Source organism: Clostridium sp. AF27-2AA (genome assembly GCF_003478505.1).
Taxonomy (GTDB): Bacteria; Bacillota; Clostridia; order Lachnospirales; family Lachnospiraceae; genus Brotaphodocola.
The window spans coordinates 1-57,671 of the sequence record NZ_QUFI01000009.1 but is presented as its reverse complement, the minus strand read 5'-3'; the positions used below and the strand labels follow the sequence as shown (position 1 = coordinate 57,671).

The following is a 57,671-nucleotide window of genomic DNA, read 5'->3' as shown; positions in this document are numbered from 1 at the left end:
TGGCGGAATGACATATCTGTCACTCCTGCCATTGGGGCCAGAACCAGGTTGTTGTCCAGTTCTACATTTCCGATTTTCAGCTTCATTCTTCCGGTTCCTCGCCAAGGTAAAATACCTTAAAGTATAACTCCAGTGCCTTTAAGAACTCCTGTCCCTCCTGGCGGTACTGCTTGATCTTTAAGTCTGCGCCGATCTCATCACAGTAGCCATCATATTCGGATACCGTGTGCTTAAATTCCAGCGTGCCATCTGGCTCAAATTCCATGGTCAGAATACCGCCGCACTCCTCTGTAAACCAGACGCACATCACATGAAGCTGTTTCTTCACTGCCTCTGGGAGGCTTGCAAACTCTTCATTAAAATAATACTTTTTTTCGTAGCTGTTAGAACCACAAAGAACGATATTTCCGTCCTGTCCTGTCATCCGCGTTTTCCTCCTGAATTTATGCTTCAGCAGCCCATGATCCAGACCAGAAACTACTGCAGCATCTTGTCAAAAAAATTTCATATCCGCAAACATGAAACACGCCCGGCGGATATGCTGCCGGGCGGATATAATATGTTTGATTGTCTCATGCAGCCCCGCCTGAGGGCAGGACGCATGTCGATTCTGCTGACCTGAAATGCTTTATCTTGCCAGCATCTTTGCGATTTCGAACTGTTCCTCAGAGATGTCCTTCTTCATCTGAAGGGCTTCCTGAATGTCGAAATCAACAAACTCACCATGCTTGTAAGCTACCAGACGGTTGCTCTTGCCTTCACACAGGAGTTCTGCTGCCCTTGCGCCCATGATGGACGCGTACACACGGTCCTTACAGGTCGGAGTGCCGCCTCGCTGCATGTGGCCCAGAATGGTGGCTCTGGTCTCAATGCCGGTAGCTGCCTCAATGCGGCGGGCCATGGAAGTGGAATGTCCGATGCCCTCTGCGTTGATGATGATGTTATGCTTTTTGCCGCGTTTGCGGTTTTCGATGATCCGGTCAATGAGGGCCTGCTCGTTGCCGTCATAGCGCTCCGGAAGCAGAATGTCCTCCGCTCCGTTCGCGATACCGCACCACAGTGCGATGTAGCCCGCGTTACGTCCCATAACCTCGATGATACTACAGCGCTCATGGGAGGTAGAGGTATCACGTACCTTATCGATGGCCTCCATAGCGGTATTGACTGCAGTATCAAATCCGATGGTGTAATCGGTGCAGGCAATATCCAGGTCAATGGTTCCCGGAACGCCGATGGTGTTGACGCCAAGGGCCGCCAGCTTTCCGGCGCCGCGGAAGGAACCGTCACCGCCGATGACTACGATACCGTCAATGCCATGCTTGCGGCAGATCTCCGCGCCCTGTTCCTGGCCTTCCGGAGTTACAAACTCCATACATCTTGCTGTATACAGGATGGTACCTCCACGGAAAATGATATTGGACACATCGGTACTGCTCATGTCTACGATCTCTTCCTGTAAAAGTCCTGCGTAGCCACGCATGATTCCTTTTACCTTCATACCCTTACTGATGGCAGTACGAACCACCGCACGGATGGCTGCGTTCATGCCCGGAGCATCTCCTCCGCTTGTCAGGACACCGATTGTCTTTACTTGCTTTGCCATAGTTGTCTCCTCCTGTTACCCTTCGTTTTCGCGATGAGCTCTCTGTCTCGTGCAGAAAGCGCTACGCGATTTCCATTCCGTTTATTTTATATAGATGCACTTTTTTTCATACAAACTGTATTCTAAAACATTTTTTCTATCTTTTCAATCCCTTTTCCACAACTTTGACATTCTTTTCACCAATTATTTTCATCAGCTTTTCCGTCACTTCTGTTGACGCTGCCACATGCCAGTTTGCGGGAAGAACCTTCTTTGCCCGTTCCTTTTCCAGATAAATGATCACGGTATCATGGCCATCAGAGCCCCTCAGAATTTCCGTCACTTCCGGCCACCGGGCATCATACTCGGTCTTATCGGCAAACTTCAGCCACAGATCCTTCGGAACCTCGTCAAAGGGGATCACCTGCTCACAGATCAGCCGTCCTGCCGGGTCATCCCCAATGGAGGTACGTCCGCTGATAAACACCTTTGCATCCTCATTCAGGAGCTGCTTCTTATTCTCGTAATCCCGCGGGAAGACGATGACTTCCACGGAACCAACCATATCCTCCAGAGTCACAAAGGCCATCTGCTGGCCATTCTTCGTAAGCTTTACGGTCCTGGCTGTTATCATGCCGCCAATGGTCGCCCGGGCGCCGTCTTCCACAACAGCTCTTCCTGTCTCCTCATCCACCATAAAATCGGTTGTTTTGGCGGTAATGCTGTTTTTCCAGGTTTCAAGATACTCATCCATCGGATGACCACTGACATAGATGCCAAGTGTCTCCTTCTCGAAGGCCAAAAGTTCTCCCTTCGGAAACTCCGGCACCTTCGGCATGGTGATCTGGTATTGCTGCTTTTCTTCCTCTGCCGCAAAATCAAAAAGGCTCAGCTGACCCTCCAGCACATTTTTGCGGTCCTTATTTTTCTGATCCAGAAGTTCCGGCGCAATCATGGTCTTCTGTCTCCGGTTGCCCGGAAGAGAATCCATGGCACCGGCCTTGATGAAATTCTCCAGGGTACGCTTATTCACCTCACGGCCGCCCATGCGCTCCACAAAATCATCAATGGAGGTAAAAAGGCCGTTATTCTGACGCTCCCGGATGATCTCGTCCACCACATTGCGTCCAATGCTCTTGATTGCCGACAGACCATATCGGATCGCATCACCGGAAACAGAGAAACCGCTCTGCCCTTCGTTGATGTCAGGCGGCAGGATACGAATGCCCATCTGGCGGCAGGTCAGAATGTACTCCGACACCTTACCCACATTGTCCATAACAGAAGTCATAAGTGCCGCGAAGAACTCCTTCGGATAATAGTATTTCAGATACGCCGTCTGATATGCAACCACCGCATAGCAGGCTGCATGGGATTTGTTAAAAGCGTATCTTGCGAAATCGATCATCTCATCATAAATATGATTTGCAGTCTTCTCATCAATGCCATTCTCAATACAGCCCTTTACGTTTTCTTCCTGATTGCCGTACACAAAATTCTGGCGTTCCTTCTCCATGACCGCCGCCTTCTTCTTGGACATGGCACGGCGCACCAGATCGCTTCGGCCCATGGTATAGCCCGCCAGATCGCGAACGATCTGCATAACCTGTTCCTGGTAGACGATACAGCCATAGGTCGGTCCCAGAATATGCTCCAGCTGCGGACATTCATATGTGATGGAGGCCTTATCATTCTTTCCTTTCAAATAACGCGGAATGAAATCCATCGGTCCCGGACGATAGAGAGAAATTCCCGCAATGATATCCTCCAGGTTTTCGGGCCGCAGCTCCTTCATGAAGCTTTTCATTCCCGAACTCTCCAGCTGGAAGATGCCATCGCACTTTCCGGTGCCAATGGATGCCAGGACATCTTTATCATTATAATCAATTTCTTCCATAACCAGATGAACGCCGTAGTTTTCCTCTGCCTGACGCACCGCATTCTGAATGACAGTCAGGGTTCGGAGGCCTAAAAAGTCCATCTTTAACAGTCCAAGCTCCTCCAGCGTCGTCATGGTAAACTGTGTGGTAATGGTACCGTCTGATGCGCGGGAAAGCGGAACAAACTCATCCATGGCCCGCTGGCCGATCACCACGCCGGCCGCGTGCATGGAGGTATGACGCGGAAGGCCCTCCAGGCGTCTGGCCATGTCGATGAGGTAGCGCACCTCATCATCATTCTGATAGGCCTCACGCAGATCCGGACTCTGCTTTAAGGCCTTTTCCAGGGTCATGCCGAGATCTCCCGGGATCATCTTTGCGATCGCGTCACAGCGGGCGTACGGAAGGTCCAGAACACGTCCCACATCCCGCACAACACCCTTGGCCGCCAGGGTACCGAAGGTAACGATCTGTACCACCTGATCCTTTCCGTATTTCTCGACCACGTAATCGATGACTTCCTGCCTGCGTTCGAAGCAGAAGTCAATATCGATATCCGGCATGGATACCCGTTCCGGGTTCAGGAAACGCTCAAAGAGCAGATCATAGCGCACCGGATCGATATTAGTGATCTCCAGACAGTAGGAAACGATACTTCCCGCTGCGGACCCTCGTCCCGGACCGACCATGATGTCGTGGGATCTTGCGAAATGAATGAAATCCCATACGATCAGGAAGTAATCCACATACCCCATGTTGTGGATTACACCCAGCTCGTAGGAAAGGCGTTCCTGCAGGGTTCCATCATCATTTGGGTAACGCTTCGCCATGCCATCCTGGCACAGCTTATTCAGATAGCTCCAGGAATCGTATCCCTCCGGCACCTCGTACTTCGGCAGCTTTGTCACGCCAAACTCGATCTCAACGTTGCAGCGCTCCGCGATCTTATGGGTGTTATCGATGGCTTCCTGGGCGTATGGAAACAGCGCCCGCATCTCTTCCTCAGACTTCACATAGTACTGGCCGCCCTCGTAACGCATACGGTTCTCATCAGACACCTTCTTGCCGGTCTGGATACACAGCAGAATGTCGTGAGCTGCCGCATCCTCTGCCAGAATGTAATGAATATCGTTGGTTGCCACCAGATCCATGGAAAGCTCCCGGCTCATGCGCATCAGGCCCTGGTTTACCATTTTCTGGGTGGAAATTCCGTGGTCCTGCAGCTCCAAAAAGAAGTTGCCTTTTCCAAAGATCTCTTCATAATGCCTTGCAGACCTGCAGGCCTCCTCGTACATGCCCCGGGCCAGATAGCGCTGCACCTCGCCCGCCAGGCAGGCACTGAGGGCAATGACGCCCTCATGGTAGGTTTCCAGCACCTCATAATCCACACGGGGCTTATAATAAAAGCCGTCCACAAATCCCTTGGACACGATTTTCATAAGGTTGTGGTATCCGGTATCATTTTCCGCCAGCAAAACCAGATGATAGTAGCGGTCCTCGCTATTGGTGTTTTCCCGTTCAAAGCGGGAACCGGGCGCCACATAAACCTCGCAGCCGATGATGGGCTTGATGCCCACTTCCCTTGCCGCACGGTAAAAGTCAATGACGCCATACATAACGCCATGGTCGGTGATGGCCATGCTGTCCATGCCAAGCTCTTTGGCCCGCGCCGCCAGCTCTTTGATCTTACAGGAACCGTCCAGCAGACTGTACTCTGTATGGACGTGCAAATGTGTAAATGCCACTGTCTTCTCCTTTATATCCTCATAAAAACAGGGCGGAAATATCATTTCCACCCTGCCGCTTCAGCATCTCTTGTATAGACTAACTTTTGGGGAAAGGATCGGTAGGATCTTATTTCTCGCCCTTTAAGTATTTTTCAATGTTGTCAAGTGCTTCGTTCTCATCGTCTCCGTCAGCAGAAACGGTAATCTCCTCACCAGCGCCCATGCCAAGTGTCATCATACCCATAATGCTCTTCGCATTCACGCGGGCATTGTTGTTCTCTACATAGATCTGACTGTCAAACTGGCTCGCAATCTGAACCAGCATAGCGACTGGTCTTGCCTCAAGTCCGGATGAAAGTCCAATGGTGATCGTTTTCTTTAACATAATTATCCTCCTCGTTTTCGGACATGATCAAAGGCTCTTCTCTCTCTGTCATGCCCCTGTGTCAGGCCTTTCCTGTCTCAACCGTTCTGCCATATTTCCCAGTTTTCTGAGACGATGGTTGACACCTGATTTCCCAACCGGCGGGTCCAGAGCTTCTCCCAGCTCTTTCAGCGTAGCCTCCGGTCTGGCCAGCCTTAACTCTGCGATTTCCCTCAGATTGTCCGGCAGACTGTCAAACCCTGCCGTATCTCTGATGTATATGATATCTTCCATCTGCTTGACTGCCGCCGATACCGTCTTGTTGATATTGGCTGTCTCACAGTTTACCTGCCGGTTCACACTCCCGCGCATCTCCTTGAGAATGCGGATGTTCTCCAGCTCCATAAGCGCAACTGGTGCTTCCATGACGTTTAAGATATCAACGATCTGGCTTCCCTCTTTGATGTAAACCACGAAATATTTCTTCCGCAGCACGATCTTGGCTTCGATTCCCATGGAAAGGATGAGGCCCTGAATCTGCTTTGCCTTTGCTTCGGTCGCGCAGGCAATCTCAAAATGGTAAAACTTTTCCGGATCGCTGATGGAACCTGCTGCCAGAAATGCCCCCCGTATGAAGGCACGTTTGCAGCAGTTCTGCATGAGGACCACGTTCTGGGCCAGGGACAGATTCTCCTCGATTTCCCCGTATGGATCAATGAGTTTCACTGCCTGAAGCACCCGCATGGCGTCCTCGTGATGGGTAACTGCCACGGTGCAGGTCCTGTTTTTGTGGTTCCCGATGCCCTGCCGTATGGAGACATCAATTCTTATATTAAATGTTTTTTTCAATAATGTAAAGTACTTTCTTGCAACTGCCTCATTTTCCGTGTGGATCTTCACCCGGTAGCGGTTATTCTCCGAAATCTGGATACGCCCGCAAAGGCTTAAGATTGCCGCGATCTCCGCGATCTGGCAGTGCCTGGCCGGAGAAAGCTGCCTGGAAAGTTCTTCCTTTACCTTAGAAGAAAATGACATATCCTGCTACCTCTCAATATCACGGTGCTCAATCTTCAGTCCGTATTCCTCAAGCCCGCTTAAATGCTGGTACAGCGCATTCGCCACGGTGACAGAGCGGTGTTTCCCGCCGGTACAGCCAATGGCAATGACGAGCTGGTTTTTCCCCTCCTGCACATAGTTTGGAATGAGAAAATCCAGCATCTCGTAAAGCATGGAGAGGAATTTGTCTGCCGTGCCGCCCTGGCGCACATAGGCCTGGACCTCCGCCTCCTGTCCCGTGTGACTGCGCAGGGCCTCCACATAGTAAGGATTCGGCAGAAAACGCACGTCAAACACCAGATCCGCGTCATTGGGAATCCCATATTTAAAACCAAAAGACAGCACCGTGATGAACAGATTCTGATACCGCCGGTCCTGGACAAAGATTTTCTCCAACTCCTTGCGCAGCTCCCTGGTAAGAAGGCTGCTGGTATCCAGGATCACATTTGCCTGCTGCTTAATAAACGCAAGCTTTTCCCGCTCCAGCTGGATGCCGCTGTCCACCCGGCCTTTTCCCGCAAGGGGATGAGAACGTCTGGTTTCCTTATAACGCTTGACCAGCGTGGTGTCACTGCTGTCGAGAAACAGGATTTCATAAGGAACCTGCTGTGCTTTCCAGTTTTCCAGAACCTGCTCCAGCTGAGGAAGCTCCTCTCCGCTCCGGATATCAATTCCAAGCGCCACCTCCTCATGGGCCGCCGGTTTCTGCATGACAAGCTCCACAAACGCCTCCATCAGAGGGATCGGCAAATTGTCTACACAGTAAAACCCAAGGTCCTCCAGCATTTTCAGGGCCGACGTCTTTCCGGCTCCTGACATTCCCGTCACGATTACCAGTCTCATCTGTTTTCTCCGTTTCTAAAATTCACCAAGCAGCTTCACTTCCAGCTCCAGATCTACGCCATACTGCGCCTTTACCTGATCCTGTACCTGTCTGCACAGGGAAAGAATATCGGCCGAAGTAGCATGATCCCGGTTGATCACAAAGCCGCAGTGTTTTTCTGACACCTGGGCGCCTCCTACGGTAAAACCGCGAAGGCCTGCGTCCTGGATCAGCTTGCCTGCGAAATGGCCTGCCGGACGCTTAAAGGTACTGCCCGCGCTCGGGTATTCCAGCGGCTGCTTTTCTTTGCGTTTTGATGCCAGCTCATCCATAACCGCACGGATTTTTTCTGCGTTTCCCGGCTGTAATTCCAGCACTGCCTCCAGTACCATATAACCGTTTTTCTGAACACAGCTGGTGCGGTAACCAAGCTCCAGTTCCGCAGCCGGAAGGATTCTGACCTCGCTCTCCGGTGTGAGGACCGTTGCCTCTTTTAAGACCTGGCACAGCTCTCCACCGTATGCCCCTGCATTCATGACCACGGCACCGCCGATGGTGCCTGGAATACCGGCCGCGAACTCAAAGCCGGTCAGGGACGCATTCAGGGCCTGCTTTGCCACAACGGAAAGCAGGGCTCCGGCACCCGCCCGCACCTGAGTGCCTTCCACTGCGACCTGTCCAAATGGCTTCCCAAAAGAGATCAGCACGCCCCGGTAACCTTTGTCGCCTACCAGAAGGTTGCTGCCATTTCCAATGATGGTATACGCCAGGTTTTCTTCCCGGCAGATATCCAGCACCTGCTTTAATTCTTCCGCGCAGGACGGCTCGATGTAAATGTCCGCCGGACCTCCCGTGCGGAAGGTGGTATGGCGGCTCATGGGCTCATCTGTCAGGAATACACCTGCGCTCACCGCCTGTTTCAGTCTTTCTGCTGCCTGTTTCATAATCTCTGTTCTGCCTTTATTTCTTTATTCTTTCCGGCATGCCTATTTGTTGCCGAGATTTGCCTGTACACGGTTGTACAGCTCCTGAGCCGCGTTGTAGCCCATCTTCTTCTGACGATAGTTAACCGCCGCGGACTCTACGATGATAGCCAGGTTTCTGCCCGGACGGATCGGGATGTTGTGGCAGACCACCTGGTTGCCGAGAAACTCCGTGTAACGGTCCTCCAGGCCCAGCCGATCGTATTCTTTATCCTTATCCCAGTCCTCCAGCTTGATGACCATGTCGATATTCTGGGTATCTTTTACACTCTCAACACCGTACAAGGACTTAACATCAATGATGCCGATACCGCGCAGTTCGATGAAATGCTTGGTGATATCCGGCGCGCTTCCTACCAGAGTTGCGTCGCTGACCTTGCGGATTTCAACCACATCATCGGATACCAGACGGTGTCCGCGCTTAATGAGCTCCAGTGCCGCCTCGCTCTTGCCGATGCCGCTCTCACCCATGATCAGGACACCCTCGCCGAATACATCAACCAGAACGCCGTGAATGCTGATGCACGGCGCCAGCTTTACCTTCAGCCAGCGGATAACCTCTGCCATCAGGTCAGAAGTGCTCTTGTCGGATACCATTAATGGCACCTGATAGTGCAGGCACAGATCCTGCATGTCTTCATCCGGCTCCTGGCCGCGGCTGTAAACCACGCACGGAATCTCACTGGAAAGAAGCTTGTCATAACGCTCTACCCGCACCTCCCGCGGAAGAGTATTGATATAAGCCTGCTCCACATAGCCGATGATCTGGACACGTTCCCGGTCAAAATGGTCAAAAAAACCGGTCAACTGCAATGCCGGACGGTTTACATCCGGGTGGCTTAATACCACCTTGTCCGTGTCAATCTCGGGAAGCACATTTTTCATTTTCATTTTTTTGATCAGTTCTGTAATCGTTACACCGTACATATTGCCCCGCTCCTTTATCTTGTTTATTCAGCCCGATTGGAACCTGCGGCTGTATCTGTTCTCAGAATACGTTTATCATACCATAAATCCAGTTGGTTGTCATCCGCGTTGGCAGGTTATGCCGCGTGTGGATTTCGTGCAATCCGAAATCTGCATTGTCCTGCCTTACATATTTCCCGTTTCTTCCACGACCTCGATTGGAATATCGTCCTTTTTCTTCCGGAAGAACCGGTACACGTTCTCCGCCGCGGCCCGGTTCATGCCCGGAACCTGGGCGAGTTCTTCCTCACTGGCGGCCTGCACAGCCTCGATGGATTTGAAGTGCTTCATCAGCGCCCTTCTCCTGGTGTCTCCAATGCCCGGAATGTCATCCAGCACCGAGCGCACCTGGCTCTTGCCGCGCAGGCTTCGATGGTACTCAATGGCAAACCGGTGTGCTTCATCCTGGATTCTGGTAATGAGACGGAAGCCTTCAGAATGCCGGTCAATCGGAATCTCCACGTTCTGATAGTACAGCCCCCGGGTCCGGTGATTGTCATCCTTGACCATGCCGCAGACCGGAATAGAAAGTCCCAGCTCCGCCAGAACCTCTTCTGCAATGTTTACCTGCCCCCGGCCGCCATCCATCATCAGGATGTCCGGGAACCGGGTAAAGCTTCCGAAGTTCTTTTCCACTCCCTGCTCCTTTAGCTGGGACAGTTCCTCCAGGCCGTGGGTAAAGCGGCGCGTCAGCACCTCCCGCATGGACGCGTAATCGTTCGGCCCGATAACGGTCTTGATGCGGAACTTGCGGTAATCGCTGCGCTTCGGCTTGCCGTCCTCATACACCACCATGGATCCCACCGACTCGTAACCGGAAATGTTGGAAATATCAAAGGCTTCCATCCGGCGCACGCCGGTAAGTCCCAGCCAGGATGCCACCTCGTTCATGGCACCGATGGTGCGCATCTCATCTCTCTGGTTGCGCTCGAAATCCTGCCGCAGCACCATGGACGCGTTCTTCTGGGCCAGTTCCACCAGCCGCTCCTTCTCTCCCTTTTTCGGCACGACAATGCGGACCTTCTGGCCTCTTCTTGCGCTAAGCCACTGCTCAATGACCTCCATATCGTCCAGCTCCTGCTGCACCCACAGCTCTTTTGGCAGAAACGGAGTTCCTGCGTAAAACTGCTTCACAAAGCTGGTAAGGATCTGGCGGATTTCCTTCTCCGCGCCGATGCGGATGCCGAAATGATCCCGGCCGATGAGCTTGCCTTCCCGCACAAAGAAGACCTGCACCACCGCGTCGGTATCGTTCATGGCCATGGCGATGATGTCCCGGTCCTCCATACTGCTGCTGGTGATTTTCTGCTTCTGAGCCACCTTTTTCACGCTGGAGAGCAGATCCCGGTACTCCGCGGCTTTTTCATATTCCATCCTTTCTGCAGCTTCCATCATCTGGTTTTCCAGACGCTTTAACAGATTGTCATAGTGGCCATTCAGAAACTCCAGCACCTGTCTGATGTGCTCCGCGTATTCTTCCTTGCTGATATAACCCTGACACGGCGCGTCGCACTGCCTGATATGGTAGTTTAAACAGGGTCGGTCTTTGCCGATATCCCTCGGCAAAAAACGGTTACAGATCCGCACTTTGTACAACTTATGAATCAGGTCAATGGTATCCTTGACTGCTCCGGCACTGGTGTAGGGACCGAAATACCGGCTCTTGTCCTTTTTCATAGTGCGGGCGAACTGCACCCGCGGAAAATCCTCTCCCACCGTGACCCGGATGTACGGATAGGCCTTGTCATCCTTTAGCATGGTGTTGTAGCGAGGCTGATGCTCCTTGATAAGGTTACACTCCAGCACCAGTGCCTCCAGCTCCGAATCCGTCACAATGTACTCGAACCGCGCAATGCGGGACACCATCTGCTGGATCTTAGCGGTCTTACCACGGCTGCTCTGAAAATACTGGCGCACCCGGTTCTTTAGGCTGATGGCTTTACCAACATAGATAATCTCGTCCTTTGCGTCGTGCATGATGTACACGCCCGGCTGGGATGGGAGTTTTTTCAGTTCTTCTTCAATATCAAATAGCATGATTCCTCCTGATGGCAGTTCTGATCTGGCCTGCTGCCAGTGCCGATGTTTTAGCGCAGGCGGCTGCCGTCATAGCGTTTCTGCATGGTAAGGAAGCGGCGCACTGCGTAAAGCTGTTCCTGCAAAGAGCCGCGCTCCGGCTTCATATCCAGCACCAGGTACATGCTGTCCAGCTCCTGCTGGGTGATGCGCTCCTCCAGGGCTTTTAAGCATTCCATGCGAAGTTCAAAATCTTCTGTATCCAGAAACTCCAGAAAGGCCGGATCCGGCGTGCGGTCCGCATAGTGCCGGCTGGAATCACTTTCCGTGTCCCGGGATGAAACTTGTGGTTCTGCTGCCATATCCGCTGCTTTTCGGCTGTCCGTATTTCGGCAGCCTGCCGCCATCTGCCCGTTTTCTGTGAGGCTCTGCCCAGGCTCCACCCGCTCAAACCGCCACTTCTGTCTTACCTCCGGGTATTTCTCATGATCCACCTCACTGGTGAACATCTCATAGGGACGCGCATACACACCATAGTCCCCGTAAAGCGCCTGATAAACCACCATGCGCTCACCGGTTTCCGAGTGCCTGGCTACCGCTACGATCTGGTACAGTTTATTTTTAAAATGCCGGTAAAATTCGCCCGGTCTTACGATTCGCTCTGTCATGTCACTCTTCCTGTCTCTTTTTTGTTCCTGTCTTTGTTCATTCCTGTCTCCGGGTTTTCTGCATTCCGCCACAGCATCATCCTCGTTAACTGTGCTGTCGCACCTGGTACTGCAAACTTCCCTCCTGCCAGACTTTCCGCTTCTGCCCTACGCCGTCGGCGGCAGCGTGGTTCCGGTCTCCGGCGGAGTGCCTGGTTCTTCTGCCGTTTCCAACGCCTCGGAAAGCGCCTGGCCCGCCGGAAAATCCCCCACCGTCAGACCTGTTCCGGCTCTGCCGGAAACTGCCGCGCTGTCTCCATTCTGTGCCCCCTCCGTCACGGTCAGGGCATCATGCCCCGCTTCTTCTGGCGCGTAGGTGGTCTCTGGAAGCATGGCTCTGGATGCCGCGATCTCTTCAGTCTCAGCGTCTGCTGCCTCCGGGGTCAGCAGGCCATCCCAGTCGTAGGTGCAGGCCGCGTCCCACAAAAGCCACTCGTCATACCCGCAGTCATACACCGCGCGGATCTGGTCGCGCACCTGTTCTCCGCCATAAGGGATGTGGTTCTTCAGCCAGCTGGCCGTAAAGTCCTGAAGCCACGGGCGCACGGCTGCCACATGGCCGCCGTCCAGCCCTGCAAAATAAAGTTCCTTCCTGGATTCTGTCAGCGCCGCGCAGATGGTGTCATAAGGGCGCGTATCCGGGTGGTCAATTCCATAGTTTCCATCGGAGTAATGGGACGGATAAATCATGGGACTGATGTAATCCAGATGCTTTGCCATCTCCCCGTAAATCTGGCCCACGGAATCCGCGTTCACATCACTGTTGATGATGGCACCGAACACATCGGCGGATACAAAGAGACCGGCCGCCCTCAGCTTCTTATACTCATATTCCATAAAGTTCAGGATCACATCGGTCCGGCTGCGTCCTTTCGTATCCTCCTCCGCAAACACCGCGTCCCGCATGCCCTTTTCCGTGCAGAAGCGTACGTAATCAAACTGGATCTCATCAAAGCCCAGCTTCTGCGCCTCCAGAGCAATCTCTGCCAGGTAATCCCAGGCCTCTTCCTTGTAAGGATTCACCCAGGCATGGTCATCCCGGTCCTTAAACACCGTGCCATCCGATTTCTTCACGCACCAGTCCGGCTGTACCTCAGAAAGCCAGGCATCACGAAAAGCCGGGATTCGGGCAATGGCATAGATGTGATGCTCCTTTAATTTCTTCATCAGCCCGGCCATATCCTCAATATAAACCTTTGTGGAACCAAGCTGTTTTATCAGCGGAGACTCCGTCTCACATACCACGCGCCCAAAATCATCCTTAAAGTCAATGACCAGGGCATTCGCCTCGGTCTGGTCAAACTCTTTGATCAGATTATCCACCAGGGCCGGCGTTCCTGCCACATAGGCGGAAATGTAGATTCCCTTTGCCCGGGTCGCGTCCCGCTCGTCCTGCTCCGGTTCTTCCGGAATCTGGAGTTCTGAGATCAGCTGCTGCTCTTCTTCTTTGACTTTCTGCTCTGCCGCATCGGACTCTGTCTCAGTTTTTGCATCCTGTCCTACCACAACCGGGTCCGGTGCCGTGGCAATTTTTTCCGCATTACGTAAGAAACCACATCCGGTGATTACAAGAACAGGCAGTAACAGGCAGGTAAAAAGCCATCTTCGTTTTCCGTTCATAAGTCACGTTCCTCGTTTGTTTTTTATAGAATAACTAGAGTATACCACATAATATATTTTTTTGACAAATCCGGGTGCAAAACTGGTTTTTATATGCTACAATGTAACGCATGGAAAGGGGTATTAACTACTATGAAAATTGGATTTGACAATCAAAAGTACTTAACGATGCAGTCCGAACACATCCGCGAGCGGATCAGCCAGTTCGGAGACAAGCTGTACCTGGAGTTCGGCGGTAAGCTGTTTGACGACTACCATGCTTCCCGCGTTCTGCCGGGCTTCGCACCAGACAGTAAGCTGAAAATGCTTCTGCAGCTGGCCGATCAGGCCGAAATCGTCATCGCCATCAACGCGGCTGACATTGAAAAAAACAAGATTCGCCACGACCTTGGCATCACTTACGATGCCGACGTTCTGCGTCTCATCCAGGAATACCGTGACAAGGGCCTGTACGTAGGCAGCGTGGTCATCACTCGCTACACCGGGCAGCCATCCGCAGATGTCTTTAAGACGAAGCTTGAACATCTTGGCATCAAAGTATACCGCCATTATCCGATTGACGGATACCCGAACAACATCGCCCACATCGTAAGCGATGAGGGTTATGGAAAGAACGACTACATTGAGACTACCAAACCGCTGGTTATCATCACCGCACCGGGACCGGGAAGCGGAAAGATGGCTACCTGCCTCTCTCAGCTGTATCATGAGAACAAACGCGGCATCAAGGCCGGTTACGCGAAGTTCGAGACCTTCCCGATCTGGAACATCCCGTTAAAGCATCCGGTCAATCTGGCATACGAGGCTGCTACCGCAGACTTAAACGATGTCAACATGATCGATCCATTCCACTTAGAGGCATACGGTGTTACTACCGTCAACTACAACCGTGATGTCGAGATCTATCCGGTACTGGCCGCCATGTTTGAAGGCATCTATGGCTACTGCCCGTACAAGTCTCCGACCGACATGGGTGTTAATATGGCCGGAAACTGCATCATCGACGACGAAGCGTGCCAGGAAGCATCCCGCCAGGAGATCATCCGCCGCTACTATCAGGCATTGAACCGTGTAGCCAAAGACAAAGGCAGCAAGGATGAGGTCTACAAGATTGAACTGCTTATGAAGCAGGCCAAGATTACCACCGACATGAGAAGCGTCGTTCCGGCTGCTGTCAATCTCGCCACAGAGACCGGTACACCGACCGCTGCTCTGGAGCTTCCGGACGGCAAGATTGTAACCGGAAAGACCACCGCTCTGCTTGGCGCTTCCGCAGCAGTCCTGTTAAACGCAGTCAAGGAGCTCGGCGGCATCTCCGATGACATCCACTTAATCTCCCCGACCTTCATTGAGCCGATTCAGGGATTAAAGACCGGATATCTGGGAAGTAAGAACCCGCGCCTGCACACCGACGAGGTACTCATTGCCCTGTCCATGTGCGCAGCCACCGACCCGAACGCAAAGCTGGCATTAGAACAGCTTCCGAAGTTAAGAGGATGCGAGCTTCATACCTCTGTCATGCTCTCTTCTGTTGACACCAACACCTTCAAGAAGCTGGGTCTGCATCTGACTTCTGAGCCGATTTACGAGAATAACCGGTTATATCACTAATCTGGCTTTATAACGAAAAACAGCGAGGGCTGCCGTTCTGATGACGGTAAACCCTCGCTGTTTTATTCACTATTCTGTTTCTACATCCTTTCGCAGTTCTTTCTCGATTTCGTCTATAGACGGCAGAGAACCTTTAAAGTTCTCAGGAATTAGTTTCGACAGCTCATAAGCCGATACTCCTAGTGGCTGACTGCTGGATTCCAGAGCGTACTGTGCCTTTATATCATCCTTAGACTTACATACCAACAGTCCTAACGTCGGTGCATCCTGTTCTGTCTTAAGTTGATGATTTACTGCCACAACATAGGTTCCAAGCTGCCCTGTATAAGACGCCTCAAACTCGGTTACCTTGACTTCCACAACTACATAACAATGCAAACGGATGTGGTAAAACAACATATCAATGAAATTCTCTGTTTCTCCAATCTCGATACGATACTCACGCCCTACGAAAGCAAATCCATTTCCCAGTTCCAGCAAAAATTTCTGGATATTATCCATCAATGCATCTTTTAGTTCCTTTTCATTATAACTTTGAGTCAGTGTAATAAAATCGAATTTATAAGGATCTTTTGTGATTTCCTGAGCCAAATCACTCTGAACTGTTGGTAAAGTCATTTTAAAATTTGTAATAGCTTTCCCTTGGCGTTCATACAAATCCGTATCGAGGAAATTTAGCAGCACTGCACGTGACCAATTGTTTTGAATCACTTGATTCACAAAAAATAATGCTTTCTGCGGATTGTTTTTACATTTATCTATGATTAGTTTATGATGTCCCCATGGAATTGCGAATACACTTGTTGTTATATTACTTTCGAAATCGTCCCCAACTTGGGGACGATTTGCTGCCTCTGGATACAATTCATAAAAATATTGCATATACTTTAAATTTGTCTCCGAAAATGATTTCACTTCCGGCAGCAGTCTGTGCAAATCACTGCTAATTGTTTTATAAAATCCTTTTCCATAAGAGAACTCTCTTTTCTTATCATGAAGATCTTTTCCAAGCTGCCAGTAAAAATGAAGCATTTCATCATTTACTTTGACAGCCGCTTTAATCTGACTTTGTTTAAAACGATTACTGACCTCTGTGATCCAGTTTATATAGTTTTTATCTACTCCTGTTAAATAATCCATAGTCATCTCGCTTTCTATTCTTAATGTCGCAAAACACTTTTCCTATCTATCCTCATACTCGCATTTTTGAATATGCAAATCAAGTGCAATAAGTCCATCTGTATTCATTTTAATAATGTCTTCTTTAGAATATCCCTTGGGTAACATTCTCAAAAACTTTTTTCTAAGAATAGTCTCAGCATAAATTTGTTCATCCATGGAATCTTTATAATTTTCAAGTTCGACTAAAATGCCATAACAAGAGATCATGCTTGTATCGCCATTACTATCCATATCGTAATACCTATATATTACTGGCAAAATTGCTTCAAACAAATCATGTTGAAAATTGTATTGCTTTTCAGAATCCATATTTTGAAATTGAACATATGAAATATTATATAAAAGCAATATTCTTTTCAAAGTCTCATCAATCTTTTCTCTACGCATCCTGCTTTCATCTTCACTAATGTATGGATAATCTTCCACATGAGTCAACGGCGATAAACACACTTTCTTAATAACTGGATCTTTTGTCTGAAACGCCATTGCCACCATATCTCCAGTCAATAAATCATAATCCACATCAAGAAATTTGGCAATTTGATGAAGATACTGTTTTCTCATCTCTCCTTTACCTAATGATCTCCGAATTGTTTTTTCTGAACACTCAATACTCAATTCCTCCCCAAGTTTAGGAATAGTGCTCTTCTTTATCTTTAAAATTTTTTTAAAAACATCCTTATTGATCTTTTCTCTTTTTACAGGTCCTTTTGGCATAATTTTCCTCCAACCCGGTCATTATATATAAACTGTCACTTGTTATTGGTCATTTTAAATGTTATTATACCCATAAACCTAATGCCGGTCAACAGACAACCTATATACTATGTATTCCAATTGCTATTACAAAGGAGAAAAATTATGGACAAAAAAGAACTTATGCAGCTCTGCAGCACATTATTATCCAGCAAACACGGTCCATTATACGCAGGTATTATATCTATAACTACTATGGTATGTTACTGGAGATTTACAGAAAACAACGATCAAAACGTGAAAAGTAATCTTATTTCTACGGACCCTGATTCATAATTAGCTAATATATCTTTTTCATTGTATCTAATTCTATTTTTAATCAACAAAACGCACCCCATAGGGATGCGTTTTGCTAAAAATCTTATTCTTTCTCCGTAAACAGCTCCGGATGTGCTTCCACATAATCTGCCGCATACTGCCTGTCTTTCCCAATCCGCTCTTTTAATGCCTCCAGGGAATCGAATTTCTGCTCCGGGCGCTCAAAGTTTAAGAGCTGTACCTGAATGTCTTTTCCGTACAGGTCTTCTTCCAGTCCCATGATATAGGTTTCCACCCCGATGGGGTTTTCCCCCTGAATGGTGGGCTTGCGGCCGATGTTGCTAACGCCGCCATAAAACTTCCCGTCAATCAGGACCCGGGAGACATAGACGCCGAAAGGCGGCAGGTGTTTCTCCGGCGGCGGAAGGATGTTGGCAGTGGGAAAACCCAGTACAACACCGCCGATATGGTTTCCGTGCACGACCCTGCCGTGGATGGCATAGGGTTCCCCCAGAAGTTCGTTGGCCTTTTCGATGTTGCCCCGGTCCAGTTCCTCCCGGACATAGGTGCTGCTGATATCGCGATGATCATCCTGCTTTTTCTCGATGATAATGGTCTCAAAACCGTATTCCGGTCCGAGCTTGCGCAGAAGCTCCGCGTTTCCAGCACCTTTATGTCCGAAGCTGCAGTCCGGTCCGGCCACCACGGCCTTGGCGTGCATCTGCTTGACCAGTACCTCGGTGACAAAGTCCTCCGGTGACATGGCTGCTACTTCCCGGCTGAAGGGATACTCCACCAGGTAATCCATACCCATAGCCCGCATGTTATTGCGGCGTTCCTCGTTGGTGGTAATGACCGTTGCCCGCTTTCCAGACACAACACCCATGGGTGCCATATCAAAGGTAAAGACTGCTGTCTTCCAGCCATGGCATTCCTTCTGACGCAGCATCTCTTTTAACAGCTTCTGATGCCCCTTATGCCGCCCGTCAAATTTTCCTATAGTTACCACGGTTGGTTCTTCTATACAAAACTCCCTGGTCCCGGTAATTACCTTCATAACTAGTTTCCCCCAAGAAATATTTTCTGCGGCTGATAGCGCCGCTTTTCTTCGCTGTAGCGGTAGATTCCGATGAAGTGATGTTCGCTGTCGTAGACGCGGACGCCATCGAAACGGTCTGCCACTGACGCAGCCAGGCCGCACTCGGTCTCTGACCGGCCAGCCGGTTCCGCTGCACAGTCGCTGCCTGCTCCAAACTCGACCGACAAATCACAATCTTCCGCCTCTGCCAGCTCCGCCGGAAACGGATTCCCGTTATGTAGCAGCTTGTCTCCGTCTCCCGGCTTTGTAACCAGGGCCGGAAGTCTTAAGAATACACCCTCCACCGGAACTACAGCCTCTTCCAACCGGCCCTCATCCCGGAGCTTCTCAATCTGGGATAAGGTCAGGCTGTCCTTCAGCTCAAACCGGTCCACCCGGGTGCGCAGCAGGGATTCCATGCAGCCTCCGCAGCCCAGCTTCCGCCCGATGTCATAACACAGGGTACGGATGTAGGTTCCCTTGGAACAGGTCACAAAAAAGGTTGCCCGCGGCAAATCAATACTCTCAATCTGAATATCCAGGATCTGCACCGGACGTGCCTGGCGCTCCACCTCCTTGCCCTGGCGGGCCAGCTCATAAAGCTTTTTGCCGTTCACCTTCAGTGCGGAGTACATGGGCGGAATCTGCATGTAGTCACCCAGGAAGCTTACGATGGCCTTCCGTACTTCCTCTTCGGTCACATGAACCGGATATTCCGCCTGCACCACACCCGTAGTGTCCTGGGTATCCGTCTCCTGTCCCAAGAGCAGCACCGCACGGTAGGTCTTGGTTTTACCCGTCAGCATATCACACAGTCTGGTTCCCTTGCCCAGGCAGACAGGAAGCACGCCCTCCGCTGCCGGGTCCAGGGTCCCGGTGTGACCGATCTTTTTCATGCGCAGGATGCCCCGCAGCTTCGCTACCACATCGTGGGAGGTAAAGCCTTTTTCCTTGTATACATTGATGATTCCGTCCACTAGGCTTCGTGCTCCTTTATCTGCTTGTCAATCTGCGCGGAAAGGTTGTTGATGACATCATGCACACTTCCGCTCATGGTACAGCCGGCCGCACGGACATGTCCACCGCCGCCAAAATACGATGCGACCTTGCTCACATTTACCAAATTGTTGGAGCGCATACTTACCTTGTATACATGATTTTCCGTCTCATGCAGGAAGATGGCCACTTCCACGCCATCGGTTACCCGGAGCTGGTCTACAATGCCATCCAGATCCGATGCTTCCACACCGTAAAAATCCATATCCTGCTTGCGGACTACGCTGAAAATACATTTGCCATCCAGAAACAGCACGCTTTCCAGCACCGCACGGCCCATGATCTGGTTCTGCACATAAGTCTTCTTATAGAAGCTCTCATCAATAATGCGGGAGAAATTGATGCCCTTCGCCATCATAGCTCCGGCTACCTGCATGGTGCGCTCCGTGGTGTTGCTGTTTTTGAATACGTTGGTGTCATGAAGGATTCCGGTGTAGATGCACTCAGCCACTTCTTTGCTGATTTTCTCCTCATCCAGAAAATCATAGAGCAGCTCGCAGGTTGCGCTGGCATCTGCTTTCACAAAGTTTGCCGCGCCGTAGCCCTGGTTTGTAATGTGATGATCGATGCAGATACTGGTCTTTGCGGTATCCAGGTACACCACGTTCTTTCCCAGGCGTTCCCGGTCTCCGCTGTCCAGGCAGATGCACAGATCATACTGCTTTCCGGTCTCCGGATCTGAGCAGATCCGCTCAAACTGCTTTAAATAGGAAAATTTTACCGGAGGAGTCTCCAGATAAACATCTACCGTCTTTTCCGGGTACTGCTCCGTGATATAGTTGCATACAGCCAGACAGGAGCCCACACAGTCTCCATCCGGTCTTACATGGCCCACAATGGCAATGGTGCCTGCGGCCTCTGCCAGTTCCATCAGTTTGCGTTCCTGCATCCTCCGTCACTCCCTTCTCAGTCTTTTAAGTCTTTGGTTACCTCATCAATCAGTCTGGACATGTTCACACCATACTCGATGGACTGGTCCAGAACAAAGGTGATCTCCGGGGTGTTGCGCAGATTCACGCGGTGAGCAAGCTCTCTGCGGATGTAGCCAACGGCGCTTTTCAGGCCGGTCAGCGCATCCTTCGCGCGCTCCTCATCGCCCAGCACACTGATGTATGCCTTGCAGTATTTGAGATCCGGCGTAACCTCAACCGCCACAACAGAGGTCATGGCGCCGTTTACACGCGGGTCTTTGATCTCGGTGCGGATGATCTCGCTGAGTTCTCTCTGCACCTCCATGTTGATTCTGGTATTTTTGATGCTGTTTTTTCGCATTATTTTTTATTCCTCTCTGTCTGGGACTGTTTAAAAATCACAGTCCCCTAATACTCCTAAAGGAAGCACCGGGCAAAACAGCCAGTGCTTCCTTTCCAAAGTTCAGGGATTCGATTCCAAATCCTAGCGCGGTACCTCTACCATCATATATGCCTCAACCATATCGTCTTCCTTGATATCGTTGAACTTCTCAAATACAAGACCGCACTCGTAACCGGTTGCAACTTCCTTGACATCGTCCTTAAAACGCTTTAAGGAAGCCAGTGCGCCATCAAAGATCTGCTCGCCGTCACGGGTGATACGGCAGGAGCAGCCTCTCTGGAACTTACCATCCATGACATAAGCACCTGCAATGGTACCAACGCCGGATGCCTTGAAGGTCTGGCGGACAACTGCGTGACCGATCACCTGCTCCTCGAATACCGGATCCAGCATGCCCTTCATGGCTGCCTCGACATCCTCGATAGCCTGGTAGATGACACGGTACAGACGCAGGTCTACCTTCTCGCGGTCTGCGATGGATTTTGCGGTAGCGTCCGGACGTACATTAAAGCCGATGATGATCGCGTTGGAAGCGGATGCCAGCGTTACATCAGACTCATTGATGGCACCTACGCCGCCGTGGATCACCTTAACCACAACCTCCTCATTCGAGAGCTTGGTCAGGCTCTGCTTTACTGCCTCTACGGAGCCCTGTACATCTGCTTTTACAATGATCGGAAGCTCCTTGACATTACCTGCCTTGATCTGGCTGAACAGATCATCCAGAGACAGTTTTGCCTTGGTGTCTTCCAGTAATTTATTCTTGCCCTCAGAGATAAAGGTCTCTGCGTAGCTTCTTGCTTCTTTCTCGTTCTCGGTTGCCATCAGCACATCGCCTGCGCCCGGAACATCATTTAAGCCCAGGATCTCAACCGGCATGGACGGACCAGCCTCTTTGACTCTGCGTCCCTTATCGTCCATCATGGCACGGACTTTACCGTAGCACGGACCTGCGGTTACGTTATCACCGACACGAAGGGTACCCTTCTGTACCAGGATGGTAGCAACCGGGCCTTTGCCCTTATCCAGCTCAGCCTCGATGACAAGGCCTCTTGCGCGGCGGTTCGGGTTTGCCTTTAATTCTTTTACCTCTGCAGTCAGAAGGATCATCTCCAATAACTCCGGAATGCCTTCCTTGGTGTGTGCAGATACCGGTACAAATACGGTGTTGCCGCCCCAGTCCTCCGGAATCAGCTCGTACTCAGCCAGCTCCTGTTTTACGCGGTCTACGTTTGCGGACGGCTTATCAATCTTGTTGATGGCAACAATGATCTCAACTCCGGCTGCCTTTGCGTGGTTGATAGCCTCAACAGTCTGCGGCATAACGCCATCATCTGCTGCTACAACCAGAATTGCGATATCGGTAGACTGGGCGCCACGCATACGCATTGCAGTGAATGCCTCATGTCCCGGGGTATCTAAGAAGGTGATCTGCTGACCGCGCACATCTACGGTGTAAGCACCGATGTGCTGGGTGATGCCGCCTGCCTCACGGGAGGTTACATTCGTCTGACGAATCGCGTCAAGCAAGGAGGTTTTACCATGGTCAACGTGTCCCATTACGCAGACAACCGGCGGTCTGGAAACCATGTCCTTCTCATCCTCTTCGTCCTCTTTTAAGAGCTCGGCGATAACATCAACCTTCTCTTCCTTCTCGCAGAGTACCTCGTACTCCATTGCGATCTCCTCTGCCTGATCAAAGTCGATCTCAGAGTTTAAGGTTACGATCTTGCCCTGTAAGAACAGCTTCTTAACAATTGCGGACGGCTGCAGCTTCATCTTGTCAGCCAGTTCCTTGATGGTAAGAACCTCCGGAATGGTGATTACCTTTACGGTATCCTCCACCTTCTCCTCAGCCGGCTTCTGCGGCATGATGAACGGGTGCTTGGAAACCTTTCCGTTCTTGCTTCTTGGTCCGTCTTCCATCATTCTGGTCTTATCGTATTTGTCTTTCTTATGCGCGTTGTTGGTCTGCTGACGGTTGTTGGTCGGCTTGGTCTGGATCGGGGTATCGTAGCTCTTGGAACCGCCGTCTCTCTGACCAGGTCTTCCGGAACCACCCTGACGGTTTCCGCCAAATCCGCCGCCCTGGCGGTTATTATCACGGTTTCCGTTAAAGCCGCCACCCTGGCGATTGTCTCTGTTTCCGCCGAAACCGCCGCCCTGACGGTTGTTGTCACGGTTGAAGCCGCCTTCACGGTTTCCTCCGAAACCTCCCTGACGGTTATTATCGCGGTTAAAGCCACCCTGGCGGTTGTCTCTGTTTCCGCCAAAGCCGCCCTGACGGTTGTTGTCACGGTTAAAGCCGCCTTCACGGTTTCCTCCGAAACCTCCCTGACGGTTATTGTCGCGGTTAAAGCCACCCTGGCGGTTGTTGTCACGGTTTCCGTTAAAGCCGCCCTGACGGTTGTTGTCACGGTTTCCGTTAAAGCCGCCCTGGCGGTTGTTGTCGCGGTTTCCGCTAAAGCCGCCCTGACGGTTGTTGTCGCGGTTTCCGTTAAAACCGCCCTGGCGGTTGTTGTCACGGTTTCCGTTAAAGCCACCCTGACGGTTGTTGTCTCTGCCTGCGCCGCCCTGACGGTTCTCACCGGACTGTGCCGGTCTTGCCTGCTGTGCGTTCTCAGCTGGTTTGTTCTGCGGTGCTGCCTGCTGTGCCGGAGCGGAAGCGCTCTGTGCCTGCGGACGTGCTGCCGGCTTCGGCTGAGCCGGTCTCTGCTGTGAGTTCTGCGGACGATATACCGCTGCCAGCTTCTTCTTCGGTGCCGCGCCATCTGCCTTCGGCTCAGAAGCGCCTGCTCCCAGGGCCTTCTTTACTATGCCGATCTGCGCGTCACTTACGTTGGATGAATGGGTTGCCACATCCTGATTGTTCTTCTGTAACACATCTAATACATCTTTACTGGATTTTCCCAGTTCTTTTGCCAGTTCACTTACTCTCATACTCACTACCTCCGATTATGTTCATTTGTTTCACGATTGCCTTTGCCAGTCCTGCATCCACAACAGCCAGAGATGCGCGCATCTGCTTGCCCATGGAATGCCCAAGTTCCTCTTTGCCGCCTAAAAACAGAATAGGGACCTTATAGTAAGTACACATATTGGTAAACATCTTCTTCGTGTTGTCGGAAGCCTCCTCTGATACAATGACCAGATGGGCTTTTCCGCTCTTCACGGCCTTCTCCGTAGAGAATTCTCCGCTGGCGGTCTTTCCGGCCTTGGTAGCCAGTCCGATCAGGTTCAGGATTTTCTGTCTGTTATCCAAGCTGTTCCATCTCCTTTTCCAGTGTCTCGTACACCTCTTTCGGAATTGCCATCTTAAAGGAACGCTCCAGTCCCTTGCCCTTCACTGCCTTTTTGAAGCAGTCCATAGACGGACAGATGTATGCGCCGCGCCCGTTTTTGCGTCCGGTCGCGTCCACAACAAATTCCCCCTCCGGTGTTTTCAGTATACGGATCATTTCTTTTTTGTTTTTCATTTCACCGCAGCCGATACACTGTCTCTGCGGAAATTTCTTCGCATTCACCAATTACACGCTCACTTCCTATTCTGTATTTCTTAATTAGAACTCGGTATTGTTGTCTGAATAATCGTCAGTAGCGGACACTTCGAAATCAGCGTCGAGGTTATCATAGACGCCCTCTTCCTGATAATCAATGCCCATTTCCTCGAACAGGCCCAGCTCTCTTGCCTGAGTCTCGCTCTTGATATCGATCTTGTAACCGGTCAGGCGTGCTGCCAGTCTTGCGTTCTGGCCCTCTTTGCCGATAGCCAGGGAAAGCTGGTAATCCGGAACAATGACCTGTGCCTCTTTACTGTCCTCATCCGCAACTACGCAGATAACCTTAGCCGGGCTTAACGCGTTCTCGATCATGAATGCCGGGTTTTCATCCCAGGTAATGATATCGATCTTCTCGCCGCGCAGCTCATTTACAATGGAGTTAACCCGGGCACCGTTCATGCCGACACATGCGCCTACCGGATCTACGTTCGGGTCATTGGAGCATACCGCGATCTTGGTTCTGGAGCCTGCCTCACGGGCAATGGCCTTGATCTCAACGGTGCCGTCTTTCACCTCGGTAACCTCTTCCTCAAACAGGCGTTTTACCAGGTCTGGATGCGTACGGGATACGGAAATACGCGGTCCCTTCGGGGTGTCCTTAACTTCCAGAACGTAAACCTTGATACGCTCGGTCGGCTTGAAGACCTCGCCCTTTACCTGCTCTGCCTCGTTCAAGATGGCGTCCACCTTGCCCAGGTTGATGCTGACGTTCTTGCCCAGGTAACGCTGTACGATACCGGTTACCACATCCTTCTCCTTCTGGTACCACTCGTTAAACTGCATGCTGCGCTCTTCCTCACGGATTTTCTGCAGGATGACATTCTTTGCGTTCTGGGTAGCGATACGGCCAAAGGACTTGGACTCGATCGGAACGTTGATGATGTCGCCCAGGAAGAACTTCGGGTTTTTCAGTCTTGCTTCCGCGTAGCTGATCTGGGTTAACGGATCCTCAACTTCCTCAACAACCTCTTTCTCTGCGTATACGGAGAAATCGCCGGTCTCCGGATTGATGTTTACTTTGATGTTATCTGCCTTGCCGAAATGGTTCTTGCAGGCGGTCAGCAGAGAGTTTTCGATTGCTTCTAACAGAGTCGCCTTGCTGATATTCTTTTCCTTTTCCAGCAGGTTTAATGCCTCGATTAATTCCTTATTCATGGTTTTATCCTCCTAAGATCTTTCTGTTTAAAAATCAAACGCCAGCCGGATCAGCGCAATGTCTGAACGGTTAAATACCAGTTCGCCCTCTGCCGTTTCGATGGTCACAGTTTCCTTATCGTATGCTTTTAAGATTCCGGTAAATTCTTTCTGCTTGTTCAGGGCCTTGTAAAGACGGATCTCTACTTCTTCGCCCAGACTGCGCTCAAAGTCGCGCTCTTTCTTAAGCGGACGGCCCAGTCCCGGGGAGCTTACCTCCAGAATATAGCTTTCCTCGATGAAATCGGTCTGGTCAAGCCAGTCACTTAAGATACGGCTGATCACCTCACAGTCATCTACCGCAATGCCGCCTTCTTTGTCAATGTAGGCACGCAGATACCAGGTACCTGCTTCCTTTACATATTCCACATCCCACAGCTCGAAATTGTGCTCTGCGAGAACCGGAAGCAGAAACGCTTCGGTTCTGGATTCGTATTCTTCTCTTCTTGTCATGGTTGTCACCTCTCTTCACGTCATGCACTGACGTTTCTGCCGAAACCTTTCACAGCGCCCCCCGGCAAAAAATTGAGAGTGGACATATGCCCACTCTCTAACTGTCAGATTATCATGTTATCGTTTGTATTATAGCACCTGCTTTTCGGAATTGCAAGGGGTTTTCCGGAACTCTTCGTTTTTTTCTTCATAAAATAAACTATAAAAAGCAAGAAGGACCGGCCATGGAACCACTTTTAAAAGCCTGCTGCGTCAGCTATTCCTACCATTCCCCTGAAGGCGCGACCCCTGCGCTCTTTCAGGTTTCCTTTACCGTAGATCCCGGTGAGTTTCTTGCCATTGTCGGTCCGTCCGGCTGCGGCAAGTCCACCCTGCTTTCCCTGCTCTCCGGACTTTTGGAGCCGGAAGAAGGCGCTATTTATATAGAAGATACACCTCTGAAGGAAGCCAGTACAGGTATTGGCTATATGCTCCAGCGGGATCATCTCTTCGAGTGGCGCACCATCCGGGAAAACGCTGCGCTGGGACTGGAGATCCAGCACCAGAAAACCAGAGAGGCAATGCAGGAACTCGATGAAATGCTGCGAAACTACGGCCTGGCCGCCTTTGCATCCGCCCGTCCCTCTGAGCTTTCCGGCGGCATGCGCCAGCGGGCGGCCCTCATCCGCACGCTCATCTTAAAACCAGATCTGCTGCTTTTGGATGAGCCCTTCTCCGCCCTTGATTACCAGACGCGGCTCTCCGTATGCGATGACATTGCTTCGATTATCCGAAAAACAAAAAAGACCGCCATTCTGATCACCCATGACCTGGCAGAAGCCATCAGCACCGCTGACCGGGTGCTGGTCCTCTCCGCAAGGCCGGGACAGGTAAAGGCCAATATTCCGCTGGCCTTTGCCCCTCAGTATGATAGTCCTTTAAAACGCCGGAATGCTCCGGAATTTGCCGGTTATTTTAAGCAGGTCTGGAACGAACTGCGTGAGCCGGATCACAAGGCTTTCCAGTAGATGATGCCGTCCCGTTCGGAGCGCTCGATAAAGCCTTCTCCCATCATGTACTCCATGCAGGAAAAGGTCTTGGCCCAGATCTGGGTGCAGGAAGCGAAATGCGCGTAATCTGGCGGTCCCTGACTTCTTCCGTAAGTCCGCACACCGATGTCGCGGGTGGTCAGGGCCGTTCCCGCCTCCTCCAGCACATGCTTCATGATCTCGCACTTTTCCATGTAACCGAAAATGATGCGGTTTACTTCTTTTTCAACATTCTTGATCTCTCCATAATGACAGGGCAGAAAATAACAGTCTTTGTATTTGTGTTTCAGCTCGCCCAGAGAATTCATATAACACTTGAGCATACCAAGGTCTGTCTCCTGGGTGCCCACGATGGGGACAATCGTTGTCATGAGCTGGTCTCCTACGAACATGAGCTTTTTCTGTGGTTCATACAGACCGCACTGACCGAACGTATGCCCCTTTAACAGCACTATCTCAAAACGGTAGCCTCCGTAAGAAAGTATCTCGCCCGGATGGATCGGAATAAAGGAAAGCTCCAGTGGAATCTCCATGGACTGATAAGCCTTCGTAGTATATTCCATAAAAGTATCAAAAACCTCTGGTGTCTCCTCTTTTGTGACACCTACAATCCGCAGATTTTCAATCCGTGCGTGCTCATCTGCCAGATAACTGTGCAGCAAATCCACCCGCTTTCTGGTTTCATCAGGATTCATGAACGCCCTGGCTCCAAGGGTCTGAAGTTTTGGAACCAGACCGGTGTGATCCGGATGCTCATGGGTAATAAAAATATCCAGCTTCCGGCAGTCGATGCCAAGCGCATCGACCATACCCTTTAATATGTTCCAGTCCCGCTCCGTGTTATTCGAAGTGTCGACCATCAGGCTCCGGTCCTCTCCCCGGATGATGTAAAGGTTGCGGGGACTGATATGGCGGTTCTCATATGGAATTGTTTCCAGAAATATGTTCTTTTTGATTTCCCTCATGCCGAGACCTCCTGCTTCTCTCCATCTGCCTTTTATTTTAGGCAGTTTTAACAAAATTGTCAAACCAATTTACCGGATGCATTTGATAATTTTATAACATTTTTTAACATTTCTCTGGAACTTTTATTGATAATCATGTATAATAACCGTAATGTCTGCAGTGTCTCCGACCTGCAGATTTTGCTTCGAAAAAAGCACAAAGGAGAAGCATTATGAATCTGCAGCAGCTGTATTATTTTCGCAAGCTGGCCGAGGTGCAGCATTATACAGAGGCAGCCAAAGCGCTCTACATCACACAGCCAAGCCTGAGCGATTCCATTTCCTCTCTGGAAAGCGAACTTTCTGTTGCATTATTCCAGAAAAAAGGAAGAGGCATCGAGCTCACCAAATACGGGCAGGAATTTTATCAGTATGTGAATCAGGCACTGGGGATCCTGGAGCATGGTATTGCCATTATGAAAGAAAAATCCGATTTGGTGACCGGAACCATTGATGTAGGCTGTATCCCCACCCTACTGGGAGATTTTCTTCCGGATGCGCTGGATCTGTACCACGAAAAGCATCCGCAGGTCAGCTTTAATATTTTTCATGAAAAGTCCATTCCGGTAGCAGAGGGAGTCTCCACCGGTAACTATGATATCGGCTTCTGTTCCATGGTAGAAAACAAGCCGGATCTTGTCTTTGTTCCTATCACCTTCCAGGAACTGATCGTTATTGTGCGAAATGACCATCCGCTGGCATCGCACGATTCCATCCAGCTCTCCGATCTGCAAGACTATACCCTGTCCACCTACCGGGACACGATTCCCATTGGCAAAACCATCCGGAAAATTCTGAAAGACAAAGGTCTGAAAGCCGCTTATTCCTATGACGATGAAATCTCTATTGCCGGGCGCATCAACCGTTCCTCCAAGGCGGCCATTGTTGCGAACACTCCGTTTTTGAAACAGTTTGACAATCTAAAGAAAATCCATTTGACAGACGTTCCTCTGGGCACCCGCATGATCTATATGGTCTACAGCAAAAAAAATTTTATTACGGCAACCGTGGAATCGTTCGCGAACTTTATCGTAGCGCACTGCCTTGACTTGCCTCCGGAATCTTAAAATATCGGGATTTTTATACAGAATTGTATGGAATATTCACAAGGGGATTTACGGCTTCTTTTTATGGGAACGACATAAAAGAAGCCGTATCTTCTATAAGAAAAAACCGGAAAAATGTCTTATGACACCTTCCGATTTTAGTATAAAACAGTTTTATCCTGTATTCAAATCAATTATTTTTATGTTATAATAGATTTTGTCTATCATACATCATTACATAGTTTAAGAAAGGCAGTCCACCCATGAACCTGACTCATCTGCGTTATTTTGCAGAACTGGCACACACGCACCACTATACACGCGCCGCACAGAATCTGTGTATTACCCAGCCCAGCCTCAGTCATGCTATCTTTAAAATGGAAGAAGAACTCGGTGTTCCATTATTTGAGAAAAACGGAAAAAATACCGTGCTGACTGTGTTCGGAGAACAATTTCTGCGCAGTGTTGAAAATTCCTTAAAAACACTGGATGATGGCATTGATTTTCTTCAGCGCACTGCCCGCGGCGAAGGGGTGATCCGTCTCGGTCTTGTGCGTCCTCTGGGTGTGGATTTGATTCCTTCTCTGGCGCGCCATTTTCTCACGCTGCATCCTGACCGCGATATTCATTTTTCCTTTCAGACTGACGTGACCCAGAATCTGGTAAATGACTTAAATGCCCATCATTATGACCTGATTTTCTGTTCACACCCACAAAAAGAGAACGGATTGACATCCCAAACCGTACATCGGGAAAAGCTGGTGCTGATCGTACCCCAAAATCACGAATTGGCAAGATTTGACTCCGTAAACCTGGAGCAAACCCTGCCATATCCGTATGTTTATTTTTCCGAAGCATCCGGCATTCGCTATGAAGTTGATAAAATGTTCCAGGCATTGGGAAAACGCCCTCATATCGCTTATGAGATTGTGGAGGACCAGGTCACGGCCGGTCTTGTAGCCCACGGTTTCGGCATTGCCATTGTCCCGGAAATGGAACTGCTCTCCAGCCTGAATATTAAAGTGATCGAAATCCTTCATCCAATCGTAAAACGCAACATTTATATGATAAGCAGCAATCAGTTTTATATGCCGCCGGTTGTCCGGAATTTCCATGATTTTGTATTGGAAGCCGTATCGCAGAACCTTTAACTTTTAAAAAATAATTCCAACGGTCGCCATCATTGTAATAATGAAGCCTGCAATCACACATGGAATCGTAGACCCCAGCACAATATGCTTATAGCTTTCCGCCAGTGTACATTCACAGACAGAAGTTTCCATAACTACCGGTGAAGCATTCGGAAGTTTGTTCAGAGTAATACCAGCCTCTACCACAATTCTGTGGAGGGCATTGATATTCGCGCCCGCTGCAAGGAACTGTTTTCCGAAGCTCTCCAAAAACAGGGTTTCCGCTGTAATCGCAGAACCAGTCATAGCTCCACAGATCATGGTTCCAAGCCAGGTCTTTAAGTAAATCGGAAGTGTAATATTTAATACAAACTCCTGTACAGCATGGAAAGCCGGTGCCTGTGTCAGGACCTTGGAAAGACCAATGACTGCGGCTACCGTCAGCATTGTGCTTAATCCTGACATTGCCCCACCTTTCAGAGATCCCTTCAGGTTTTTGATTTTTTTAAACTGTGTCACAATAATCACAAGAACGCCGGTCAAAAGCGCGCAGCTCAAGCTGGTTGATGTTCCCATACCGGAAGTTACCACTACCACTGCCAGTACCAGGATAAACGGCAAAAGAGACATAAACAGACCAGGAAGCTCGTTATCTCCCATGACGCTCTTTTCTGTTTTGTACAGTGCCATCCGTTCTGCTTCCGACATTTTTTCCATGCTCTTCTTTTGCGCATAGTTGAAATATATTACATACCAGGTGCAGGTGATTACTGAGAAAATCACCGCCAGGACCGGAGCTACACCAAGTGAAGTGCCAAGGAAATTACTCGGGATTACGTTACAGATATCCATGGAAAACGCAAATCCATTCGCATTCGCACCTCCCGCGATCATCAAAAACGGAAGCAGCCGACGATCCATCTTATTTTCACGAAGCAGGCTGTCTGCGATCGGATAAAGAACAAATACCATAATATAGCCGTTAATACCCAGCAGTGTAATAAAGAATGTACAGATCATAATGATCAGCCCCACTCTTTTGGCTCCAAGTGCAGCAGATAAAGATTTTGCGACCTTGGTAGCCAGCCCTGTCTGATTGACCAGTTCACCAAAAATGCCACCCAGCGCAAGAATCAAAAACCAGGAGGTGCAGAACGAGCCAGCTCCTTCCGAAAACGTTTTCAGTAAACCTTCCCAAAAATCAAGTCCGCTTGTTACAAGAATAATTGCAGCTGTTACTACCGATGCCGTAATCATATCAACACCTTTGACGATCATAACAATCAGCAGCGCGATCGCTATGATTAATCCAATAGCAGATAACATATCGATTCCCCCTCGTATTTCATCATTTTTCGTAACGTTTCTGTACCTTCACAGACACAGTAAAAAATCATTGAAAATGTCTCCGTTCCGCTTCGGCCGGTGCTGTGTGCCGCTGGCACACAGCACCCTTCGGCAATGGGATTTTTGCCTGTAATCCATGTTTTCGTACGGTCAGCATAGTGAATACGCAGACCGGCTGAACCATTACTATTTTTCTTTTGTCATGTGTGCATAATCTGCATCCGGCCACTTTCGGATGACATTGATAATGGTCGGTATGATCAGAGTAAACAACGTGATGATCGATGCAAATGTAAGTCCCTTCGATACCAGCGCAGTCAGTCCCATCTGGGACACTGCCCATGTAAGCACAATATAAACCAGCGTTAATACTGCTCCCCGCTTGTTTCTCTTTGCCGCGGAAACTTCCGGGGCTTCCTGTTTTCTTTTCTGATACCAGTTTAAAATACGGTCATTGAAGCCTTGCGCGTAATTGATTGCCGTTGAAATGGTTGCAAAGAATATGGCCACAGTGATCAGCGTAAGAAGGATGGTCTTTATCGCTCCACTTCCAACGCCATTTTGTACAACAAGAATGGTATATACCGCACGTCCATTCGACCATCCTTCATAAACAGCCGAATAATTTGCAGCCAGATTGATCACATTCATTTCCAGAAATGCCCAGTTTGCAATCACAGACAGCACAACAGCCCATCTGAGTGTTTTTTTATTGGTAAAAAGCTGCGCATGATTAACATAGGCTCCAAAACCTGCCAGATTCTGTCCTGAAAAAATATACGCCCAGCAAAAAGCGACCAGAAGATACTTTAAAAAGCTTCCTGCACCTGCGGCAATATCGTTGTGAAGCTGTTGGGACATGATGCCAAGTTCCGAAGACAACCTGCCGGATGTGATATTATATAGAATATTAGGTACATGAACTGACATCAGCGCAATGAAAATAACAGCACTCATGAACACTGCATTCTTCCGGACCAGATCTGTGCCTTTCATACACAGAACAAACATAAGAACACCGATAATAAGTGTAGAATACAGATATGGAATTCCCGTCAGTTCTTTTAATGCTGAACCAGAGGTGGAATAGGCAAGCGCCATACATACGATCAGAAGCCAGTTGAAATTAAATTCATAAATGTACTGCATCGGTCTGGCAAAAATCCCATTGCAAAAACGCGAACCATACCGCCTCAAAAAACTGCTGTAATCAAATGTACGGAAATCCATAGCGAATTTCATAAAGAAATAGATAATAAAACAGTTGATTACCGCTACAATAAACGGCATAAACAGACAAAAATACGGCTGCGCAACAACCGGCAGCATCCCATAAAACCCCGTATTTCTAAAAAAATAAGTCCATGGCGTAGATCCAGACGCGAATCCGCCGCCACACTGCGAACTAAATGCTATCGACACAAAAACAAGAACGGTTTTCCAGTCTACTTTGCATTCCACATTTGTTGTTTTTCCCATAGAATTTCCCCCATTATCTGTACATCCCCATATACAGATTTTGTTATTATTTTAACATATTATTGTAAAAAATTACAGTATCTCACATCTTATTTGCTCCACTCTGCCACTGGGCATTCATCTTATCCAGGGGTACCGCAACGAGTCCGGTCTGTCTATCATAAACATAAATGATAAATCCTCTCTTACACCGAAATACACATTCCAGGCATGGATCTTCATCACAGTAACAAAAGGCATCGGTATCCGCCAGGGCAAATACCATTGGCGAATGTTTTCCTTCCATTACGTATTTTAAATATCCCCCCGTAAATGTTTTCAGATAAATCCACTCTGGATGACGTCCATACGGCTTCATCTTCCACGATACGCGGACAGCATTATCATTATAGCCGCCTGTGATCTGATAGGTAATATCCATCACATCTCGCGTGGAGTCGGCTTCTTCAGGAATCAGCCTTTCCGCCTTTTTTCCACAGCACAGAATTTCTTTTTCCTCCAGGTTCGTTCCTCCTGTCACCGGATAAAGAGCTCCGCATTCCGGGCAGCGGTAAAATATAACATCCGGGCACTGTTTTTCCAGTGGCTTTCTGGTATCCTTGCATCTGCGCGGTCCAAATTTCTGTTCAATCATAGTGAATCATCCCTTCAAACGCTTTTCCAGTTCCTGCTTCAGAAGATATTTTTTCACCTTTCCGCTTCCCGTATGTGGAATGCGGTCAATTAGTTCTAGCCGCTCTGGCCAAAAACGCTTTGGAATTTTCTTCGAATGCAAATAGTCCAGTACATCCTCCAACTTCAGATTTTCATATCCCCGAAGCGGGACCGCAAATGCGCAGATCCGTTCTCCGAGACGATCATCCGGCATTCCGATAATGGTATGATCACCCATTCCAGGGCATCCCTCTAAAGTATCATTGATCTCATTGGTATTTAAATTTTCACCGCCCCGGACAATCATGTCTTTTTTTCGTCCGATAATGTGAATATTTCCATGCTCATCCATGATACAAAGGTCACCACTGTGGAACCAGCCATCGTCATCCAAAGCTCCATCCGTGATCTCCCGTGCTTTTAAATACCCGACAAACACACTGGGGCCTCTTGACAACTCTTCTCCCGGGATTCCCACACCTACGTCGTTCCCATCTTCGTCTACCACCCGGATCTCCACACCTTCGATTGCCCTTCCGGATGTCGTTCCATTCAGCGCAAGCGCCTCATCCGGACGAACAAATGCGTGTGGCACACTTTCCGTGGATCCATAGACTTCGCAGAGAAGTATTCCATACTGTTTTGCTCTCTGTATCAGATACCCCGGAACCGGCGCACCGCCACAAAGATAAAACTTCAGAGACGGAATTTCACCGCCATTTGTCTCCAGCTCCCTTAAAATATCGTAGATGAAAGGGGTTGCTCCCATAGAATAAGTAACATTTTCCTGGTTCATAAATTCAATGGCCGATCTGCATTGATATTTCTGTTGCAGTACCACTTTCGCACCATGAAGCATCGGCGCAATGATCGCGTGGTGAAATCCAGTCGCGTGATGAAGCGGTGCCGGCATGAACATGATATCTTCCTCGGTAAGACCAAGCTCCCGGTTGAAGGTTTCTTCTGCATAACGCACATTATCATGCGTCAGCAGAACTCCCTTCGTACCTCCAGTTGTGCCGGAGGTGCAAAGAATAACCGCGATATCCTGTCCGTTTTTAGTGTGTACACACCGCTCCTTCGGAAGTGGCCCATAAGAAGTAAGAATTTCCCGAAGCAAAGCTGCATCGCTCTTACGCTCTTTCACACTGTCGATCAGCACGATGTCCTTTAACAGCGGCACCTGATCCCGCACTGCAAGAATCCGCTCTTCATAATCAGTCTTGTAGAAGAATGTCGGTCCAAAATAACACCGGGATTCTGTTATGTTTAAGCTTCTTGCCAGTTCCTTCTCCTCATAGGACATGGCAATGGGATGGGCCACCGCTCCCACCTTGTAGCAGGCAATGGTCAACATGGCAAACTCACTCCAGATTGGAAGCTGAAAAGAGACCACCTCTCCTGGCTGGATTCCCAGTCCTATCAGATACGATGCCACCCGGCCTGCTGCCTCATCCAGTTCCCGGTAGGTATAACGGTTACCACGGTCGTCGACCACATATTCCCGGTCCGGATACGTTTCTACCGTCCGGTCCCAGCAGTCCAGCAGCGTTTCATCTTTCCAGTACCCCTGCTCCCGGTACTGTTTTTGCAGATTCGGGTTGATCTTCCTTTCCTCAAACATAACGTGCCTCCTTACATCCGCCAGCATGCCGTCGTCCCGCCAGACTCCCGCTTCTATACGCGGAAGGCTGCTGCAAAAAGTGGGACCATTCCATCCTTTTTGCGGCAGCCCTTCTTTCTGGTCCTGTGGTATTATGCCTGCTGCTTTGCTTTCAGTTCTTTTACCAGAGCCGGAACAATCTCAAAGACATCGCCCACGATTCCGTAATCCGCAACCTCAAAGATCGGCGCGGTCTCATCCTTGTTGATGGCAACAATGGTGCCGGACCCGCTCATGCCTGCCACGTGCTGTACCGCACCGGAAATGGCACAGGCAAAGTAGATCTTCGGAGTTACGGTGGAACCGGTCTGGCCTACCTGCTTACTCTGGGGCATCCAGCCTGCGTCTACGGCTGCTCTGGAGCAGCCCACGGTTCCGCCCAGCACATCTGCCAGTTCCTTTAAGATTCCAAAGTTCTCGGCATTCTTCATGCCGCGGCCGCCGGATACGATCACATCTGCCTCATCAAGACGCATATCGTTATCCTCACATGCCTTGATGAAATTCAGCACCTTTGTGCGGATCTCACTCTCCGGGGTATGGATTTCTTCTTTGATGATCTCCGGCTTGTTGTTCTCATTGCGCTCTGGTTTCTTGAAAGCACCAGGACGGCAGGTACCCATCTGCGGTCTGGTCTCGCTGCAGAGAATCTGCGCATACAGATTACCGCCGAAAGCCGGTCTCTCCCAGACTACATTGCCTGTCTCTTCCTCTACACTGAGGGCGGTACAGTCCGCGGTAAGGCCGGTGCGGAGGCTGACCGCGATCTTGGAGCCTAAGTCTCTTCCGTTTACGGTAGCACCTACTAAAATGGTGTTTGGATCATATTTCTCACAGAGCTTTAAGAATACATTTCCATAAGCGTCCGCGGAATAGTTCTCATACTCGTCGCCCTGGATCACATAGATCTTGTCGGCTCCGTAGGCTGCGGATTCCTTCACGGCTGCGTCTACATCCTTACCAATGACAATGGCGCAAAGCTTCTGTTTCAGCCCGTCCGCCAGCTTTCTTCCCTGTCCTAACAGCTCCAGACCAACGCTTTTCGGCTGTCCCTGGAAGCTCTCGATAAATACCCATACGTCCTTGCATGTATCAAAACTCATCTTCACGACCTCCTTATTCTTACAGTACCTTCGCCTCAACCAGCTTTCCGATTAAATTGTCCGCGATCTCCACCGGGCTTACGCCTTCGATGTTCACACAGTTTGCGGTTCTCTTCGGAGTGAAGGTTGCTTTTACCTTGGTCGGTGAACCCTTCAGACCCATCTTGGTGGTATCTGCATCCGGCAGGTCTGCCAGAGTAATCTGTCCGATCTCAGTGTTAAAGGATCTCATCACGCCCTTTACCGTTGCGTAACGCGGCTTGTTACTCTCCTTGGTTGCGGTACACAGAACCGGGAATTTGGTCTCGATGACCTCCACGCCCTCTTCTACCTGACGCTCTGCGATCACCTTGCCACCCTCAACCTTTAAGCTCAAAACGTAGGTTAAGCGGGTGGCCCCCAGATGCTCCGCGATACTCGGCGCGGTCTGGCCGGTATCTCCATCGATGGCCTGCTTTCCGCCCAGGATCACATCGTAAGCACCCAGTTTCTTGATGGCCTGAGATAAGATGTAGCTGGTTGCGTAGGTATCGGAACCGCCAAACGCGCGGTCTGTTACCAGATAAGCCTCATCCGCTCCCATGGCCAGTGCCTCTCTTAACACTGCCTTTGCCTGAGGCGGTCCCATGGAAATGACGGTCACCTTGCCGCCGTACTGGTCTTTTAAAGAAAGTCCGGTCTCCAGCGCGTTCTTGTCGAACGGATTCATGATGCTCGGCACGCCGGTACGGATCAGTGTATTTTTCACCGGATCGATCTTGATCTCTGTGGTATCCGGAACCTGTTTGATACAAACAACGATATTCATCTTCATTCCTCCTATTTGTATTCTTTATTTAATACGTTGGCGATGGTCAGTCTCTGTACCTGGTTTGCGCCCTCAAAGATCTGGAATACCTTGACATCACGCATCAGCTTCTCAACCGGGTACTCCTTGCTGTAGCCGTATCCGCCGAAGATCTGAACTGCGTTGGAGGTCACCTCCTGGGCACAGTCGGAAACAAAGGTCTTGCAGATGGAGCCCTCTTTCTGAACCATGATGCCCGCATCCATCATCTTCATAGTGTTATTGACCAGACATCTGGATGCCTCGATCTTGATGGCCATATCGGCTAACATCTGCTGTACCATCTGGAATTTGATGATTGGGGTGTTGAACTGTTTTCTCTCTTTTGCGTACTTTACAGACTCATCTAACGCGCGCTGCATGATGCCGACCGCCAGAGTTGCCACGAATGCGCGGGATAAGTTTAAAGCGTTCATAGCCAGCTTAAAACCGCTGCCTTCCGGTCCGACCATGGCAGATGCCTTCACGCGGACATTCTCAAAGATCAGGTCGGTGGTATTGGACAGGCGCAGGCCCATCTTGTTCTCATGAGCACCTACGGTCACGCCCGGCGCGTCCGCGTCGATGATAAAAGCAGAAATCCCCTTGTGACCTGCTGCCGGATCGGTCTTGAAAAAGCCTACAAATACGCTTGCTACCGCACCGTTGGTGATGAAGGTCTTGGTTCCGTTTAAGATGTACTCATCTCCGTCCTTCACTGCAGTCGCGCGCATGGCTGCCGGATCGGAACCGGCATTCGGCTCAGTTAACGCGAAACCGGCAAATGCGCCCGGTGCTACTTTGTCGGCGAAATACTGGCCCTGCTCTTTGGTGCCTGCCAGGATCACGTTTCTTAATGCTACGAAGGATGTAACAAAGGTGATGGCATAACCGGCATCGACCTTGGCCAGTTCCTCAAAGATCATAGCTGTAGTCTCATAGCTTAAGCCGGCTCCGCCGTACTCTGCCGGAACCTCCAGCATATGAAGTCCCATATCAAATCCCCATTTGTAAAGTTCTTTGGGACACTCACCCTTTTCGTCCGCATCTTTCACATACGGCTTGATCTCATTCTCCGCCATCTCTTTCACAAGAGCGATCAGTGCTTTCTGTTCCTCGGTATACATTAAGCTCATATCTGTGTCACCTTCCCCTTTCTCTTTATGCTTTGTCTTTTCCTATTGTTTCGGTCAGGCGGCTTTTTTTCGCTGCCGCCCGGCCGCGTCACTATGCTGCCTTACAGCTTCTTAAGCTTCTTCTCTCCGGTCGCGGCGCCGGAAGCGATTGCCTCTTCGATTTCCGCGTCACTGTATCCCAGATGCTTCATCAGCTCTATCGTATGGGCACCCTGGGAACCACCGATCACATATTCCGGTTCTCCCATGCTGCCGAAGCGGATCGGGTTGGTCGGCATGAACCGCTCACCGGACGGATATGGGATCTTTGCCAGGATATGGTTGGCTGCTGCCTGCTCATCCTGGTAGATATCCACCGGCTCCATGCAGGCCTCACACGGCATATCGTTGGCTTTCAGCCGCTCCATCAGTTCATCTCTGGTGAACTTCGCAATGGCTCGGTCTAACGCAGCCACCACTTCCGGGTTCAGGCCGTTGGCGTTGATGCTCTCGCAGCGGCGGTACTTCTCTTTCGCCTCCTCCGTCAGCATCTCCGGTGCGTCCAGCACAGTGAACATCTTTTCATAATCGCGGTCATACTCTGGACAGCAGATACATACCCACTTGCCATCGCTGGTACGGAACACATCGTTAAACGGGTTTACCACCTCGGTACGGTTCTTCGGATACTGGTTGCCGTACTGGGCGGAGATCAGGCCTGTGCTGAGGGCGTAAACGGCTGCGTGATGCAGGCTGACGGTTACTTTGTCGCCCTTGCCAGATCTCTGTCTTCCAAATAAAGCGGCGCAGATGCCGGAAGCCAGTGCCAGGGAAACCTGGAAATCACCGAAGCCGTTGGTCGGGATCATCGGCGCGTCACCGCGGTTTACGGTGGTTCCGAATACACCGCCTCTTGCCATATAGCAGGTTACATCAAATCCAGCCGTATCCTTCTCAGGACCGTTTTCACCGTACCCCAATACCTGTGCAAAGACCAGCCGTGGGAACTTTTCCTTCAGAGTATCGTAATCGAGTCCCAGCTTCACCAGGGACTTAGTTCTGGTATTCGTCACAAACACATCGGCCTCTGCCAGAAGTTTATATGCGATTTCAAGACCTTTTGGATCCTTTAAATTCAAAGTAATAAATTTTTTATTTAAATTAGCTACATCAAAAGCCAGATTTTCTTCATCGCTATAGGGCATATTGAATACAGCCCCCTGGGTTCTCGCCGGATCACCTTTTGCAGATTCGATCTTTACGCAGTCAGCTCCCCACTCGCCCAGTACGCGCACCGTAGTCGGCGCGGCCAGATACGTTGTCAGGTCAACAACTTTAATTCCTTCCAAAGGTTTCATATTATATCCTCCGTTTCGGTCCGGTCACGTTCTCTCCCGGACCGGTATAAAGGGAAACAGGGCCCCAGGTCCAAGTAAGAACCTGATGACCCTGTTTTAGGCATTTCTATATTCTTTCTGGTTATCGTATGAGTCGTTTCGCATTTTTACGCGATTATGGTAATGCTTTGTTTCCTGTAATTACAGCACGTACTCCATGTGAGCACCGTGTTTGATGGTATTTCTGGAGATGGTGATTCTCTGAACGGTCGGAGCGCCCTCTTCCAGCCACATTGCGCGGCAGTCGCGGTAGAGTCTCTCAACCGGGCCGTACTTGCAATCCTCAAAGTAGCCTACGCCGCCGAAGATCTCCAGCATCTCATCACTGACTTTTCTGGTGGTGTCGATACTGAACAGCTTGCACATTGCAGCCTTCTCCTCGATGTACTCGCCGGTCGGATTCTCCATGTAAGCCTTTGCGAAATCGTAAACCATGCAGCGCAGCGCATGTACCATCATGGACATATCTGCGATCTTTACGCGGATTGCCTGACGGGTTCCGATCGGCTTGCCGAAGGTTACACGGTCATGAGCGTATGCTAAGGACAGCTCTAACATTCTCTGTGCCATACCCAGGTTACTTGCTGCAATATGAGCGCGGGATACGGATAAGGAGTGCATTGCGATCTCAAGGCCCTGTCCCTCACGGCCCAGCAGATATTTCTTGTCGATGCGGCAGTTGGTGAATTTCAGATCGCCATGTCCTGCGCCGCGGCAGCCCATCATGTGCGGCATGTTGATGACTTCAAATCCCGGTGCATCCATCGGTACGAAGAATGCGGAAAGTCTGTCGTCTTTGTCGGAATCCGGGTTGGTCACTGCAATGACATAAGCAAATTCGCAGCAGTCGGTGTGGGAGATCAGAGTCTTCTCACCGTTTAATACGTAGCTGTCGCCATCTTTTACTGCCAGGGTATGCAGGTCAGCGCCGGTACCACCGGTTGCCTCAGTCAGGGCGAAGCAGGTGAACACTTCCTTATTCTGGAACTTGGACATGTACTCTGCTTTCAGCTCCGGGCTGCCGTAATCATCGAGGATTCTCCAGTTTAAGTCCATTGCATAGTGCAGATGCATTCTCATTCCGCCCGGGCCTCTGGAGAACTCTTCCTGTACCTGTAAGATCTCAAGCTCGTTTAAGCCCCATCCGCCGTACTCTTCCGGTAAGGAACAACGGTATAAGTTGTTCTCGATTGCCAGATCGTAGAACTCCTGCGGGAACTTGTTGGTTACCTCAACCTCTTTCTGGATCTCCTCCAGCGGTCCCTCTGCCAGCTCGCGGATCTGTTTTAAGTAAGCCTGGAACTCTTCCTTTGTTAACTTGCTCATGTGATATCCTCCTTATATGAGTGGTTTATTTTGATTGTTTTTTCTTCGTTGAATGTTGCCATTTCTTTAACAATCTTGATAATGCTATTATAACGTGCCCTTCCAGAAATATCCAATCGGCTGTGACCGGACAAGCGAAACAGATTCATCGGAAAAACCTATCAATTCCTTTTACTCTTGTAAAAGGATTTTTCCAGTGATATAGTCTAGCGTGTGAAGGTATAATCTGGCGTAAAAACCGGTATTTTTTCTTTTTTCGCGCACGCGTATTCTTCATTATAATGATATATTTTCGACAAACGGAGGCTTAACATGATTAACAGACCTGAGATAATGGAAGGAATCCGCCGTCACATTCAGCATATCGGCGGTCAGGAGAATTTAAAGATTTTAGAGATAGAGCCGGGACATGCCCGCCTTTCAATCGAAGTGCCGAAGGAGGCATTGAATCTATACGGCAACGCTCACGGAGGTTTTCTCTTCTCTCTGTGCGATATTGCCGCAGGTATGTCCACCTACGCCTGCGAAGTCACCAACGTCACCCAGTGCGCCGGAATTAACTTCGTGCGCGGCATAAACAGCGGAACGATCTATGTGGAATCCAATATCGTTTATAAAGGAAGGCACACCGCCGTATGCCGGGTGGATATCACCGGGGAGGAAGAAGAACTGCTGGTAACGGGAAACTTTACGATGTTCCTGGGGAAGGAAATTTAAAATCGCAATTTAAATCATCATCCGTAAAGTCCGAAGTTCCGGGCACACCATACAAGAAACGCGGCACTAAGTGGAATTTTGTACCTCGTGCGGTCTGGCGCTATGCTCGCGCATGAGGAAAATTCCAATGTGCCGCTCATTCTGTATGGGGTGCCCGGAACTTCTGCTTAGTTAATATGGGCTGCAGTCACTATCTTTCGTAGCGAAGCCAATACAGCAGGAAGTGAATGAGACCGCCTTCCGGGATTTTCAGCATATCAGGTGTTTGCATCTTGAGCACACACGTCCGAATGTGGCGGATGTTAATCCGACACAGGCGAACGCGTGTTAGCGAGAGCAAGCAAACAACGATATGTGAAAATAGAGGAAGGCGGTCTCTTTCACTTCCGGACCTTTATTTAGCTTTGTAACTCAAATTTTTATTTTACCAGATCTTTGATGACTTCTGACGCAATGATCAGTCCCACCACGGACGGAACAAATGCAGTGGAACCCGGGATGGCCCGGCGCTCGGTACATTTGTGCTCGGCTCCCGGCGGACAGATGCAGTGATTTCGGCAGCTGATGGACATATCCTCAACGGGTCTGATCGGCTGCTCTTTGGAGTACACGACCTTCAGCTTTTTGACGCCGCGCTTTTTCAGCTCCCGACGCATAACCTTTGCCAGCGGACAGACGGACGTTTTATAAATGTCCGCCACCTCAAACATAGCCGGATTCAATTTATTTCCAGCTCCCATGCTGCTGATGACCGGCACCTGTTTCTCCTGTGCCTCCATGACAAGCTGAAGCTTTGCCGTCACTGTATCCACTGCATCAATCACATAGGAGTACTTGGAAAAATCAAAATCATCTTTCGTCTCCGGCAGATAAAAGCATTTGTAGGTGGTAACCTTACATTCCGGATTGATATCATGGATGCGCTCTTCCATCACGTCTACCTTATATCTTCCAACGGTTTTTCTGGTGGCTATGATCTGACGGTTTAGGTTGGTCAGGCACACCTTATCGTCATCGATGATATCTATGGCTCCCACACCACTGCGCACCAGTGCCTCCACAGCATAACCGCCTACTCCACCGACACCAAACACGGCGACTCTGGACTGTGCCAGCCGCTCCATGGCTTCCTTCCCAAATAATAATTCTGTTCTTGAAAACTGATTTAACATCGTATTTACCTTTCTCTAAATCATATGTACCAACGCCATGTACACCACCGTTCCCGCGGTGATGCTCAAAATGGAACTCTTCTTCCAGAGATGGACCATTGCTGTTACCGCGACACCTGCAAGCAGAATCAGATTATCCTGAAGCGCGGACTCTGGAATACTCTTTAGGCAGTATACCACAAGAGTAGCCATAATTGCCATAGGAAATACCTTACCCAGATATTCCATCCGTTTTGGAAGCTCCCTCTTATTCAATAGAAGAAACGGCAATGCGCGCAGACCAAAGGTCAGCGCAGCCGGAACCAGAATCGACAATAAAATATGAATTGATCTCATTGTACTTGTTCCTCTTTTCCAGGTGTAAAAATCAACAGGAGCACCGTTGTTACAAGCAGTGATGGCAGCATAAACCGCGATGCGCCAAAGACCAGAAGAAATGCTGCTGCACTTGTCCCGCCAATAACTGCCGTAGCATGGTTCCTGCACTTTTTCCACTGATCGATCAGAATCGTAACAAACAGCGCCGTCATACAGAAATCTACTCCATCAAAATCAAAAGGAATCATCTGCCCCAAAAGTGCGCCCACCAAAGTCCCGCTCAGCCAGTATGCCCGGCTGAGCCACGCAATGTCAAACATAATCTGATGCCGGTCCAGATTCTCCGGATACTCCAGGGAACAGTACAGTGCATACGTCTCGTCTGTCAGAGAAAAGATCATGTACGGATAACGCTTTCCCATACTCTTAAATTCTTTTAAAAAGGTTACTCCATAAAACATATGGCGGCAGTTCATAGCCAGAGCCGTGAACGCAATAGTAGCAATCCCTGTTGCCGCGGAAAGGAACGATACCATAACAAACTGAAACGCACCGGTATAAACCGTGAGACTGACCAGATAAGCCCAATAAAATGGGAATCCGGCCTGGTTCATCATGATTCCAAATGCCATGCTTAAGAATAAATAACTGAACATGATCGGAACGGTCTTTCCCAGTGCGTATTTCAATTCTCGGTTCATCGGCAGGTTCCTCAGCTTTCATGTGTTCGAACGAAATTATAAAGCAATTAACCCACTATGTCAATATGTATTATGAATTCAAGCGTCGTATGAAAAGTTCCCTTTCAGGATGGTTAGCATTGACCAACTCCCGCTCTGTTGAGTAGAATAAGCAGAAGATAAGGGAGTAGTCGCCAGGCGCCAGCCTGGAGCAGAGTCAACACACTGGTGCATACGCATCTGGTTCTGCTTAATGCATAAAGATGTAGCAAATGATGAGACTTGTCTGCAGGATTTTTTCTGCAGACAGGTCTCTTTTTATATCATTCGGAAATTGCGTTTTATCATGCGGCATTCCACATAAAATGTATGAAAGAAACAGGAGGATTTTCCTATGTCGCTGATCGAATTATTTCTTCTGGCAGCAGGCCTTTCCATGGACGCCTTTGCCGTTTCCGTCTGTAAGGGCCTTTCCATGCAGAAGATGCGCGCAAAGCATGCGCTCGTAATCGGCCTGTATTTTGGCGGCTTCCAGGCCCTCATGCCCTGGATCGGCTATATGCTGGGCATCCGTTTCCAGGGTGCCATCAAAGCGTACGATCACTGGATTGCGTTTATCCTGCTTGGCATCATCGGTTTTAACATGGTGAAGGAATCCATGGACAATGAGACCGAGTCCTGTGATGCCTCCATCGATGTCAAAACCATGCTAATTCTGGCCATAGCCACCAGCATTGACGCACTGGCCGTCGGCGTCACCTTCGCATTTCTGGATGTCCGGATTCTGCAGGCAGTCAGCTTTATCGGCTGTACCACGTTCATACTTTCTGTGATCGGCGTTAAAGTCGGCACTGTATTCGGAGTCCTCTACAAGTCCAAAGCAGAACGGACCGGCGGCATCATCCTGATCCTGATCGGCCTCAAAATTCTGATCGAGCATCTGTTCTTCTAAAGAACCGGTACTTTATTTTTTTTCGTTTTATTGGTACTGTTCACACATGTGTACCCAGTAACGTTTTTTCCTTACTGCGCCACGTTTTGCTATACATTTTTTCCCGATTATGGTATCATTTTCTGGTATTTTTACTATGAAAGAAAGGTATCCCTATGTTAAACACCATCGAATCCATCAACAACGTGATCAACAATTTCATCTGGGGAGTTCCTGCCATGATCTGCATCATCGGTGTCGGCCTTTATTTAAGCTTTGGCCTGCACTTTTTGCAGATCTGCAAATTCCCTTACGCAATCCGCGTGACCATCGGACGCATCTTCCGCAAGCGCAATGCCTCGGACGGTGCCATGACACCGTTCCAGGCGGTCTGTACGGCTTTGGCAGCGACCGTCGGCACCGGAAATATTGCCGGTGTAGCAGGCGCTATTGCCATCGGCGGACCGGGTGCTGTCTTCTGGATGTGGGTTTCCGCAGCCCTGGGCATGTGCACCAAATTCTCCGAAGTAACCTTGGCCGTCCATTTCCGGGAGACCAATAAAAACGGCGACCTGGTAGGTGGTCCTATGTACTACATCAAAAATGGTCTTGGCCCGAAATGGCACTGGCTGGCAGTCCTCTTCTCTACCTTTGGGGTGCTGACTGTATTCGGAACCGGAAATGCTACCCAGGTCAATACCATCACCACCGCCATCAACTCTGCCCTGGAAAACTACAGCCTGATCTCAGACCAGTCAAAACCTGTTGTCTGCCTCGTGACCGGCATTGTGCTGGCTGCTCTGGTAGCCCTCGTGCTCTTAGGCGGCGTAAAAAGAATCGGAAACGTAGCAGAAAAGCTGGTTCCCTTCATGGCACTGTTTTACATCCTGCTGGCCCTTGGCGTAATCCTGCTTCACGCAAACCGCATTCCACTGGTATTTTCCATGATCTTTGAGGGTGCCTTCCATCCGCAGGCAGTAACCGGCGGCGTCATCGGAAGCTTCTTCACCAGCATGAAACGCGGCGTATCCCGAGGTATCTTCTCCAATGAGGCCGGCCTCGGTACCGGTTCCATTGCCCATGCATGTGCCGATACCAAGAAGCCGGTGAAGCAGGGGTTCTTCGGCATCTTTGAGGTATTTACCGATACCATTATCATCTGCACATTAACCGCGCTGGTCATCCTGTGCAGCGGTGTTACTGTCAACTATGGACAGGCAGCCGGCGCAGAGCTGACCATCTCCGGCTTTACCTCCACCTACGGAAACTGGGTATCCATCTTCACCGCCATATCCATGTGCTGCTTTGCCTTCTCCACCATCATCGGATGGGGACTGTACGGCGCACGCTGTATTGAATTTATCTTCGATGAAAAGATCATCAAGCCCTTCATGGTCGCCTACTCTCTGGTAGCCATCCTGGGTGCCACGGTAGATCTGGGCCTGTTATGGAGCATTGCAGATACCTTCAACGGTCTCATGGCCATTCCAAACCTGATTGGTGTATTCTTGCTGTCCAAAACGGTATTTAAGCTGACCAGGGAATATTTTGAAACGGAAGGAAAGGACCCTTTTTTATCCTAACGGAATTTCCCGGAAACCGTCTTTGCTCCATACTGTTACCTTCCGAAAGCCGCACTCATACGCAATTTTTCCTGCCTGATCGAAAGCGTAGGCAATGGTGTCCGCGCTGTGACTGTCGGAATTGATCATGATGCGGCCGCCCATGGCATGGAGTTCTCTTAAGAGAATCGGATTCGGATATGGCGCAGTACGGTAGCCGCGGGACATGGCGCCGGTATTGATCTCAAAGGGAAGTCCCTGGCTGTGCAGCTTCTTCATAGCATTCAGTGCCGGTTCCAGATAGTCATCCTTTGTCTCATCAAAATATCGATAGGCTTCATTGAACTTGGTGAGCAGGTCAAAATGCCCCACCCAGTCGCAGTGAAGCTTATCGTAGACCGTGGCCTCCAGTTCGAAATAATCCTGTGCCATGGCATACCAGTCGCCGTTCCAGAATGTTTCCACAGCCTGCACCAGCTTTTCCTCCGTGTCATCCACCGTGACCAGATGCCCGTCTTTTAATATGCTGTGAGTAGAGCCGATGGCATACTCTGCCTGCTGTACCGGCCCCAGCGTATCCAGTTCAATTCCGATATAAATATTCATCTTCCCGGCATACTCTTCCCTGAGTGCCTCCAGTTCCCGCTTGTAGGCTGACAATATCGCATCCGACATGCCAAATCCCTGCTCCCACATGGAATAATCCGCGTGGCCGGAAATACCAAAATCTGTCAGGCCCATGCCGTATGCCGCCTCCACCATCTGGCGGGGCGTACTTTTGCCGTCACAGTAGGTTGTGTGTGTGTGAAAATCCGCACGAAGTTTTCTCATTTTCTTAATCCCCTTTTTTATCCTGCATATGGCAGCATTCCAAAACATTCATACTCGCTGACACCGTTGATCTTCCACTCCCATGCGTCTGCGTCTTTGACAACCGGAATGCGGCAGCTGCGTCCATCATCCATCCCTCCCATATCATTTTCATCGCAGTGATGCAGAAAAATGCCCTGCCGCAATCTCTTTCATGCGGACAGGACATTCCCTGCTTATTTTGTCAGCCAGACTGTGCTGCTGAATTTTTATTTTGCAAACAATACCAGCTTCTGTGCCTGGTTCTGGTCATCACTCCATACCAGCAGATTGCTGCCCTGCTCCACGTCCTCCAGAGAAACAATCTGTCTGGTCAGATACGGCATGATGCGGCAGTCTGCAGAAACTGCATATTCCTTACCTGCTGCAGACACGAGAGTCCAGCTTCCATCTGCGTTAGCCGTCATAGACACTGCTGTGATATACTCCGGTGCCTTTTGGTCTGCCGGAATCTTACCAATGACAACCTCGCCGGTTGTCTGCGGCGGCAGGCTCATGGTCATGGCCGGTCCGATGTAGACATATACCGTCTCGCCTGCCTGAAGCTCCTCTGCCTCCAGCGGATAACCGTTCTCGCCGTCCAGAATCAGAGTATCACCGGAAATATTCACGATCACCTCGCCCTCATAGATATTGCCGGACGGACAATCCATGTCAATACTGCCGTTATCTGCGCTGATGATGCTTCCCCAGATCGGTGCCTGCTCCTGTTCTGCGTCCGGACTTTGTACCCCCGGTCCGACTGCCTCGATCTGGCTCATGCCGTTTCCCGCTGTAATGGTCGGGGACTGTGCTGCCATGGCGGTGAGGACACCGGCTGCTGTCATCAGTACTGCCATGCCGACAGCGGTAATGGTCTTGTTAGTTTTTCTGCTCATAATTTCTATCTCCTTATCCGTAATCATGGTTCGGTGACGGAAGATACCCCGGGGTACCTTTTTCCTGCCTCCGTATCGTATTGGTTACAGTTTTCAGCTGTTTCCTTAACACACCCACAGTATAACAGAGAGATCTCTTAATTACCATTGATTATTATGAACGTTTCTCTTAAGGATTTATTACCGCCTGACAATATCCATGAGCCACATTATGGCTCATGCGGACAGATATCGCGCAGCTCACATCGCAATGTGATCTGCGGATTCCGGTTGATCGCACAATAGCGTTCCTGAATACGCTCCCTTGCTGCTTCACCGCCCTGCTGCCCTGTGCTTGCCAGGAGTACCAAAAACTGGTCGCTGCCATAGCGTGTGTACAGATCAGAGCAGCGGATTGTTTTCTGGATCGCACTTTCCAGGCTGGAACGGGCACCTTCCAGCATCCCTGAAGATTCCAGCTCCGCTCCCTGCGGGCCGACCAGAGTCAGTAAAAGCAGCTGGGACGAAATTCCCTCCCGGGCAAAAACCCGCATCATAAACTGGTAAATGTCAACAAATTCCAGATACTCGCATGAAGTTGCTCCCGGCTTAAGCAGCATCGGCATCAGGTCTTTCTGGATCTGCTCCATTTCCACCACTTCATACTGCATCATATTTTTTGCCTTCAGATACTGCTCCTTTAAGTCCTGTGACAGAAACGGAGTGCAAGTCTGCCGCGCCTCCGTCTCCAGAGCTTCATAATACTCCACGGCTTCCCGGTAACGTTTCATATCATTGAGTGACTCCAGCTTCATACACTGCCATTCTTCAGACGGATAGCGTTTTAATACCAGTTCGCAGTCCTCTAACAGCTCAGCATAACGTTTCTGGCTTTTTAACTGACTCGTCAGTTCCCTCAGTGCCCTCATGTATAATTCCCGGAAACGCCAGCTGGTTTTTCCGACCCACTCATCCGAAACCATATCCGGCATAAAATCTCCACTGCAGGTTTTGCAGGCAGCCGTCAGAAGCTCCACTCTGTGCACCGGATCAATTTCTTCAAAGCCAGCCTTGACCAGTTTTTGAAATGTCTCCACATCCAGCTCTGTCTCCAGTGGCTGGTTATTCCATGTATAACGTCCGCCCTTGGTAGAAATGTATTCTCCTTCCGGAAGCCCGGATTCCTGGATGCTTCGGCGCAGCCGGAAGATCATGGCGCGCAGGGAATTGCTGGACTGACTATCATTTTCGTCTGCTCCGTACAGACGCCAGATCAGTTCACTTCTGGTAACCCCCTCTCCTCTCCTGCAGATCAGCAGCAACAGCAGATGGATCATCTTGGCACTCAGCCATTTTCCCAGCTGGATCTGCTGTCCCTGATATGTCATACGAAAGCTTCCGAACATCTGAACATAAATTTTATCTGGCTCTATTTCATTCTGTCTTTCCACGCAAGTCACCTATCCTTTTCTCTTATACTTTGTTCCGCATCATCATTTACACAAATTGTCTTTATAAGAGTACACGTTCTAAAAGGAAAAAGCAATGCAAATGTAAAATAATTATCAAGCGATCATAGGGAATTGTTGAAAAATTTTTTCGATTATAATAAAATATATTTTGGGATTTACATAACAGAACTGACAGGAGGAATTTATCTGACATGGAACGATCAAAAGTATACTTTACCGACTTTCACACGATTGCATTTGGTGACGGTCTTCCTACAAAGCTGAAAAAACTCATTAAAAAAGCCGGCATATCAGAGCTGGATATGGACGGCAAATTTGTAGCGATCAAAATGCATTTTGGTGAGCTTGGCAATATCAGCTATCTCCGACCGAACTATGCCAAGGCCGTTGCAGATGTGGTAAAAGAATTTGGCGGCAAGCCATTCCTCACAGACTGCAACACCATGTATCCGGGCAGCCGGAAAAACGCTCTGGAGCACCTGGAATGTGCCTGGGAAAATGGATTTACTCCGCTTTCTGTTGGCTGCCCTATCATCATCGGCGATGGATTAAAGGGCACCGATGATATCGAAGTTCCGGTAAAAGGCGGTGAATATGTAAAGGCAGCCAAGATTGGACGTGCTGTTATGGATGCAGATATTTTTATCAGCCTGACCCATTTCAAGGGGCATGAAATGACCGGCTTCGGCGGCACCATCAAAAACATTGGCATGGGCTGCGGTTCCCGTGCCGGAAAAACCGAGCAGCACTGCAGCGGAAAACCATATATCAAGGAACGTAAGTGCCGCGGTTGCAGACGCTGCCAGAAGGAATGTGCCAACGGCGGCCTGGTCTTCGATGAAGCAGCCAGAAAAATGCACGTAAACCAGGAGAACTGCGTCGGCTGCGGACGCTGCCTTGGAGCCTGCAACTTTGATGCCATCCATTTCGATAATAATAACGCAAACGAACTGTTAAACTGCCGCATGGCAGAATATACCAAGGCTGTCGTAGACGGCAGACCGAACTTCCATATTTCCCTGATCGTGGATGTTTCTCCAAACTGTGACTGCCATGGCGAAAACGATGTCCCGATCCTACCAAACATCGGCATGTTCGCGTCCTTCGACCCGCTTGCCCTTGATCAGGCCTGCGTAGATGCCTGCATGGCCGCACAGCCAATGCCGGGAAGCCAGCTGGCAAAGCATCTGGCAGATCCTGACTTTCATGATCACCATGACCATTTCACAAACTCCACCCCGGAATCAGAATGGCGTTCCTGCCTGGAGCATGCTGAGAAGATCGGACTCGGCAGCCGTGACTATGAACTGATCCGGATGTAATTCTGCTATTTCTTATTCTGCTCGCACAGCCCAGCGCAGCTTTGTAGATCTTGCGCGGCTGTTGCGGACACATTCTTCTGCAGACGGGCGGATGACATCGTCTGAAATCTCAGAGTAAAGTCCTGCTTTCCGGTACTGTTTAAAAGATTTCTTTACCATGCGGTCTTCGCCGGAATGGAAAGTCAGAACAGCCACCCGGCCGCCCGGCGCCAGAACATGCGGAAGCTTGTCGAGAAAGGCATACAACACCTCAAACTCACTGTTTACGTCAATGCGCAGCGCCTGAAAGGTTCTTGCGCAGGCTTTCTTTACTGCTTCTTTGCGCTCTTTTTCCGGGATAAAGCTGAGAGCCTCTTCAATGAGTTCCCGCACTTTTGTGGTAGTGTCCACCTTCTCACCACGGCGGACCGCACCGGTGATGCAGCGGGCAATCTCCTCCGCATATGGCTCATCGGAGTTTTCCACCAGCATCCCGGCCAGTTCTTCCCGATCTACTTCTTTTAACCGTTCTGCGGCAGAAATGCCGGCCTGCGGATTTAAACGCAGATCCAGCGGGCCGTCAAATTTGTAGGAAAAACCGCGTTCCGGATTATCGATCTGCATAGAGGATACGCCAAGATCCGCCAGAATAAAATCGAACGGACCAGCCTCCTCCGCGATCTGGTCGATATCTGCAAAATTCATCTGGCGCACAGTCATAATGTCCTCGCCAAATCCCAGATCTTCCAGTCGTTTCTTTGTCTTTACAGACTCGATCGGATCTACATCCAGGCCGTAGATATGGCCCTCGCCCTGCAGCTGCTCTAACATTGCACGCGTATGGCCGCCATAACCCAGAGTTGCATCCAGGCCTTTTTGTCCCGGCCGGATCTGTAGAAAATCCAGAATTTCCTTTACCATGATCGAGATATGCATCCCGGCCGGTGTTCCGCCCTTCTGAATGACATGCTCAATGGTATCTGCATATTTTTCCGGGTTCAGCTCTTTGTATTTTTCTTCGAATCTTCTCGGATGAGTTCCTTTGTAGCGGACGCGGCGTTTGTGCGGTGTCTGCTGCTGTTCCGGGTTTTGATTCCTGTTCTGATTCTTTTCTTCCATATATATTGATAACTCCTTTCTGCTCACACATGCTCCGCAATCCGCTGCAGAAACCGTGCGCCATACTTCTCAAATTTATGCTCTCCCACGCCGGATACCTCCAGCATTTCTGCCTTGTTCTCCGGACGCAGGCGGCACATAAGCACCAGGGTCTTATCAGAAAATACAATGTAAGGCGGCACACTCTCTTCCCTTGCGATCTCGGTTCGCAGGCCGCGCAGCGCCTCGAAAAGGAGTTCTTCCTCCTCCGTGAGAACCACGGAAGCCGCTGTTTTGAGTTTCTTCTTTTTACCCTTTGTATCGGCAGATTCCTTCGGTGCCTTGTCCTGCTCCTTTGCCATTTTCATAAGAAGCGGGCCATGTTCTGCCTGCTGTTCCGGATCCAGAAGCTGCGCGGATTTTTTCGTCAGCTGCAGGATGGCGTAGGTGTCATCGGTTACACTTAAGTAATCGTGCATCAGCAGATAGTTTAATACCTGGCGCATGCGGTAAGCAGGAACCTTGGCGAACTGGCCATACTGCGGCACCTCATCCATGCGGTACTGACGGATTTTCGCCGTCTTTGCGCCGCGCAGGGTATCCAGAACCACATTCACGCCATAGCGCTGCCGGCAGGCAGCCACGCAGCCGATGAGTCCGATGGCATACTCGGTCACATCCACCTCTTCAAACTGCGTCAGGCAGTTCTGGCAGTTGCCGCAGTAACAGGAGGAACCGTACTCGCCAAAATACTTCAGGATGTACTCCCGCAGACATTCGTTGGTATAACAGTAATAGGTCATCTTTCGCAGACGGTCGCGGTCCCGCTCTTTTACGATCTGAGCTGTGTAAGGATCCAGCTCCTGGTTTTCCTGGCTGTTCTCAATGAAAAACTGGTTGGTGATGACATCCTGGCCACTGTAATAGAGAATGCACTCTGCCGGTTCCCCGTCACGCCCGGCTCTTCCAGCCTCCTGATAGTAGGATTCCACGTTCTTCGGCATGCCGCAGTGCAGAACAAACCGCACGTTGGATTTGTCAATGCCCATGCCAAACGCGTTGCTGGCTACCATGATGGGCGAACGGTCATAGAGGAAATCATCCTGGTTCTGCCGCCGCTCTGCGTCGCTGAGTCCCGCATGATACCGGGTAGCCGCAAAGCCATCCGCGCGCAGGCGCTCGCAGATTTCTTCCACGTTTTTGCGGGTCAGGCAGTAAATGATGCCGCTCTCCCCCGGATGTGTTTCCAGGTAATGATGAATGGCGCCGTAACGGTCCTTGGGCGTCATAACCCCAAAGTATAAGTTTTTCCGGTCAAAGCCGGTGGTCTCCACCGCCGGTTCCCGAAGCTGCAAAATGTCGATGATATCGTCCCGCACCTCTTTTGTGGCGGTGGCGGTGAACGCGCTGACCACCGGGCGCACCGGCAGGCGGTCGATAAATTCTGTGATTTTTAAGTAGCTGGGACGGAAATCCTGTCCCCACTGAGAGACGCAGTGGGCCTCATCCACTGCCACCATGGAGATGTTGGCGTTCAGGGCGAAGGACAGGAAGCTGTCCGTTAAAAGCCGCTCCGGTGCCACATAAATGATAGGATAACGCCCCGCTCTCGCGAAATCCAGTGCCTTAAAATACTGGTTCTGGGTCAGGGAGCTATTTAAATAGGCCGCATGGACACCTGCCTGATTCAAGCCCTCCACCTGGTCCTTCATCAGGGAGATGAGGGGCGAAATCACCAGGGTGATGCCCGGAAATAACAGCGCCGGAACCTGATAGACGATGGATTTTCCCGCGCCGGTCGGCATAATGCCAAGCACATCCTTTCCCGCAAGGATGGCGTTGATCAGGTGCTCCTGGCCCGGCCGGAAGCTATCGTAGCCGAATACCTGCTTTAACACCTGATATTTATCTGTAAATGTTGTCATAAAATCCTCATATATAAAATTTGCAAATGGTTGCAAAAATCCCCTGTGGCAGTTTCGTGCGAATGGTTCGCATCCTCCTGCCGCAGAGGATCTTTTGTCTGTTTCTGCTTTTGCGATGTCAGGCCAATATTCCGGCCTGTTTTCCTTTTTTATTCAGCAGTTACCTTCATGAATTTCTTCTTGCCGCGTTTTACAACCATGCCTTCGCCGGCAAAATCTTCCCTCGTGTAGGATGCCTTGATATCCTTCACCTGCTCACCGTTTACCGATACACCGCCCTGCTCTACGTTTCTTCTTGCCTCAGAACGGGTCGGAGCCAGGCCGGATTTCTGCAGGACTGCCAGAATATCGATGCTGCCGTCGGTAAAGTCCTCAGCAGTTAAGTTGTAGCTCGGCATATTTTCCATGCTGCCCTGACCGCTGAACAGTGCGCGTGCTGCGGTCTGCGCCTTCTCTGCCTCTTCCTCTCCATGAACCAGCTTGGTCAGCTCGTATGCCAGGATTTCTTTTGCGGTATTTAACTGGCTGCCTTCCCATTTGTCCATCTCATCGATCTGCTCAAGCGGCAGGAAGGTCAGCATGCGCAGGCACTTTAATACATCGGCGTCTGCCACATTTCTCCAGTACTGGTAGAATTCAAACGGGGTGGTCTTATTCGGATCTAACCATACAGCTCCGGACTGGGTCTTGCCCATCTTCTTGCCTTCAGAGTTTAACAGCAGGGTGATGGTCATCGCATGCGCATCCTTACCTAATTTACGGCGGATCAGCTCAGTACCTCCTAACATGTTGCTCCACTGGTCATCGCCGCCGAACTGCATGTTGCAACCATATTTCTGGTATAACATATAGAAATCATAGCTCTGCATGATCATGTAGTTGAACTCTAAGAAGCTTAAGCCTTTCTCCATGCGCTGCTTATAGCACTCTGCGCGCAGCATATTGTTGACAGAGAAGCATGCGCCAACCTCACGCAGCAGCTCCACATAATTTAACTTCAACAGCCATTCTGCATTATTTACCATGAGTGCCTTTCCATCAGAGAAATCAATGAAGCGGCTCATCTGCTCTTTGAAGCAGTCGCAGTTATGCTGGATCATCTCCGGGGTCATCATCTTTCTCATGTCGGTACGTCCGGACGGATCGCCGATCATACCGGTACCGCCACCGATGAGGGCGATCGGCTTGTTGCCTGCCATCTGCAGACGTTTCATCAGGCAAAGTGCCATGAAGTGACCAACGTGCAGGCTGTCCGCAGTCGGGTCAAAGCCGATATAAAAGGTTGCTTTGCCTTCATTTACCATTTTTTTGATTTCTTCTTCATTTGTAACCTGGGCGATAAGACCGCGGGCTACCAGCTCTTCGTAACAGTTCATAGCTGATTCTCCTTTTTTCATTACTTTTTATTGTTTCACAGGATGCAATTTCCAATTTCCTATGAAATAAAAAACTCGTCCTCCCGGCCGGAGCCAGAAAGGACGAGGGACGTCTCGTGTTACCACCTTACTTCACAGACAGCTCACACTGCCTGCCTCAGTGAACAAACTGCCTGCTGTGCCGGATTTCCCTGAAAGAATGCCGACTGCCGCATCTTTGTTCCAGCCTGATAACGGATGCTGTGCTCCGGCGCAGCCTACTGAAAACCACAAAGGTTTTGTTCGATGCGCGGCTCCGGGATGTATTCGCAGTGCGTCTCCCGCGCGCCTCTCATCTGCCGGCTGCTTTCTGTGCGGTACCTCGGACTGTTACTTGTTCCCTTCTATGCCTGGGATATATGTGTAATTGCATACATACTTATACCGCATTATAAAGGGGATGTGTAAAAATGTCAAGTGCCTGATGTAAGGATACGCATCCTGTGGAAATACACTCTCTCCAAAATGTCCGTGTATAAAAAACATTTGTATTACTTACACACATTGTGTATAATAGCCTTTGGACTTTTATCCACTATCCAATGAAAGAAAGAGGAAAGATTATGAAAAAGCTATTTGAAGCCTGGTGCGGCATCAGCCTTGTCAAACGGATCGTTGCCGGCCTGATCATTGGTGCTGTCCTGGGTCTTGCGCTTCCGCAGTTCTCCGCCATCGCCATTCTCGGCAGTGTCTTTGTAGGTGCCTTAAAAGCGGTCGCGCCGCTTCTGGTATTCTTCCTGGTCATCAGTTCCCTGTGCCACTCCGGTAAGAGCCACGGCGGCGTTATCCGCACCGTGATCATTCTGTATATGTTCAGCACCTTCCTTGCCGCAGTGATCGCCGTGATCGCCAGCATGATGTTCCCGATCACCCTGACGCTGGCCGAGGGTGCATCCGATCTGGCTGCCCCGGAAGGTATTGTGGAGGTATTAAGTTCTCTGCTCCTGAATATGGTAAGCAATCCGGTTCAGTCCATTGCAAGCGCCAACTATATCGGTGTCCTGGTTTGGGCTGTACTCTTCGGCATTGGCCTGCGCGGTGCCAGCGAAACCACCAAGAACATGTTTGGTGAGATTTCAAACGGACTTGCAAGAGTAGTTACCTGGATCATCAGCTTTGCTCCGTTCGGTATCCTGGGCCTGGTCTTCAACACCGTTTCCGAAAACGGACTTGCCATCTTTACCGAATACGGAAAGCTGCTGGCTGTTCTGGTCGGCTCCATGCTGTTCATTTATTTTGTCACAAACCCGATCCTGGTATTCTGGTGCATCCGCAAGAATCCATATCCGCTCATCTTTAAATGCTTAAAGAGAAGCGCCATCACCGCATTCTTCACCAGAAGCTCCGCAGCCAACATCCCGATCAACATGGAGGCCTGCGAGGAAATGGGCCTGGATAAGGATACTTACTCCGTCACCATCCCGCTGGGTGCAACCATCAACATGGACGGTGCAGCCATCACCATCACCGTTATGGCTCTTGCCACTGCTCACACCCTCGGCATTGCAGTCGATATCCCGAGTGCCATCATCTTAAGTGTCCTGGCTGCTCTGTCTGCCTGCGGCGCATCCGGTGTCGCAGGAGGCTCCCTGCTGCTGATCCCGATGGCATGTTCCCTGTTTGGCATCCCGAATGACATTGCCATGCAGGTAGTCGGCGTTGGTTTCATCATCGGAGTCATCCAGGATTCCGTAGAGACTGCCCTGAACTCTTCTTCTGACCTGCTTCTGTCCGCATCCGCAGAGTTCCGGCAGTGGAGGCTGGAAGGAAAAGAAATTAAATTTTAAAATAACAATATTGAGACGGAACTAATAAAGAGTCCGGGCGTACTGGAAATTGAATTCTTACATTTTCACATATCCGTTGTTTGCTTGCTTTCGCTGACACGCGTTCGCCTGTGTCGGATTAACATCCGCCACAGACGAACGCGTGTGCTCAAGATGCAAACACCTGGATATGCAGAAAATTCCAGAATTCAATTCCCCGCACACCCTGCTTTATTGGCTGTGCTACGAAAAGAATAGTGGCTGCAGGCATGTATTGGTCTTG

51 protein-coding genes (1 of these 51 running past the window's edge) are annotated in these 57,671 nt (G+C 50.0%); 9 read left to right on the top strand and 42 right to left on the bottom strand.

Translation table 11 applies throughout. The annotated features are described in order from the left end of the window. From dusB to DWY84_RS06815, 12 genes are all read right to left on the bottom strand, one after another. Window positions 1–86, bottom strand: the 5' end (the start) of a protein-coding gene (dusB, locus tag DWY84_RS06870) for a tRNA dihydrouridine synthase DusB (protein ID WP_118531976.1). It extends 883 nt beyond the left edge of the window; only the first 86 of its 969 coding nucleotides appear in the window; its start codon is at window positions 84–86; its stop codon lies beyond the left edge, outside the window. Further along, the gene (locus tag DWY84_RS06865) at window positions 83–424 is read right to left on the bottom strand and encodes a DUF6145 family protein (protein WP_118531974.1); all 342 of its coding nucleotides are present in this window, start codon (window positions 422–424) and stop codon (window positions 83–85) included. The genes dusB and DWY84_RS06865 overlap by 4 nt, the downstream gene beginning before the upstream one ends. Window positions 425–628: 204 nt before the next feature. Further along, window positions 629–1,603: a 6-phosphofructokinase gene (pfkA, locus tag DWY84_RS06860; protein WP_118531972.1), complete on the bottom strand. Its 975-nt coding sequence runs from the start codon at window positions 1,601–1,603 to the stop codon at window positions 629–631. A gap of 136 nt (window positions 1,604–1,739) precedes the next feature. Beyond that, window positions 1,740–5,207, bottom strand: a complete 3,468-nt coding sequence (locus DWY84_RS06855) for a DNA polymerase III subunit alpha (RefSeq protein WP_118531992.1) — start codon at window positions 5,205–5,207, stop codon at window positions 1,740–1,742. A 109-nt stretch (window positions 5,208–5,316) separates the two neighbouring features. Then, window positions 5,317–5,574, bottom strand: coding sequence for an HPr family phosphocarrier protein (locus DWY84_RS06850; RefSeq protein WP_118531970.1), 258 nt, complete (start codon window positions 5,572–5,574; stop codon window positions 5,317–5,319). 48 nt (window positions 5,575–5,622) lie between these two features. Next, the gene (whiA, locus tag DWY84_RS06845; RefSeq protein WP_118531968.1) at window positions 5,623–6,588 is read right to left on the bottom strand and encodes a DNA-binding protein WhiA; all 966 of its coding nucleotides are present in this window, start codon (window positions 6,586–6,588) and stop codon (window positions 5,623–5,625) included. Between the two features lie 6 nt (window positions 6,589–6,594). Further along, complete coding sequence (gene rapZ, locus DWY84_RS06840; protein ID WP_118531966.1) at window positions 6,595–7,452, bottom strand: RNase adapter RapZ; 858 nt, start codon at window positions 7,450–7,452, stop codon at window positions 6,595–6,597. 15 nt (window positions 7,453–7,467) lie between these two features. Further along, complete coding sequence (gene murB, locus DWY84_RS06835) at window positions 7,468–8,376, bottom strand: UDP-N-acetylmuramate dehydrogenase (RefSeq protein WP_118531964.1); 909 nt, start codon at window positions 8,374–8,376, stop codon at window positions 7,468–7,470. Between the two features lie 42 nt (window positions 8,377–8,418). Beyond that, window positions 8,419–9,342, bottom strand: a complete 924-nt coding sequence (gene hprK, locus DWY84_RS06830; protein WP_118531962.1) for an HPr(Ser) kinase/phosphatase — start codon at window positions 9,340–9,342, stop codon at window positions 8,419–8,421. A 165-nt stretch (window positions 9,343–9,507) separates the two neighbouring features. Beyond that, entirely contained in the window at window positions 9,508–11,418 is a 1,911-nt protein-coding gene (uvrC, locus tag DWY84_RS06825) for an excinuclease ABC subunit UvrC (RefSeq protein WP_118531960.1), read from the bottom strand. A gap of 50 nt (window positions 11,419–11,468) precedes the next feature. Beyond that, a complete protein-coding gene (locus DWY84_RS06820; RefSeq protein WP_118531958.1) occupies window positions 11,469–12,065 on the bottom strand; it encodes a DUF1653 domain-containing protein in 597 nt (198 codons plus the stop codon). A 147-nt stretch (window positions 12,066–12,212) separates the two neighbouring features. Beyond that, window positions 12,213–13,724, bottom strand: a complete 1,512-nt coding sequence (locus DWY84_RS06815) for a putative glycoside hydrolase (RefSeq protein WP_118531956.1) — start codon at window positions 13,722–13,724, stop codon at window positions 12,213–12,215. Between the two features lie 132 nt (window positions 13,725–13,856). Between DWY84_RS06815 and DWY84_RS06810 the strand changes: the two genes are divergently transcribed. Continuing rightward, the gene (locus tag DWY84_RS06810) at window positions 13,857–15,335 is read left to right on the top strand and encodes a DUF1846 domain-containing protein (protein WP_118531954.1); all 1,479 of its coding nucleotides are present in this window, start codon (window positions 13,857–13,859) and stop codon (window positions 15,333–15,335) included. A gap of 69 nt (window positions 15,336–15,404) precedes the next feature. On the opposite strand, the gene DWY84_RS06805 is transcribed toward DWY84_RS06810, so the two are convergent. The 11 genes from DWY84_RS06805 to rimP all read right to left on the bottom strand — a co-directional run bounded on the left by DWY84_RS06805 (window position 15,405) and on the right by rimP (window position 26,186). Further along, the gene (locus DWY84_RS06805) at window positions 15,405–16,475 is read right to left on the bottom strand and encodes a PDDEXK nuclease domain-containing protein (RefSeq protein WP_118531991.1); all 1,071 of its coding nucleotides are present in this window, start codon (window positions 16,473–16,475) and stop codon (window positions 15,405–15,407) included. A 42-nt stretch (window positions 16,476–16,517) separates the two neighbouring features. Continuing rightward, on the bottom strand, window positions 16,518–17,234 hold the full coding sequence (locus DWY84_RS06800; RefSeq protein WP_118531952.1) for a hypothetical protein: 717 nt from the start codon (window positions 17,232–17,234) through the stop codon (window positions 16,518–16,520). A gap of 400 nt (window positions 17,235–17,634) precedes the next feature. Next, entirely contained in the window at window positions 17,635–18,588 is a 954-nt protein-coding gene (locus DWY84_RS06795) for a bifunctional riboflavin kinase/FAD synthetase (RefSeq protein WP_118531950.1), read from the bottom strand. Window positions 18,589–18,590: 2 nt separating this feature from the next. After that, a complete protein-coding gene (truB, locus tag DWY84_RS06790) occupies window positions 18,591–19,586 on the bottom strand; it encodes a tRNA pseudouridine(55) synthase TruB (protein ID WP_118531948.1) in 996 nt (331 codons plus the stop codon). Further along, window positions 19,586–20,554 carry a bifunctional oligoribonuclease/PAP phosphatase NrnA gene (locus DWY84_RS06785; protein WP_243024783.1) on the bottom strand — a complete coding sequence of 323 codons (969 nt, stop codon included), beginning with the start codon at window positions 20,552–20,554 and terminating at the stop codon, window positions 19,586–19,588. Before DWY84_RS06785 ends, truB begins: the two co-directional genes overlap by 1 nt. 17 nt (window positions 20,555–20,571) lie before the next feature. Beyond that, window positions 20,572–20,937 (bottom strand): 30S ribosome-binding factor RbfA, encoded by a 366-nt coding sequence (rbfA, locus tag DWY84_RS06780; protein WP_118531946.1) that lies wholly within the window; start codon window positions 20,935–20,937, stop codon window positions 20,572–20,574. Between the two features lie 123 nt (window positions 20,938–21,060). Then, window positions 21,061–23,919 (bottom strand): translation initiation factor IF-2, encoded by a 2,859-nt coding sequence (gene infB / locus DWY84_RS06775; protein WP_118531944.1) that lies wholly within the window; start codon window positions 23,917–23,919, stop codon window positions 21,061–21,063. After that, window positions 23,906–24,241, bottom strand: coding sequence for a ribosomal L7Ae/L30e/S12e/Gadd45 family protein (locus tag DWY84_RS06770; protein WP_118531942.1), 336 nt, complete (start codon window positions 24,239–24,241; stop codon window positions 23,906–23,908). Before DWY84_RS06770 ends, infB begins: the two co-directional genes overlap by 14 nt. Next, window positions 24,234–24,503, bottom strand: a complete 270-nt coding sequence (locus DWY84_RS06765) for a YlxR family protein (RefSeq protein ID WP_118531989.1) — start codon at window positions 24,501–24,503, stop codon at window positions 24,234–24,236. Before DWY84_RS06765 ends, DWY84_RS06770 begins: the two co-directional genes overlap by 8 nt. 36 nt (window positions 24,504–24,539) lie before the next feature. Continuing rightward, window positions 24,540–25,694, bottom strand: a complete 1,155-nt coding sequence (gene nusA, locus DWY84_RS06760; RefSeq protein WP_118531940.1) for a transcription termination factor NusA — start codon at window positions 25,692–25,694, stop codon at window positions 24,540–24,542. A gap of 27 nt (window positions 25,695–25,721) precedes the next feature. After that, window positions 25,722–26,186, bottom strand: a complete 465-nt coding sequence (rimP, locus tag DWY84_RS06755) for a ribosome maturation factor RimP (protein WP_118531938.1) — start codon at window positions 26,184–26,186, stop codon at window positions 25,722–25,724. 224 nt (window positions 26,187–26,410) lie between these two features. Here rimP and DWY84_RS06750 point away from each other — a divergent pair, with 224 nt between their 5' ends. After that, window positions 26,411–27,193, top strand: coding sequence for an ATP-binding cassette domain-containing protein (locus tag DWY84_RS06750; protein WP_118531937.1), 783 nt, complete (start codon window positions 26,411–26,413; stop codon window positions 27,191–27,193). On the opposite strand, the gene DWY84_RS06745 is transcribed toward DWY84_RS06750, so the two are convergent. Continuing rightward, a complete protein-coding gene (locus DWY84_RS06745; RefSeq protein ID WP_118531935.1) occupies window positions 27,175–28,179 on the bottom strand; it encodes an MBL fold metallo-hydrolase in 1,005 nt (334 codons plus the stop codon). The two genes, DWY84_RS06750 and DWY84_RS06745, sit on opposite strands and share 19 nt — an antisense overlap. A 212-nt stretch (window positions 28,180–28,391) precedes the next feature. Between DWY84_RS06745 and DWY84_RS06740 the strand changes: the two genes are divergently transcribed. Next, entirely contained in the window at window positions 28,392–29,285 is an 894-nt protein-coding gene (locus DWY84_RS06740) for a LysR family transcriptional regulator (RefSeq protein ID WP_118531933.1), read from the top strand. A 242-nt stretch (window positions 29,286–29,527) separates the two neighbouring features. After that, a complete protein-coding gene (locus DWY84_RS06735) occupies window positions 29,528–30,415 on the top strand; it encodes a LysR family transcriptional regulator (RefSeq protein WP_118531931.1) in 888 nt (295 codons plus the stop codon). A 3-nt stretch (window positions 30,416–30,418) separates the two neighbouring features. Here DWY84_RS06735 and DWY84_RS06730 read toward each other — a convergent pair whose 3' ends face one another. From DWY84_RS06730 to DWY84_RS06690, 9 genes are all read right to left on the bottom strand, one after another. Continuing rightward, a complete protein-coding gene (locus tag DWY84_RS06730) occupies window positions 30,419–31,720 on the bottom strand; it encodes a GntP family permease (RefSeq protein WP_118531929.1) in 1,302 nt (433 codons plus the stop codon). Window positions 31,721–31,927: 207 nt separating this feature from the next. Further along, window positions 31,928–33,220, bottom strand: coding sequence for a hypothetical protein (locus DWY84_RS17725; RefSeq protein WP_243024782.1), 1,293 nt, complete (start codon window positions 33,218–33,220; stop codon window positions 31,928–31,930). Between the two features lie 82 nt (window positions 33,221–33,302). Next, a complete protein-coding gene (locus DWY84_RS06720; RefSeq protein WP_118531927.1) occupies window positions 33,303–33,854 on the bottom strand; it encodes a hypothetical protein in 552 nt (183 codons plus the stop codon). A gap of 6 nt (window positions 33,855–33,860) precedes the next feature. Continuing rightward, window positions 33,861–35,498 carry a medium-chain fatty-acid--CoA ligase gene (gene fadK, locus DWY84_RS06715; protein WP_118531925.1) on the bottom strand — a complete coding sequence of 546 codons (1,638 nt, stop codon included), beginning with the start codon at window positions 35,496–35,498 and terminating at the stop codon, window positions 33,861–33,863. 131 nt (window positions 35,499–35,629) lie between these two features. Beyond that, a complete protein-coding gene (locus DWY84_RS06710; protein ID WP_118531923.1) occupies window positions 35,630–36,640 on the bottom strand; it encodes an electron transfer flavoprotein subunit alpha/FixB family protein in 1,011 nt (336 codons plus the stop codon). Between the two features lie 19 nt (window positions 36,641–36,659). Further along, entirely contained in the window at window positions 36,660–37,448 is a 789-nt protein-coding gene (locus DWY84_RS06705; protein WP_118531921.1) for an electron transfer flavoprotein subunit beta/FixA family protein, read from the bottom strand. 11 nt (window positions 37,449–37,459) lie between these two features. Next, window positions 37,460–38,602: an acyl-CoA dehydrogenase family protein gene (locus DWY84_RS06700; protein WP_118531919.1), complete on the bottom strand. Its 1,143-nt coding sequence runs from the start codon at window positions 38,600–38,602 to the stop codon at window positions 37,460–37,462. A gap of 101 nt (window positions 38,603–38,703) precedes the next feature. Then, entirely contained in the window at window positions 38,704–39,939 is a 1,236-nt protein-coding gene (locus DWY84_RS06695) for a CoA transferase (protein WP_118531918.1), read from the bottom strand. Window positions 39,940–40,119: 180 nt separating this feature from the next. Continuing rightward, complete coding sequence (locus tag DWY84_RS06690; RefSeq protein ID WP_118531916.1) at window positions 40,120–41,304, bottom strand: acyl-CoA dehydrogenase family protein; 1,185 nt, start codon at window positions 41,302–41,304, stop codon at window positions 40,120–40,122. A 312-nt stretch (window positions 41,305–41,616) separates the two neighbouring features. On the opposite strand from DWY84_RS06690, the gene DWY84_RS06685 reads away from it, so the two are divergent. Beyond that, window positions 41,617–42,021, top strand: a complete 405-nt coding sequence (locus DWY84_RS06685) for a PaaI family thioesterase (protein WP_118531915.1) — start codon at window positions 41,617–41,619, stop codon at window positions 42,019–42,021. A gap of 419 nt (window positions 42,022–42,440) precedes the next feature. Here DWY84_RS06685 and DWY84_RS06680 read toward each other — a convergent pair whose 3' ends face one another. The 3 genes from DWY84_RS06680 to DWY84_RS06670 are packed head-to-tail and all read right to left on the bottom strand — an operon-like array spanning window position 42,441 to window position 44,212. Then, window positions 42,441–43,193 (bottom strand): tRNA threonylcarbamoyladenosine dehydratase, encoded by a 753-nt coding sequence (locus DWY84_RS06680; protein WP_118531913.1) that lies wholly within the window; start codon window positions 43,191–43,193, stop codon window positions 42,441–42,443. A 15-nt stretch (window positions 43,194–43,208) separates the two neighbouring features. Beyond that, window positions 43,209–43,529: an AzlD domain-containing protein gene (locus DWY84_RS06675; RefSeq protein ID WP_118531911.1), complete on the bottom strand. Its 321-nt coding sequence runs from the start codon at window positions 43,527–43,529 to the stop codon at window positions 43,209–43,211. Further along, a complete protein-coding gene (locus tag DWY84_RS06670; protein WP_118531910.1) occupies window positions 43,526–44,212 on the bottom strand; it encodes an AzlC family ABC transporter permease in 687 nt (228 codons plus the stop codon). Before DWY84_RS06670 ends, DWY84_RS06675 begins: the two co-directional genes overlap by 4 nt. A gap of 373 nt (window positions 44,213–44,585) precedes the next feature. Between DWY84_RS06670 and DWY84_RS06665 the strand changes: the two genes are divergently transcribed. Then, entirely contained in the window at window positions 44,586–45,143 is a 558-nt protein-coding gene (locus DWY84_RS06665) for a manganese efflux pump MntP family protein (protein WP_118531909.1), read from the top strand. 155 nt (window positions 45,144–45,298) lie between these two features. Next, window positions 45,299–46,705, top strand: coding sequence for a sodium:alanine symporter family protein (locus DWY84_RS06660; RefSeq protein ID WP_118531907.1), 1,407 nt, complete (start codon window positions 45,299–45,301; stop codon window positions 46,703–46,705). Here the strand turns inward: DWY84_RS06660 and DWY84_RS06655 are convergent. From DWY84_RS06655 to DWY84_RS06645, 3 genes are all read right to left on the bottom strand, one after another. Further along, on the bottom strand, window positions 46,697–47,515 hold the full coding sequence (locus DWY84_RS06655; protein ID WP_118531906.1) for a histidinol-phosphatase HisJ family protein: 819 nt from the start codon (window positions 47,513–47,515) through the stop codon (window positions 46,697–46,699). The genes DWY84_RS06660 and DWY84_RS06655 overlap by 9 nt on opposite strands. Window positions 47,516–47,763: 248 nt before the next feature. After that, window positions 47,764–48,432, bottom strand: a complete 669-nt coding sequence (locus tag DWY84_RS06650; RefSeq protein ID WP_118531904.1) for a hypothetical protein — start codon at window positions 48,430–48,432, stop codon at window positions 47,764–47,766. Window positions 48,433–48,641: 209 nt separating this feature from the next. Beyond that, window positions 48,642–49,799 (bottom strand): winged helix-turn-helix domain-containing protein, encoded by a 1,158-nt coding sequence (locus DWY84_RS06645; RefSeq protein ID WP_182434927.1) that lies wholly within the window; start codon window positions 49,797–49,799, stop codon window positions 48,642–48,644. 275 nt (window positions 49,800–50,074) lie between these two features. On the opposite strand from DWY84_RS06645, the gene DWY84_RS06640 reads away from it, so the two are divergent. Further along, window positions 50,075–51,205, top strand: coding sequence for a DUF362 domain-containing protein (locus tag DWY84_RS06640; protein WP_118531902.1), 1,131 nt, complete (start codon window positions 50,075–50,077; stop codon window positions 51,203–51,205). Between the two features lie 12 nt (window positions 51,206–51,217). Here the strand turns inward: DWY84_RS06640 and rsmH are convergent, their stop codons facing one another. From rsmH to tyrS, 3 genes are all read right to left on the bottom strand, one after another. Then, window positions 51,218–52,303 (bottom strand): 16S rRNA (cytosine(1402)-N(4))-methyltransferase RsmH, encoded by a 1,086-nt coding sequence (gene rsmH, locus DWY84_RS06635; protein ID WP_118531900.1) that lies wholly within the window; start codon window positions 52,301–52,303, stop codon window positions 51,218–51,220. A 23-nt stretch (window positions 52,304–52,326) separates the two neighbouring features. After that, on the bottom strand, window positions 52,327–54,207 hold the full coding sequence (gene recQ, locus DWY84_RS06630; protein WP_118531899.1) for a DNA helicase RecQ: 1,881 nt from the start codon (window positions 54,205–54,207) through the stop codon (window positions 52,327–52,329). A gap of 149 nt (window positions 54,208–54,356) precedes the next feature. Then, on the bottom strand, window positions 54,357–55,583 hold the full coding sequence (gene tyrS / locus DWY84_RS06625) for a tyrosine--tRNA ligase (RefSeq protein WP_118531898.1): 1,227 nt from the start codon (window positions 55,581–55,583) through the stop codon (window positions 54,357–54,359). Between the two features lie 602 nt (window positions 55,584–56,185). Here tyrS and sstT point away from each other — a divergent pair. Continuing rightward, the gene (gene sstT / locus DWY84_RS06620) at window positions 56,186–57,409 is read left to right on the top strand and encodes a serine/threonine transporter SstT (RefSeq protein WP_118531896.1); all 1,224 of its coding nucleotides are present in this window, start codon (window positions 56,186–56,188) and stop codon (window positions 57,407–57,409) included. Window positions 57,410–57,671 lie beyond the last annotated feature (262 nt).

What these genes read in the sequence shown, in the direction of transcription:
- DWY84_RS06865 (WP_118531974.1), bottom strand. Translation starts at nt 424, where the DNA reads ATGACAGGACAGGACGGAAATATCGTTCTTTGTGGTTCTAACAGCTAC.
- pfkA (WP_118531972.1), bottom strand. Translation starts at nt 1,603, where the DNA reads ATGGCAAAGCAAGTAAAGACAATCGGTGTCCTGACAAGCGGAGGAGAT.
- DWY84_RS06850 (WP_118531970.1), bottom strand. Translation starts at nt 5,574, where the DNA reads ATGTTAAAGAAAACGATCACCATTGGACTTTCATCCGGACTTGAGGCA.
- whiA (WP_118531968.1), bottom strand. Translation starts at nt 6,588, where the DNA reads ATGTCATTTTCTTCTAAGGTAAAGGAAGAACTTTCCAGGCAGCTTTCT.
- rapZ (WP_118531966.1), bottom strand. Translation starts at nt 7,452, where the DNA reads ATGAGACTGGTAATCGTGACGGGAATGTCAGGAGCCGGAAAGACGTCG.
- murB (WP_118531964.1), bottom strand. Translation starts at nt 8,376, where the DNA reads ATGAAACAGGCAGCAGAAAGACTGAAACAGGCGGTGAGCGCAGGTGTA.
- hprK (WP_118531962.1), bottom strand. Translation starts at nt 9,342, where the DNA reads ATGTACGGTGTAACGATTACAGAACTGATCAAAAAAATGAAAATGAAA.
- uvrC (WP_118531960.1), bottom strand. Translation starts at nt 11,418, where the DNA reads ATGCTATTTGATATTGAAGAAGAACTGAAAAAACTCCCATCCCAGCCG.
- DWY84_RS06820 (WP_118531958.1), bottom strand. Translation starts at nt 12,065, where the DNA reads ATGACAGAGCGAATCGTAAGACCGGGCGAATTTTACCGGCATTTTAAA.
- DWY84_RS06815 (WP_118531956.1), bottom strand. Translation starts at nt 13,724, where the DNA reads ATGAACGGAAAACGAAGATGGCTTTTTACCTGCCTGTTACTGCCTGTT.
- DWY84_RS06810 (WP_118531954.1), top strand. Translation starts at nt 13,857, where the DNA reads ATGAAAATTGGATTTGACAATCAAAAGTACTTAACGATGCAGTCCGAA.
- DWY84_RS06805 (WP_118531991.1), bottom strand. Translation starts at nt 16,475, where the DNA reads ATGGATTATTTAACAGGAGTAGATAAAAACTATATAAACTGGATCACA.
- DWY84_RS06800 (WP_118531952.1), bottom strand. Translation starts at nt 17,234, where the DNA reads ATGCCAAAAGGACCTGTAAAAAGAGAAAAGATCAATAAGGATGTTTTT.
- DWY84_RS06795 (WP_118531950.1), bottom strand. Translation starts at nt 18,588, where the DNA reads ATGAAGGTAATTACCGGGACCAGGGAGTTTTGTATAGAAGAACCAACC.
- DWY84_RS06785 (WP_243024783.1), bottom strand. Translation starts at nt 20,554, where the DNA reads ATGCAGGAACGCAAACTGATGGAACTGGCAGAGGCCGCAGGCACCATT.
- rbfA (WP_118531946.1), bottom strand. Translation starts at nt 20,937, where the DNA reads ATGCGAAAAAACAGCATCAAAAATACCAGAATCAACATGGAGGTGCAG.
- infB (WP_118531944.1), bottom strand. Translation starts at nt 23,919, where the DNA reads ATGAGAGTAAGTGAACTGGCAAAAGAACTGGGAAAATCCAGTAAAGAT.
- nusA (WP_118531940.1), bottom strand. Translation starts at nt 25,694, where the DNA reads ATGAATAAGGAATTAATCGAGGCATTAAACCTGCTGGAAAAGGAAAAG.
- rimP (WP_118531938.1), bottom strand. Translation starts at nt 26,186, where the DNA reads ATGACAAGAAGAGAAGAATACGAATCCAGAACCGAAGCGTTTCTGCTT.
- DWY84_RS06750 (WP_118531937.1), top strand. Translation starts at nt 26,411, where the DNA reads ATGGAACCACTTTTAAAAGCCTGCTGCGTCAGCTATTCCTACCATTCC.
- DWY84_RS06745 (WP_118531935.1), bottom strand. Translation starts at nt 28,179, where the DNA reads ATGAGGGAAATCAAAAAGAACATATTTCTGGAAACAATTCCATATGAG.
- DWY84_RS06740 (WP_118531933.1), top strand. Translation starts at nt 28,392, where the DNA reads ATGAATCTGCAGCAGCTGTATTATTTTCGCAAGCTGGCCGAGGTGCAG.
- DWY84_RS06735 (WP_118531931.1), top strand. Translation starts at nt 29,528, where the DNA reads ATGAACCTGACTCATCTGCGTTATTTTGCAGAACTGGCACACACGCAC.
- DWY84_RS06730 (WP_118531929.1), bottom strand. Translation starts at nt 31,720, where the DNA reads ATGTTATCTGCTATTGGATTAATCATAGCGATCGCGCTGCTGATTGTT.
- DWY84_RS17725 (WP_243024782.1), bottom strand. Translation starts at nt 33,220, where the DNA reads ATGGGAAAAACAACAAATGTGGAATGCAAAGTAGACTGGAAAACCGTT.
- DWY84_RS06720 (WP_118531927.1), bottom strand. Translation starts at nt 33,854, where the DNA reads ATGATTGAACAGAAATTTGGACCGCGCAGATGCAAGGATACCAGAAAG.
- fadK (WP_118531925.1), bottom strand. Translation starts at nt 35,498, where the DNA reads ATGTTTGAGGAAAGGAAGATCAACCCGAATCTGCAAAAACAGTACCGG.
- DWY84_RS06710 (WP_118531923.1), bottom strand. Translation starts at nt 36,640, where the DNA reads ATGAGTTTTGATACATGCAAGGACGTATGGGTATTTATCGAGAGCTTC.
- DWY84_RS06705 (WP_118531921.1), bottom strand. Translation starts at nt 37,448, where the DNA reads ATGAATATCGTTGTTTGTATCAAACAGGTTCCGGATACCACAGAGATC.
- DWY84_RS06700 (WP_118531919.1), bottom strand. Translation starts at nt 38,602, where the DNA reads ATGAGCTTAATGTATACCGAGGAACAGAAAGCACTGATCGCTCTTGTG.
- DWY84_RS06695 (WP_118531918.1), bottom strand. Translation starts at nt 39,939, where the DNA reads ATGAAACCTTTGGAAGGAATTAAAGTTGTTGACCTGACAACGTATCTG.
- DWY84_RS06690 (WP_118531916.1), bottom strand. Translation starts at nt 41,304, where the DNA reads ATGAGCAAGTTAACAAAGGAAGAGTTCCAGGCTTACTTAAAACAGATC.
- DWY84_RS06685 (WP_118531915.1), top strand. Translation starts at nt 41,617, where the DNA reads ATGATTAACAGACCTGAGATAATGGAAGGAATCCGCCGTCACATTCAG.
- DWY84_RS06680 (WP_118531913.1), bottom strand. Translation starts at nt 43,193, where the DNA reads ATGTTAAATCAGTTTTCAAGAACAGAATTATTATTTGGGAAGGAAGCC.
- DWY84_RS06675 (WP_118531911.1), bottom strand. Translation starts at nt 43,529, where the DNA reads ATGAGATCAATTCATATTTTATTGTCGATTCTGGTTCCGGCTGCGCTG.
- DWY84_RS06670 (WP_118531910.1), bottom strand. Translation starts at nt 44,212, where the DNA reads ATGAACCGAGAATTGAAATACGCACTGGGAAAGACCGTTCCGATCATG.
- DWY84_RS06665 (WP_118531909.1), top strand. Translation starts at nt 44,586, where the DNA reads ATGTCGCTGATCGAATTATTTCTTCTGGCAGCAGGCCTTTCCATGGAC.
- DWY84_RS06660 (WP_118531907.1), top strand. Translation starts at nt 45,299, where the DNA reads ATGTTAAACACCATCGAATCCATCAACAACGTGATCAACAATTTCATC.
- DWY84_RS06655 (WP_118531906.1), bottom strand. Translation starts at nt 47,515, where the DNA reads ATGAGAAAACTTCGTGCGGATTTTCACACACACACAACCTACTGTGAC.
- DWY84_RS06650 (WP_118531904.1), bottom strand. Translation starts at nt 48,432, where the DNA reads ATGAGCAGAAAAACTAACAAGACCATTACCGCTGTCGGCATGGCAGTA.
- DWY84_RS06645 (WP_182434927.1), bottom strand. Translation starts at nt 49,799, where the DNA reads ATGACATATCAGGGACAGCAGATCCAGCTGGGAAAATGGCTGAGTGCC.
- DWY84_RS06640 (WP_118531902.1), top strand. Translation starts at nt 50,075, where the DNA reads ATGGAACGATCAAAAGTATACTTTACCGACTTTCACACGATTGCATTT.
- rsmH (WP_118531900.1), bottom strand. Translation starts at nt 52,303, where the DNA reads ATGGAAGAAAAGAATCAGAACAGGAATCAAAACCCGGAACAGCAGCAG.
- recQ (WP_118531899.1), bottom strand. Translation starts at nt 54,207, where the DNA reads ATGACAACATTTACAGATAAATATCAGGTGTTAAAGCAGGTATTCGGC.
- tyrS (WP_118531898.1), bottom strand. Translation starts at nt 55,583, where the DNA reads ATGAACTGTTACGAAGAGCTGGTAGCCCGCGGTCTTATCGCCCAGGTT.
- sstT (WP_118531896.1), top strand. Translation starts at nt 56,186, where the DNA reads ATGAAAAAGCTATTTGAAGCCTGGTGCGGCATCAGCCTTGTCAAACGG.